Below are 57,671 nucleotides of genomic sequence, written 5' to 3'. Positions count from 1 at the left end.
GAGTCACTTCTTCTAGGGCTAACTTGACATCAACCCCCTGTTCAACCATGCGCTGAACCAAAACATCATCCGGTTGATTGAGTAACTTATTAATTGCGACCCAAGTTTTCCAAGAATCAGAAACTTGAGGTTGAGGTTGAGGCGGTAAATTCAATTGTTGTGCTAACCATTGGAGGCTCACTTGTTGTTCATCTTCCAATGTAATCTGCAAGGGAGGGAGCGTAATTCGCAGGGGTTTAGAATCTGTCATTTTGGCTGAAAAATTATAAGTTTAAAACCGATCAACTTTATTGATTCACTTCCTTTAAAGTACAATAACTTATCATCTCTTTCAGGATTGATCAATTGATTGTAAGTTACTGTAGAGATCAACTCTGTTTAGATTATACTCACCGCTACCTGAGTCCACAAGTCTTCAAAAAAATTAAAACAACGAGTCCAATCATTGCATCCACTGACGAGTTCCAAAAGATTGACAAGAACAAGCGGCAATTTCAGCAGATGCCGTTAACGCATTGACAAAGGAACTTTCTAGGATAAAATGACAAAACGCCCCGTGAAACACATCCCCCGCTCCCAAGGTATCCACAGCGTTAATCGGTGGAATTTCAATTTCTCCTTGACGGTTTGGGGTACAGTATTGAATGGGTTGATCACCCTGAGTCCGGGCAACAAACGGAATATCAATTTCATTAAGATAAGCAAAAACATCAGCAGATTTTTGACAATCAGGAGGATAAAAATTCGCCGAACAAATGGCATAATCGACATAGGGTAAAACCTTTTCAAGTCCCGGTTTCCAACTTCCTCCATCCATTACAACTGTGATTTCCTTTTGTCGGGCGAGTTTAGCAATCTGTTCACTCACCGTCATTTGATGGCCATCAATTAACACAATATCAACCCCATCTAAACAATTTTGGGGTATACTTTCTAGAGTGGCTTGTGACTTCACGGCGTTAATAGAAACGACTGTGCGATCACCTGTTTTCGGAGTGACAAGAATAGAAGAAACCGGGGGCGGTGAGCTGCGAGTTGGGTCTAAATCTGTTAAAATAACATGGTGTTGGCTTAAGTCGGCGCGGATTAGTTCAGTGATGGGATGAGTACCCACAACTCCGAAGAGTTTAGCTTTGTTTTTCAGGTAACTAAACGTAACCGCCCCATTCGTTGCCGGCCCGCCTGCCGCTACGGTATAATCAGAAGCGACAACTTTTTGGTTTTTAGCGGGATATTCACTCACCCCATAGAGGAAGTCTAGCGTTACTAATCCAACAAACAGTCCGTTGTGAGTCATATCAACACCCAAAAATATTTTCCCTATCTCAGTGTTTAGCACTTTTGCAGGAATTTAGCGGTTTATTTGTTACTTATTTTCATTGATTTAAAATAGGGGTTTGTTCTTTGCTAATGGGAAACGAATGGAAGTAAAACCGGGAACGCTTTATGTAGTTGGGACACCGATTGGGAATCTCGGTGATCTGACATTTCGAGCGGTTCAAATCTTACAAACGGTAGATTTAATAGCCGCCGAAGATACCCGACACACAGGTAAACTTTTACAACATTTTCAAATTCAAACACCACAAATTAGCTACTATGAACACAATCAACATCGTCGGATTCCAGAAGTATTAGAAAAGTTGCGTCAGGGAAAAGCGATCGCCATTGTTACGGATGCGGGAATACCGGGGATTTCTGATCCCGGATACGAACTGGTAAAAGCCTGTATAGAAGCAGGAATTGCAGTCATTCCGATTCCGGGGGTGAGTGCTTGTTTAACGGCGTTGAGTGTTTCTGGGTTAGCCACAGATCGGTTTGTATTTGAGGGATTTTTACCGACAAAAACCAAACTTAGACAGCAACGTTTGGAAGAATTGCGATCGCAGTCTCACACGATGATTTTATATGAATCGCCTCATCGGTTGCGGCAAACGTTACAAGATTTAGCAGAAACATTAGGACGCGATCGCGAAATTGTGTTAGGCAGAGAGTTAACCAAACTCCATGAAGAATTTTGGCGAGGAACGGTCGGAGAAGCGGTTGAATATTATGAAAATATTGAACCCAAGGGCGAATTTACCCTCGTTGTGGCAGGTAAAATTGAAAAAACGCCGGAACTGTCAGAAACGGCAATTAAAGCCGAATTAGAGGCATTACTCCGTCAAGGTTTAACGCGATCGCAAGCCAGCCGTCAACTCGCTGAAAACACCTCCCTTCCCCGTCGCCAAATTTATCAACTCGCACTCACGTTAGAAGAACAAGATATAGATTTGTCATAGATACTAATGTTTTGATTAGTGCTTGACTTTTTAAAGCTTCAGTATTTTTGATAGTATTAAGTTTATAAGACAGTACAAACTGCACAATTTCGACCTTGATTTTTAGCTTTATAAAGAGCTTCATCAGCAACTCGAATCAGAGTCACCCTAGAAAGTTCTGGATGAGGAATGGTACTCGAAACCCCTAAACTGACGGTAACAAAAGGTTGTACAATAGACCTTTCGTGAAGGATTTTCAGTTGTTCAACTTCTTGGCGAATTGAGTTAGCAACTTTTAAAGCGCCTGTGAGTGTAGTATTGGGTAAAATAATCACAAATTCTTCGCCCCCATAACGTGCGACTAAATCCGCCGGACGCCTTGCTGATCGAGAAATCGCTTGAGCAATTTCTTTTAAACAGCGATCGCCTGCTGGATGTCCATAGAAATCGTTATAGAGTTTGAAACAATCGACATCACATAAAATTAGAGATAAAGGTTGTGCTTCACGAGCGAGTCGTTTCCATTCTCGTTCTAAATATTCATCAAAATAGCGACGATTAGCAACTTCAGTGAGACTATCAATTTTAGCCAAACGTTCTAATTCAACATAGGCTGATCTTAGTGCTTCTTCTGCTTTTTTATGGGGCATTAAAGCTCCCAGTTGTGTTGCCACTCCACTCACCAATTCGACCAGATGAGCATCGGGTGACATTGCCACTTTTTTAAAGAAAACTAACAGGGCTAAAACGCGATCGCCAAAAATCATCGGCACCGCCAAAGCTGTTTTTAATCCAGCCTGACGAGCCAGTTGAGAACGAACAAAGTTTGGCGGAGATTCTAAGGAAATATCCTCAATCCATTCTAACTTTTGAGATGACCAAACTCGCCCCACTAATCCCTGATTAGGAGCGAACGTTAACTTCACACTAGAATGGTAAAATTGTTGAAGCAAGGGGTCTACACTACACTGAATTTGACTCGCTTTGTGAACCAACACTTGATCATTGGGAATCCAGGCTTCTCCGTAATCCCAATCTATCGCTTGACAAACTTCACACAGCGTCACTTCTAAAGCTGTTTCAAAATCCCAGGCTTCACTGATCGCTTGAGTCATTTTTAATAATAATCGAATTTCTGCTTCGGCTCGTTGACGATCGCGAATCTCTTGTTGAAGCTGTTTATTTTGCTCGAGTAAAAGTTTTTTTTGTCGCTGAATTGTCAGTTGATTTTCCACTCGCACGAGTACCTCATCCATTTCAAAAGGTTTGGTAATATAGTCACATCCTCCCACTTGAAAACCTTTGACTTTATCAAATGTGCTTTCTAGCGCACTGAGGAAAATGACGGGAATTTCTCGGGTTTCTAGGGCGGTTTTTAGGTGCTGACAAACCTCATAACCGCTCATATCGGGCATTTTAATATCGAGAAGAATCAAATCGGGTAAATTGACTTTAACGGTTTCTAATGCCATATACCCGCTACGTGCCTTTCTGACTTGATATCCTCTCTGAGAGAGTAAAGCAGATAGCACTCGCAGGTTATCAAGCTGATCATCAATGAGCAGAATATTTGCTGAAAATTCAGACATATCTTTGTTTGAGTTTAGTGGAATGCCCCTCTGATTGATATTTTCTCAAACAATCTCGTTTTCTTAACAGGGACAAAAACGTGAACGGCTTGATTGCCAGAGGGGATGGATTTTGCTGATTTTGGCGTTGACGGATGATCATTGAGGCCTTTTTCTTTAAAATGTTAAGTAAGGTTAAGATCTCATTCAAACACTGAGTTAAAACTTATGGGACTATTTGGATTCAATAAAAAGGCGGCGATGCCGAAGGCGGAAGATGCTCTACCGGGACGTTCGCAACCGATGCCAGTACCGGAGCATCATTTTGTCAATGGTAACTCCCTCCAGCCTCCCTATCCCGAAAACATGGAAATGGCAATGTTTGGGATGGGCTGCTTCTGGGGCGCTGAACGCAAATTTTGGCAGCAAAACGGCGTTTATATCACGGCGGTTGGTTATGCGGCAGGATATACCCCAAACCCGACTTACCAAGAGGTTTGTACAGGTTTAACAGGTCATAATGAAGTCGTTTTTGTGGTTTATGATCCGAAAGTGATCAGTTATGAACAGTTGCTCAAAGTATTCTGGGAAAGTCATGATCCGACTCAAGGAATGCGTCAAGGTAATGATGCGGGAACTCAGTATCGATCTGGAATTTATCTCTATTCTGACTCACAACGAGACTTAGCTGAAGCCTCACGGGATGCCTATCAGCAGGAGCTTTCTAAGGCGGGATACGGACAAATTACCACTGAGATTATCAATGCGCCTGAGTTTTATTTTGCTGAAAGTTATCATCAGCAATATTTGGCAAAAAATCCCAATGGATATTGTGGTTTAGGCGGAACAAAGGTTCAATTACCGGAATCAACTGCTGCTTGTTAAGTAACTGATTTGTAGGGTGGGTGACAGCAATAAGTTTGTGATTTCAGTTCAGTTATCGGTTGTCACCCATCCGAAAAAAATGTTCAGTTAGCGTCGCAGATAAATCAAGTTATCATTCTTGAAATCATCACCGGAATTGTCATCATCAGGAATATCAACGGCTCGTAAAAATTCTGCACTTTCTTCGGGTAAAGCGGTATTAATATACATTCCACTACCTAATTCAAAACCAGCAGAAAGAGAAATTCGCGGCACCACAGCCATATACCAATGAAAATAGTCAGCATATTTATCAGAAGTGGGAATTGAGCGAATGGTATAGTTATAATCAGGATTTTGTAAGCCATAATAAAGTTTAGCTAAAACAATTTTGAGGGTTTTAGCTAAATCGGTTATTTCTCCATTGGTAATCTCATCAAAAGAGGAAGAATGACGACGCGGAAAAATCCAAATATGAAAGGGAGAAAGAGCGGCGTAGGGAATAAAAGCGACAAAATGTTTACTCTCGAAAATGATGCGTTCTTCGGCGTTCAGTTCCTCTTTTAAGGTATGACAAAAAATACATTCTCCCGTATCATCATAATAGCGAATGGCTTCTTGAGTGCGATCGCGCCATTGATAAGGAACAATGGGTAAAGCGGCAATTTGAGAGTGGGGATGTTCGAGAGATGTACCTGCACCTTTCCCATGATTTTTAAAAATTACAATCGTTTCAATTCGAGTATCTTGACGTAAATCTGAGTATCTTTTGCGGTAAACTCGTAGAATACTGGAAATGTCTTCAATAGTCATTAAAGCGGTGGTTAAATCATGGCGAGAATGTTCAATGACAACTTCGTGAAATCCCACGCCAGATAAAGAGCGAAAAATGCCATCAATATTTCTAATTCGTTCTCCCGTTTGCGATAAAGCGGGATATTTATTCCCCACAACTCGCACTTTCCAATCACTTCCGATTCCTTCACAAAGTCGTAGAGATTCAGGAGTTCCGGTTAGATGTTCGTTACCCAGACAAAAGGGACAATCAGATCGATAGGCGGGAATTTTAACGGTTGAGATGTCATGTTGAGCAAATTCATGGGGACGTTTTGCCCGTTCCGTTGCAATAATGACCCAATCCCTCGTGATCAGATTTTGTCTTAACTCAGTCATAAAATTAAATTCTGAAATAAAAGTTATACAATCAAAATTTTCCGAACAATATTGACTTTTATAATCCTTTTTAAAAATCAAGAATTTTACCGGGTTAATCCTCGTTTTGTCATCAGGTAAACAGCAAAACTTCCCAGCCAATGACTGCCGCTATAGTCAATTGCAGAGACTAAATTTAAACCCGTTTGTTGATGGACTTGGGCGACAGCTTGTAGGGCAGAAATCCGCGAATCATCAGGGGGTAATCCCGAAATGATACCTTCTAACATCCAAGCCCGACTCAAGTTTAAACCATCAAAATGAGACTGAGCATAATCTTCTGGATTTTCTACAGAAACAGGCTGTAACCAATCTATTTGTTTTTCAAGGGGAAGTTTAGGCAAAAACTGACTGAGCCAACTGGCAAAGCTATTAGGAGAAAGAAGGCGTCGCATTAAATCAGCTTCGGCTAATGTGGGTGAAAGAAAATCATAGCCCCAAGGTTCTAAATGCAGGGGATGGTTGCAATCATTGAGATAAAATTGATGGATTTTTTGTTCGATTTCTGGAGTTAAACTGGGATGATGATTCTTTGCCCAATCCCAAATAAAACCGAAAGCAAATGCGGTTTGAGAATGGCTACCTGTGCGGTTAGCATAGGATAAATTTTGCATCCATTTTTGCAGATTTTGGACAGCCATTTCTTCTAAGGGTTGAAGAATTTCGAGCCATTTTTGACCTTGAATATCTTCCCATTCTCTGAGTTCAGCCGTGAGTTGTAATAGCCATGCTAAACCGTAGGGACATTCAAACCGAGGTTGAGATTGCAAATGGGCAACTTCGGCGCTAATATTTTCAAAGGTGATGTTTTGGGCGATCGCTTCTCGGGCGATGTCAGTAAATGGAGCATCTGGAAACCAACGAATTAAACGAACCAGCATCCAGTGATTGTGAACGGCTGAATGCCAATCTAAACAGCCATAAAAAGCAGGCGTTAACTGACGAGGTGGGATGAAATCTTCGTGACTTTCCAGCCAGTATAACTGAACGTGTGGATATTCTCGCAAGACACATCCCAGAGCTAACTGGGCAAATTGACTCGCCATTTTGAGGTCAAGTTGATCGGGTTTCACAGCAGAAAATTTGGTAATTAGAACTGGGAAACAAAAGATGAGAGGAGTTCAGTTTAAATCCTAACCTAAAATTTCAAAATCACAAGCAATTGTCACACTTCTTTTCAAACAAACCTTAATTTAAAGGACTCGTTGCTTTGGCGGCTTTCGCTTGTTCGACGTCAACATAAGCAAGAATGACTAAACCCAGGATAAAGAAAATAATTAAGGAGAGAATAGAAGCTCTAGCTGTTCCGGTGAATTGACGAATTAAAGCAAACGCTAACGGCCCAATAATTGCTGATCCTTTGTTAAAAACTGAGTAAAATCCATAAAATTCAGCCGCAGCATGAACCGGAATAATAGAACCATAAAAAGAACGACTGAGGGATTGAGATCCCCCCTGAACTAATCCCACAATTCCTCCTAAGATAAAGTATTCGGTTGGGGTTTGCATAAAATAGGCATAGATCACGACAAATGCCCAACCCAATAAGCTAACCATTAAGGCATTTTTAGCTGAAATTTTCTCGGCTAATTTACTAAAGGCTAAGGCACCAACAACGCTAACAAACTGAATCACTAGCAATGTAATCATCAAAACATTCGTCGAGAATTTTAATTCTTCAGCCCCATAAATGGTTGCCATTGTGATGACGGTTTGAATGCCGTTGTTGTAAATCATATAGGCAATCAAAAAGTAGAGTAAATGTTTAAAGGCTTGCAATTTTCGCAGGGTGATCACTGTGCGAATAATTCCCACTTTTAAATAAGCAAGTCCGACTGGAAGCTGACGATATTCTACGGGTAATGTCTCAGTAGTTGGGGCTTCTTTCAGGTATAAAAAGGTAATAATCGAAAAGCCTCCCCACCATAAGCCAGCCATTAATATGGCTAATCTTGCTGCAAGTTCGGCGGAAATTCCTAATGCTTGATGCCCAGCTATTAACCCCAGTGAGAGGGCAAATTGTAAGCCGCCCCCAATATAACCATAAGCAAACCCTTTCCCCGAAATCCAGTCAATATTATCTTCAGAAGCAATACTCGGAAGAAAAGCATCATAAAAAATATTAGCGCTGACAAAACCAATTTGAGCAATCAAAAATAAAATAATCGTCTGAACTAAATCACCTGCTTGGCAGAAGAATAATAAACAGGCGGCTAAACTCCCACTCCAGCAAAACGCCATGAGAAATTTCTTTTTAGAAGCAGAGAAGTCTGAAACCGCCCCCATCACCGGAGCAATCAAAAAAACAATAAAAGCTGATAAACTAATGAGAAATCCCCAAATTGCGGTTGCACTGTAGAGGGTTCCGCCAAAGGAAACACCCCCTTGAGGAACGATAACAGAGGCAAAATAGGCGGGTAATACTGCGACAACGACGGTGGTAATATAGGCAGAATTCGCCCAGTCGTACATCAGCCAGCCGAAAATTTGCTTTTGATTGTTAGACATCATTAAATTTGTTATGAATCGCTAAAATAGACGTTTTAGTAGAAGATTTACACCGTTAACCGATAACAACAAGATTTATGTCTCGCACTCCCATTCTATCCTTTGATCGTGGTACTCTGATTTTACATCCTCCCCCAAAAGGTAAGGCTTGGATTGACTTTGCCACTTGGGATGATCGCATCGAAAAGTTTAGAATTCCGGCAATTTATTATCGTTCTTTAATCAAATCATTACAAGCTGAGAATGTCAACTTTATTAATCATGCTGATGAATTTCAATCCCTAGAATTTGTTCCGAGTGTTGAGATGGAACCCTATCCCCATCAACAAGAAGCATTGACAGCATGGCGACAAGCCCAAAGTCAAGGGGTCGTGGTTTTACCGACGGCTTCGGGAAAAACTTATCTCGCACAAATGGCGATGCAAGCGACATCAAACCGAACGTTAATTGTTGTTCCGACATTGGATTTGATGCACCAATGGTATGCTCATTTAAAGGCAGCATTTCCAGATTTAGATGTCGGTTTATTGGGGGGAGGTTCACGGGATAAAACACCGATTTTAGTGGCAACTTATGATAGTGCGACGATTCATGCTGAGACGATAGGGAATAAATATGCCTTGTTAGTTTTTGATGAATGTCATCACTTACCGACGGATTTTTATCGGGTAATTGCTGAATATTCAATCGCACCTTATCGCTTAGGTTTAACAGCAACTCCTGATCGTTCGGATGGTAAACATAGCGATTTACAGGATTTAATAGGGCCGACTGTTTATCACAAAACACCTGAACAACTCGCCGGAATTGCTTTGGCTGAACATAAAAATGTTCAAATATTTGTACGGCTTTCCCAACAAGAACAGAAACGCTATCAGGAAAAAATTAAGACTAGAAATGATTTTCTCAAAGACAATAAAATTAGTTTGTCAAGTTTGGAAGGATGGAAAAACTTTGTGATAGTTAGTTCCCGAACACCTGTGGGAAGACGTGCGATGTTAGCCCATCGCCAAGCGAAAGAAATTGCTCTGTGTACCGATGGCAAACTGCGGGTATTAACCCATTTACTCGCCCAACATGATCAGGAAAAAACTTTGATTTTTACCGGAGATAATGCTACAGTTTATCGCATTTCTCAAGAGTTTTTAATTCCGGCTATTACCCATCAAACGCCTGTTAAAGAACGTCATCAAATTTTATCTAAATTTCGTCAAGGGGAATATAAAACCTTAGTGGCTTCTCATGTATTAAATGAAGGGGTTGATGTTCCTGATGCTCGAATTGCTATTATTTTATCAGGAACCGCTTCCGAACGAGAATATATTCAACGCTTAGGGCGAGTATTAAGAAAAGGCAGTCAGATGAATAAACAAGCGATATTGTATGAAGTTGTGACTGAAAATACAGCCGAAGAACGAACCTCAAAACGGCGAAAAGGAGAAGGTAAATCGTCTTTACCTGAACCGAAACCTCAACAGTTAGAACTGCTGAAATATGGAACGAAATCACAACCGACAAAACGAGCGGCTGAACCTTCTAGGAAGTGGGGAGAAGACTCAGTAAAACCCTCAGCGAATGAAGAAGAATAAATTCTAAATAATGCTTGTGTTTTGTCGATGAATGAGATAATATAAGTTTAGCTTTTAAATCTCAATGAAAAGTCAGAGTGTAACCGCAAACTTAGAGCCTATGTCGATCTCAAAAACAGAAGCAAAACAACAACTTGAACGTTTAATTTTTTATGATGAGTCTTCCTCAGAATGGGTTCAAGATGTTTGGGATATGAGTCCAACATTAGGAGAAAGTGCAGCAAAATTAGTCGAAGCTTTTGATGCCTTAATTGAATATTGTCCTGAAGCTCAACTTGAAAAGATGTTACAAACTTTGTACAAAGACTATTTAGAGTAATTGCCGATTGATGTCATTCGAGAGAGTCGTCACCCCACCGCCAGCGTTTACAGTGTCTAAGTACAATTGTCACCTCTGCTAGACTTTTAGCTGTTCTTGGCGTTGAGGGTAGCTTGGGGGAGCAAAATCCAGTCCATCTCCTCAACCCCCTCAGCAAGCGACAAGAGGGGATGATATTGGACTCATCCAGAGAATTGATGAATGTTTGTGATAAACTCCTTACCTGTACGGAAATAATCAGTCGAACAAATAGGAAGAATGAATTCTGAAGGTTTAGGATTTGAGGTATCAGAGGCGGCAAAAGAGCTACTTTCTCCTGAGAAATTAGAACTACTCAAACAATCCTTTGCTCAAATTGATAGCAATCACGATGGTCAAATTGTGCTAGAGGAATATTTGCAATATCTGCTAGAGCAAGAAAAAGAAAAGTTAACTAAGCAGTTTAAACGTCTTGATGCGAATCAAGATGGCTGTATTGAGTTTGAAGAATTTTTGATGGCGACAGAGCCAGATTATAACATTCTTAAAAAATTTCGAGAATTTGATACAGATGGTAACGGTTTACTTTCATTTCAGGAAGCTTTGAGAATTGTTGAACAGTTATATCTCCCCGTAGATACAGACGAACTCAAAACAATTTTACAGCAAGCTGACAATAATGGTGATCAACAAATCACCTTTTATGAGTTTTTGGGAGCTATTACCCGTTTTGGTTTCCAATAGCCTTGTCTGGGTTCAATAGAGTTTTTTCTGGGAATACAAATCGCCAAATCCCTACAGCCAACTCAATATACTGCTCAAATGTTCACTTGGGTTGGCTGATATAAAATCGAACAAAATTAGCAAAAAACTTCAAAAATTTCGAGAAAGTGAATTAACTTTTTTGTGAAAGCAATTGAGATAATTCAGCGTGCATAAACGCAATATCTGGGTCACGTTGAATGGCTTCAAAATAGCGTTTTTCTCGAACGTTTCCATTTTCAGAAGGGCGAAGTAAAATTTGGGTTTCCTCTAATAAATGGTTAACTTGTTGTAGAGTGACAGGCTCATCTTTCGCCGCCATGACTTCATCAATTTGAGCGATTAACTGAGAAAAGGGACGCAACCAACTAAACATTCCGTCTCCGATAACCAGTTGAAAAAATTCTCCCCGAGAACGAATCGGGCCATTAAATTTTTCGTACTCGACTTTTTCAGACTCTAACAGTGCTTTATGAAGGCGTAGCAGCTTAGTTCGGACATCACGCAAACGCCTAAAGGGAAAATCAAGAGAAGTAGGATTTGAAGACATTGATTGAAATTGCGATCGCGACTTTATCTATTTTCTCACATTGATCTGCACTTTTGAAGACCACCTCGTTACTCATTGAGAACAAGAGACTGAACTAGGCGGAATTCAGGGTTTTTTAAGAAAATAATTTTCTATTCTAACAACCAATCAAACACTTGACCTAACGTCAGTTGCAGTTCACTGGCAAATTCAGGAACCGGAAGCTGTTGAGAGGGTTCATCAAAGACTGCGGGGGCTGCTGTGGGAAGATAAACAAATATTGTCTTTTCTTCAGGGTCAATTAACCATCCCATTTGGGTGTCAAATTTAAAGCAGTTTAAGATTTTTTTCGTCACTTTTGTTTGACTTTGATCGGGTGATAATATTTCAATAATCCAATCTGGAGCCAATAAAAACTTATTCGCAACACCCCCATTCTCTTTGCGTGGGATTCTTTGCCATGTAAATACAGCTACATCGGGAACAATTGATTTTTCGCCAAAAGTACACCGTAATTCTGGAAAAGCTCTTGCTATTTTGGTCGGTTTAACAGCCGCATTAATAGCGATAATCAATTCACCTTGAATTGTACTATGTTCTCCCTGTGGCATTGGTTTTTGAATAATCTCCCCATCAATATACTCGCTGGCTGGTTCAGTTTCTTCTAACTGTAGAAATTCGTCTAACGTTATGGATTTTGTCGGTGCTTGTATCATCGGTTTGATTCTGGAGTAAAAAACATCAACCCGGTTTCTGAGCGTAACTTGAATATTTTAGCCTTGGATTCGCTATGAGAAACCGGGTTTTTTCAGGGGAGCAATACTCACCCTATTTTAACACTAAACTTTGAACTTCTCCGTAATCAGTTTCATGGCTTCGTTAACATTTTCTCGAGTATTAAAAGCAGAAATACGGAAATATCCTTCTCCCGCAGCACCAAACCCAGAACCCGGTGTTCCGACAACATTGCAAGTTTGCAGCAGCTTATCAAAGAAATCCCAACTCGATAAACCATGAGGTGTTTTCACCCAAACGTAGGGCGCATTTACACCGCCATAAACCGATAATCCTGCGGCTTTTAACTGTTCACAAATAATCGTGGCATTTTCCATGTAAAAGTCAATTAAAGCCCGGACTTGTGCTTGTCCTTCTTCGCTATAAACGGCTTCAGCACCCCGTTGAACGATATAAGAAACGCCGTTAAACTTAGTAGACTGACGACGGTTCCATAACTTCCAAAGTTCAACATCCGAACCATCAGATGCTTTCGCTTTTAACGTTTTGGTAACTACTGTTAAGGCACAACGAGTTCCGGTAAATCCTGCATTTTTAGAAAAAGATCGAAACTCAATTGCACAATCTCGCGCCCCTTCTATTTCATAGATAGAATGGGGTAAATTAGAATCAGTGATGAAGGCTTCGTAAGCGGCATCAAACAGAATAATTGCATCATTAGCTTTGGCATAATCAACCCAAGCTTTGAGATGATCTTTAGTGGCCGTTGCACCTGTGGGATTATTGGGAAAACACAAGTAAATTAAATCAACTTTTTGACTGGGAATTTCAGCCGTAAAGTGATTTTCTGCGGTGATCGGCAGATAAACTAAACCATCAAATTCACCTCGATCATTCGCCGAACCTGTGTTACCCGCCATGACATTTGTATCGACATAAACGGGATATACAGGGTCAGTCACCGCAATGGTATTATTATGACCAAAAATCTCTAGAATGTTGCCTGTATCGCATTTTGAACCATCAGAAATGAAGATTTCCGACGCATCAATATCGCATCCTCTGGCTTGAAAATCCTGCTGGGCGATTTTTTCGCGTAACCACCCATAACCCTGTTCTGGGCCATAACCTTTGAAGGTGTTGCGATCGCCCATTTCTTCAACCGCTTTGATCATCGCCGTGCGACAGGCTTCCGGTAGGGGTTCTGTCACGTCGCCAATCCCGAGTTTAATGATTTTGGCGTCAGGATTGGCTTCTGCAAAACTGTTCACCCGTCGGGCGATTTCAGGAAAGAGGTAGCCTGCTTTGAGTTTGAGGTAGTTGTCGTTAATCGATGCCATGTTGAATCCTTAGAAATGCTGTCAAACAGCGTACTGTCAACCTTTCTATTGTGCCATGACCCGCTACCTCTAGATTGAAGCGATCGCCCATTTCTGTTGAAAATGTGTCAAAAAAACAGCGATCGCTTCATCTCAAAAACTCAATAATTTAGGCAAAATCCCGTAACATTTTTTTGATTTCTAAGCCATGCAATTCTTCTTGACCTATCAGAGTTCGAGCATATTCTTCGATATAAATGCTGGCATCTTCTACGACATGAAGTAGGTCTTTGTAAAGTGCGAGCGCTGTTTTTTCATGGTTGAGGCTTTCCTGTAAAATATCTTTGACGGTGTGCTGAAATGTTTCTTCAATGGGAGCAATTTTTTGGCTCGGATGTCCTTCTAAACCTGTAAGAATTTCTCCAGCTTGTTGAGCATGAAGTAGAGATTCTGTAGCTTGCGCTTGGAAAAATTGTACAATGGACAAACGATTTGGCCCTGTTACCATCAACGAATAATGGGTGTAGCGGACAACTCCTGCTAGTTCAAATTCCATGATGGCATTGAGCAGGCTGATTGTTTTTTGGGTGTCAAGTTCTCTCATCAGTCGTGTTTGGTGTTGGTGTACTGCAAAGCATTATTGCAAATCTTTTTCAAGTTTAGGCTGAATTTTCCCTCGCAAGCAGTTATCTATGATACGAGCAGAAAATACTAGCAGTCTAGACTCAACCTGTACAAAAGGTTTATCACACTTTTAGCTAAGTCTCTCAGAATATAATAAAATCTTAAGAGAATACCGAACTTCTTAACTTTTTTCTAACCAATAAGTTGTCATTTCTCCCCGAGCTTTAACTGTAACTTGTCCCCGTTTCTCAAAGGAATATTCAGCTTTATTCAACTTCAACCGTTTGCCGAAATGAAATCAATCACAGTCGGGTTTTGGATTGAGTTAACACAAGAATTTTGTCGAATTGATAGGTTTCCACTAACTTAGTCAATGCTGCAATCTTCGCTGATTGATCAGCAGGAATTTGATCAATGAGTTGCAGACAAAGAACATCACTACCTTGAGCCGCAGCATTGTAAAGTTGAGTGTTCCATTCAAAAGACATCATCGCTAAATCGGTAGCCTCTAACTTGTAATCAGATGGCTCTGGTGTTGAATCTATGATCTCGTTTTCAGTTGGCTGATAACAGTATTCAACCCCTAGATATTGCCTGAAAACTTCTAGAACTTCTTCTTTAATGTATCGTTGATGATTAGAATTCCCAGAAAAATCTCGCTGCATCAGTTGAGTAAAACCCAGAATGGCATTGAGAGGAGTACGAAGTTCATGGCTCATATTCGCTAAAAACTCACTTTGGGCTTTATTAGCAGCATCAGCCGCTTCCTTTGACTGTTGAAGTTCTTCGGCTTGGCGTTTAGTTTGAGCAAACAATGAGGCTTGTTGTACCGCCACGCCGAGCTGATTACTAATTTGCGAAATAATCCTGACTTCTTCTTCTAACCACGCTCGCGGATTACTATTTTGATAAACGCCTAATAATCCCCAGAGTTGATTTCCACAAAAGATCGGTGTAATCGTATAAGATCGGGCTTGTAATCTTTCTAAAAATTCTAGATAACAAGAGTCAAAACCCGCTTGATAAATATCGGGAACCCAACAATACCCATTTTTTAAACGATGAATTCCGCCTTCATTTTCTTGCAGATAGGTATCTTGAATGAGTTTATGATAACTGCTAAATTGAGCCGCAACACAATTTGCTTGATCGACTGTCACTTGAGTCAGTTCGGGGGTATTCGCCAGTTGCGGAAACAGCAGATCCCAACCCGGTGCGACAGATTCCGAAACAATCAGACCACCCCAATCACAATTAAAACGATAAATCAACACGCGATCGCAAGCGATTGCCTCTCGCAATTCCGCCGTAGTTGCATGAAAAATGGTTTCTAAATCTAAAGTTTGACGCATTTTTAAAATAATCCGAGTCGTTGTCTTCTCTCGTTGTACCATTAATCGCATGGTTGCTTCTATAGCAATTCTTTCTTTAATTTCGCTTTGGATCGCCCGATTCGCGGCCACCAGTTCTGCGGTACGTTCTTCTACTCTAAATTATAACTGTTCATAAGCGCGGCGTTTTTCTTCCTCTACCCATTTGCGTTGCAGTTCAGTAGCCGCCCGATCTGCAAAAATTGATACAATTGCTAGGGTTCACTTATCTGTCTGTAGGGGTTTGACATCGACAATCGATAGATTACCAATCACGTTTTGATCAACATCAAATAGAGGCGCACCGATGTAGCTTTCAGCATCCAATTGTTCGAGTAACGGATTATTCGGGAAATATTGTTGCAGATCTTGAGGATAATAACAAAGCTGTTGACTCTCTAGGACAGTATTGTAAGGTGTATTTTCTCAATCGGCTTCAAAATTGTTGACGAAACGATCAGTTGACCAAAACGCCAAGCTACGCAACCGAGGGATCGGATCATTAATTTTTTCCCAAACGAACACATAGGGAACATCCAACGCTTTTGCTAAATTTTTGGCTAATGCTGGAAAAAAATTTTCTCCCGTCGCTGAAGCGGTTCCTGATAATATACTTTGCAAGATTTCTTCAGTTCGTTTCCGTTCGGCAATTTCCTATTCTAACTGTTGATTAATGGCTTCGAGTTGTTCTGGCGATCGCATTGCCAAAAATTTAGGTAAGAGTTCTATTAATTGTAAAATTGATAAAATAAACCTGATATATCCTTAGTTAACGCTGACGTTATCAAATCCTAATTCTTCCTATCAAGTTGGGGGAAGTCTCCCTATTCCCTCTAACCTGCCCCCTAAGATTGCCTCTTGCTATACCTTCGGCAGACTTCGTGAGACAATAGGAACGGAGAAGACTGGGAACTGTTCAAATGTTCAAACGAATTACAGCTATACTGTTTGTGATTGTGAGTCTGACCCTCGGCGGTTGTGTTTCAATCGGTGCGGCGGGGTTGAACTCTTTTGTGGATACGGGGGATGGCTACGAATTTCTTTACCCCAACGGTTGGGTTCAGGTGAATGTCTCTGACGGGCCGGATGTCGTTTTTCACGATATGATCGAGCAAACTGAAAATGTCAGCGTTGTTATTAGTCCGATCCCTGATAACAAAACCCTTGATCAAATAGGCACTCCGACGGATGTGGGATACAAACTCAGCAAAAATGCGATCGCCCCTCCCGGATCAGGACGGGAAGCAGAATTAGTCAATGCAGAATCTCGTCAAAGAGGCGATAAAACTTACTATTTGCTAGAATATGCGGTGACACTTCCCAATCAAAAACGCCATGATTTTGCAAGTGTTACAGTCAGTCGAGGTCAACTGTTTACGTTGAATATTTCAACCCCTGAAAAACGTTGGGAAAAAACCCATGAACAACTTGAACAAGTTGCAAGATCCTTTAATGTCTATTAATGGGGACGTTTTGTGAATCATCAGACGTTCCTTGTGAACGTCTAAACTCTTTATAAAATTTAGAATCAAAAATTTTTCGGCAGATGGCAACTGAACATTCTATCCCCTTTATTTTAGCCTCTGCTTCCCCTGCCCGTCGCCGTTTATTACAAAATCTTGGCATTCCGGCGAGAGTTTGTCCGAGTGGTTTTGATGAATCACAAATTCAGTTCAATGATCCGGCTGAATTAGTCAAAACTCTCGCCCGTTGTAAGGCAGAAGCGGTAGCAAATCTACTGACAACAACCTTATCTGATTCAATCCCAAATTCAAAATCTGCTTTGATTTTAGGCTGTGATTCGGTTTTAGAAGTCGATGGGGAAATCTACGGGAAACCTGAAAATAAAACCGAAGCCATTGAACGTTGGAAAGTCATGCGATCGCACTATGGTAGACTGTTTACAGGTCATGCGTTAATTGATATTGGAAAACAAAAAACCATCGTTTATTCTCAGATGACAACGGTTTATTTCGCCTCAGTTAGTGATGCAGAAATAGAGGCTTACGTCGCGACAGGTGAACCCCTAAATTGTGCCGGATGTTTTGCCATTGAAGGAAAAGGAGGAGTGTTTATAGAGAAAATAGAAGGCTGTCATACCAATGTAATTGGCTTGAGTTTGCCTTTACTGCGAAAAATGTTGCAGGAATTAAACCATGATATTACTGAATTTTGGCAAGCAGAAAACCAAGAGAAATTCTACACTTCTAACGGTGATCCCAAGTTTGATTAATGGGAACAATTACCACAAAGACACAAAGACTCAAAGGTGAAAAATCTTCGTGACTTTGTTTCTTTGTGGTTTTTCTTTTTTCTGAGAAACTATCCCAACAAACAAGCCAGAGGAAACAGCAAATACTCTAAGAAAAACAGCTTCCAAATAAATTGATAAAAATCAGCAATTGATTCTTTTTTCTCTAAGTTAATCTTTGTACTCCGCCACCACAATAAAGCTAAGATAACAACATGGCTACTGACTAAAAAGATCGGGTTTAGCCAAGCTTGTAAAAAGAAGGCAGAGAAGATCATTCCCAGATAACATCCTGTGAGTACCCAACGGGCTAATTTAAAAACTGAAACCGTTCCTAACCGGATGGTAAAGGTGCTAATATTGTATTTGCGATCGCCTTCAAGATCAGGAATGTCTTTGAAAATCGCGATCGCAAAGGTGAAGACTAAAATAAACAGCGTCAGTGCTAAAATAGAAGGGGTTAAACTGGGAATGTATTCCGGGAGTTTTCCTGAGAAAACCCAACTCAGATGTAGATAAATCCCTAAATTGACAATTACACCCCGTACTGTGAAAATACACAAGGCCGCCCAAAAGGGAAACCGTTTGAGGCGAATGGGGGGTAAAGAATAGGCAGTTCCCATTGCCAGACTAATTCCCACCGTTGCTAAGAGAAATTTGCCTTGTAACGTGGCTAAAATAAGGGCAAGTATTCCTGTGGTGATAATGATGGCTTTGGCTTGAGACGGGGAATATTCGCCAGATGCGAGGGGTAAATGAGGCTTATTAATTCGGTCTATTTCTACATCTTCGAGTTGGTTGAGTCCCACAATATAAACATTGCCACACAGACAAGCTAACCAACTGACGAGGATAGCTGTTAGGGCAGTAGCCACAAAATCCCCATCTTGCCATGTGGCATTAATTTTATCACTCCAAGCAACGAAAGTCAATCCCCACACACTAAAAGTTGTTCCAAAAATCGTATGAGGGCGGGAAAATTTCCAGAAGGAATAAAGCCAAGGGGTGTATTTTTGGACGAGATTAACGTTAGAAATTGTTAAAGTTTGCTTAGAACTCTCCGCCATGATTGAGGTATGATTTTAAGAACTGAACTTAGATACTATACCTCATGTTCTACTGGGTGTATAGTCAAGGTTAGACGAATTATCAAGAATAAAAAACACCAAGACACAGAAACACAAAGAGATTAAAGATTATACTGTTTTTCCTGAATTTTGCAACCAAGTTCCCCTCTTTTTTAGGTGGGCTAGGGGGGATTAAGTGGTGAATCTCCTCATTTATAAAATATTCTAATACACTTTTATTCCGCCATCGCCCCTAAAAACATTTCAATCACTTGATTATTTTTAAACTCAAAAATCAATCCCCCATAAACGGAACCTGCGACGAAATAATCAGAAGAAATGGGGGCGGCTTCATCTTCTTCTTGGGCGTAGGCTTGTTTGACTTTCGCTGAAGAATCACCAATGCCAATTCCTCGCTTTGTTTTCAGTTGAGAAGGGGCTTGAACTCGAATAGAACTAATCATAGTAGAACCTTGTTCGGTTTCACCTGCCATATCTAAAATAATTCCTTGTTGGGGATAGTTCCATTTTTGATGATACAAACCATCCGCCCCCCAAAATTGTTGTTCTTCTTTGCTTTGGGGTTCTCCTAATATTCGCACAACTTCGGCTGCGGTTAAACTGATTTTTAACTCTCCAAACCCGTCTGAGGTGAGTAAATCAAAATTATGAGCAATTTGACTATTGAAGTTAACGGCTTCGGAGGCAGCTGTATAAATTCCCCCAGAAAAACTCAAAGGAGTTAATAAAATTATAGCCAAGAACGTTAGAACTTTTTTCATACTATTTTCGTTCAAATAAAACACGATAAACCGGTTCGCCGCGAGATAAGGTTGAACGTTCTCGTTCAGAAGGCAGGGGAAGGGGATTTTCCGCTAGCCAATCTTTTCCTAAACGTTGAAAGCCGGGATGAGATGAAAATAGATCACACATTTGTTCGACGACTTCTTTCACATCTGACTGAATAAATACTTCGCCGCCAATAGTCAGATAATCGGCTATTTCTGTCACTAACTCTGGTTGAACAATGCGGCGGCGTTGATGGCGTCGTTTGAACCAAGGATCAGGGAATTGAATGCTAACTCGTTTTAAAGTTCCCGTTGGTAAGGTTTCTAGGATGGGTTTTAAGGAGTTATTGGCATTACAAAATAAATACTGTAAATTCGTTAATCCTTGTTCATCCCGCCATTGATTAGCTTCCTCAACTAACGGTTCTCGTATTTCTAAACCGAGATAATTCCAACTGGGTTCAACTTGAGCTAAATTCCAAAGTAACCGCCCCCGACCACAACCGAGATCCAGATGCAAAGGTTGATGAAGATTCGCATAAATTTTCGTCCAGTCGGGAGGATGAATAGGAACTTGATATTTTTGCGCTAAGGGGTTAACGTGTTCACGAACTCTCACTCTTGCCAAGGGTTACACCTCCAAAATTATCCTAAATTAAGCTACAGAAAAACCGAATGCAATACCTCTTGATGAATTTGCGATCGCTCCACTAGAAATTCTATTTTAGCAGTTGAGAGCGCGTCACCGTTTGCATAACATTCTAGCCAGCTTTTACTGATTACATTCGCATCAGTTGGCAGTTGGGAGAGTTCCCATCCGGGAAAGTCTAATTCTGTCATTAACTGCGTGACTTTCGGATCATAACTGAGGGCGAAACATCGACATTCTTCTGTTGCTGCCATAATTAAACTATGAAAGCGCATTCCAATCACCATTTCTACCCCTCGAAAAACCCCTTTGAGTTGACGAGGATCTTCAAGGGTGAGAATTTGACTTTGATCAGGAATCGCCCGATGAAGTAATTGAGCGATCGCTAAATCTTGACTCAGTTGAAAGGGAAGGAGTAAAATAAACGCTTGAGTGGCTTTTTGGAAAGAGACTAAAGCTTGCGTTAAAACACTTAAACGTTCAGGGGTTAATTGTGGATGAGGACGCAAGGTTAAAGCCACACGCGGGGCAGGTAAATCCCACAAACCGGGAACAGGTTTAGAGTCGAGCGCCCAAACAGGATCAGGCGCCAAAATAAACGGAATTTGCCAGTCCGATAATAACTGCGCCGAAGCGCGATCGCGAACACTAATCGTGGTACAATTAGAAAAAGAACGTTGTGCTAATCGGCGAGTCATCCCCCGATTTAAAGGGCCTATTCCTTGCGCCCAAGCTATCGTTTTCAAACCGATTTGTTGCGCTAAACCCATTAATCCGGCATAATAAAAAGGACTGATTGCACTGCTAACATCTTGAATTAAACTGCCACCGCCCCAGATGAACGCATCCGCCCGTCGCAAAACGTTGAACACTTCCAAAGCATTCATCCGATCATAGCTAGCCACTTGATAACGGTCTTGAGTTTGGGTAGGGTTTCCCGAAAGCACAATCGGTTCGACGGATGGAGGTAACATCTGTAACAACGAGGCGAGAAGGGCTTCATCTCCACCGTTTCCTTTACCATAATATCCACTACAAACGACCCTTTCCATATTTGAATTGATGACGTAAGATTTTCAACTCGAAATAATTCTCAACGCCAAACCCGTTAACGTATCGGGGTGAAACCCAAAAACCAGTCGTTGAGATTTAGATGTTAGACTACCATAAATGTTTCATTTATAGTGCCGTAAATCTGCTGGAAACTCAGTTAAAATTCTATTATGCACGCACTCTCAATTCCCACTTGGATCATTCATGTTTCGAGCGTTATCGAGTGGATCGCAGCAATTTGGTTTATCTGGAGGTATGGTGAAGTGACTCGTAATCAAGCTTGGTGGGGACTTTCGCTGGCGATGTTACCCGCCCTCGTGAGTGCAATGTGTGCTTGTACCTGGCACTATTTTGATAATCCTCCCTCCTTTGAGTGGATGGTAACGCTTCAGGCGGCGATGACGGTACTCGGAAATGTTACCCTCTGTATTGCGGCTTGGTACATCTGGCGAACCACCCGCTCCGTTAAAGAGTAACACAAGGGAGAATAATGCTATCAAAAGATACCCTGTTTGCTGTTTCATTGTTCCCTTATTTGGGTTTTCTGTGGTTTCTGACCCGTTCAGGGCAGACACCCCGCTTGGCATTAATCGGATTTTATGGCACGTTAGTATTTGTTGGAGTCACAATCCCAGCAGGTATCTATGCTAAAGTTGTGTATCATGAATCTTTAGCAAATATTGATTGGTTACATGGGGGTGCAGAGGTTTTCCTGACGCTATCAAATATTTTGATTGTGTTAGGCTTCAGACAAGCAGTTATCAGCAAACAATCCCCTCGATAATGGACAATCTTACCTTAAGTGGTCACGCCGACGGTGTAAAATCAGTCGCCATTAGTCCGGATGGAAAAATCTTGATTAGTGCCTCTGAAGACGGTAAGATCAAAATTTGGAATTTAAAAACAGGAGAGTGTTTACTCACCTTGGGGGGTCATCCGTTTGGGGTGAAAAATGTCGCGGTTAGTCCCGATGGTGAATTTTTTGCCACTGGCGGCGGAGATGGAACAATTAAAATTTGGAGTCTGAAAAATGGTCAACTGTTGCGAACCTTAGTAACAGGTTATTCTCGCCTCGACTCCGGGTTTATGCCCGTTGCGATTGTCCCCAATGGTAAAACCATTATTAGCCACAGCAGCAGCTACAGTCAAACCGTGCGGTTGTGGGATGTGCAAACCGGACAACTCAAAGGGACGCTAACAGGTCATGCAGGTTCAGTGAAAACGTTTTGCATCTCTCCCAAGGGTGATATTCTCGCGAGTGATGGTGCAGATAATAGCATTCGGTTGTGGAAGTTGCAAAATGAGGAATTAATTGGCATTTTAGAAGGTCACACAGGGGGAGTTTTGACGTTAGCCATGAGTCCAGATGGCGAAACTCTCATTAGTGGCGGAAAAGACGAAACCATTAGAATTTGGCAACTTCCCACCCAGAAGTTATTACGGACCCTCTCTGGTCATTCCTACGCAGTCAATTCCCTGAAAATTAGTCCGAATGGTCATATTCTTGCCAGTGGCGGTTACGACAGTTTGATTAAATTACGCGACTTATACACCGGAGATTTACTGAATTTGCTTTCTGGACATTCTGGCGCCGTGAATACCGTTACGTTTAGTCCAGATACCAAAATATTAGTCAGTGGGAGTGAGGATAAAACCATTAAAGTGTGGCATTTGGATAATCTACTCTGGTTTCATTAAGCCATCCCGAAAACTTGCAAAAAACGCTAAATAATCCTTAAGATTTTGATCAGTTTCATCTAGAAGCCGTCATACTAGAAAACACAAATTGAGTGTGAGACTGCTCATGCTGCGCTTATGAGCTACTGCTTAAACCCCAATTGTAACACCCCTCAAAATCACCCAGAAACCCAGGTTTGTCAAGGCTGTGGTTCAAATTTACTGCTGCAAGGACGTTATCGGGCGCTGCAAGAAATCGGTACGGGCGGAATGAGTCGTACCTTCTTCGGAGTAGATGAGATGAGTCAAAATACTCCCTGCATTATCAAGCAATTTGCATCTCACGGACACAAAAGCGTTAAGCTACAAAAAGCAATAGAATTATTTCATCAAGAGGCAATGCGGCTACAAGAATTGGGAGAACATGATCGCATTCCGTCTCTATTTTCTTCCTTTGAACAGGATAGCTGTCTTTATTTAGTCGAAGAATTTATCCCCGGACAAAATTTAAGCCAAGAATTAGCCGAACAAGGGGCTTTTAATGAAGAAAAAATTCAAGAACTCTTAATTGATATTCTACCCATTTTAGGCTTTCTTCACAAGCATCAAATTATTCATCGGGATATCAAACCTGAAAATATTATTCGCCGAAAAAGTGACCAAAAAATTGTTTTAGTTGATTTTGGCATTGCCAAACAAAGTCAAAATATTTTTCAACTGCAAACAGGCACAATGACGGGAACCGTTGGTTATGCACCTCTCGAACAAATTCGCGGCGGAAAAGCCTATCCCGCCAGTGATCTGTATAGTTTGGGAATGACTTGTATTCACCTCTTAACTCAAGTTCCCCCAAACCAACTTTTTGACTCTTTTACCGGGGAATTAATTTGGCGATCGCATTTGCAGCAAAAGGGAAAAACGATCAGTTCAAAATTAGATAGAATTTTTGATAAACTCCTCCAAGATTTAGTCAAAAATCGCTATTTATCCGCTCAAGAAGTCTTAAAAGATTTAACAGAAAAAACCTCTAATTTATCAACCTCAGAAAAACAGGAAACGCCGCAGAAAATTGTAAACCTGGAAATTGAAGCCACAAAAACGCTGTTAAAGGAGAGGAATAATTGGATTGAGTTGGCTTTGACTTCAACTTCAGAAACATCTCCGAATTTCCCCATTTTTATCGCCAATCAATCTATTCAGCTTATTCCTAAATATCCCGCAAAACTTTATTCTATTTCCCCCTTAAAATACAGAGAAAACACAAAACCCGATAAAAATATACTGAACCTGAGTCAAAGTCCTCAGCATTTACAAGGTCATTCCGCATCGGTTCAAGCTATCGCCATCGGTCCCAAAGGTTATATTTTAGCCAGTGGAAGTGTAGATCACAGCATCCGAGTTTGGAACCTGAAAACCGGACAACTTTTGCATCGATTTTTAGCCCATTGTGATACTGTTAATACGATTGCCATAAGTCCCAATGGTCGAAAATTAGTCAGTGGAAGTCAGGATAGAACCATCTTAGCTTGGAACCTGAAAACTCACACAATGGCGGATAGATTTTTCAGTCATTCCGGTTCACCCTATAGTCATCGTTGTGGTGGCGTTTATTCTGTTGCTTATAGTCCTGATGGTTGTATTATTGCCAGTGGAAGTGAAGATAAAACCTTGAAATTGTGGAATCAAAGAAATGGTGAATTACTCTATCGACTTTCCGAACATTTAGATCAAGTTTTGTGCGTGACTTTTACTAAATTTGAGTCTAGTTTAGTCCCTTTAAATAGTCATTCTGAATTTCATCCTCAAAGTAGTTTATTTGCAAGTGGGGGTGCAGATGGCTTGATTAAAATTTGGCAGTTTGGTCAGTTGAAAAGTCTTCAAACTTTAGACGGACATTCAGCCGCAGTTTATACTTTAGCCTTTAGTCCAGATCGACAATTTCTCGTCAGTGGAAGTGGCGATCGCACCATTAAATTATGGAACTTTCACACCGGAGAAACCCTCAACACCCTCAAGGGACATGATGATCAAGTTGTCTCAATTGCGGTTAGTCCCGATGGTCAATTATTAGCCAGTGCGAGTCGAGAGGGTATCGTTAAACTGTGGGATATTAGCGATCGCCATCCGTTAGGACGGTTGTTAAAAACCCTAGCCGCTTATCCTCCCGTTGCGTTTACACCAGATAGTCAAACCTTAGTTACAGGCGGTGAAAATGGTGATATATTAGTGCAGAAATTGAGATAAAAAATGATGAAACTACAAACCCATCGTCTGATTCTCAGAGAATATCAACCGGATGATACAGACAAACTTTTCAGTCTTTTATCTGACCCCATGACCATGAGTTATTGGCCGCAACCGTTCACTCAATCTAAAGTCGAAGCCTGGATTAATATTACCTTAGAAAGCTACAAAATGCAAGGGTTTGGTCGTTATTTAATACAATTAAAAGAAACAGCAGAAATCATCGGAGATGCGGGAATTTTAAAGAAAAAAATTGCCGAGGAATGGGTTAACGACTTGGGTTATATTATCCACTATCTCTACTGGGGAAAAGGATATGCCAGCGAAGTCGCAACGGCACTCAAAGATTATGCGTTTAGCGTGTTAAAATTAGAGAGTCTACACGCTAATATGCCCGAAAATCATCCCGGTTCTCGCCGTGTTGCTGAGAAAATCGGGATGAAGTTTGTGAGAGAATTCAACAATGAAAATAATCGTAATATTAAAACATTGCTGTATGCTATCTATCGATGGTAAACTCGAAGAAAGATCTTGAATAATTCGGAGTCGTCATGGTCAAAAAAATTGTCATCGTGGGAGCGGGGCCAAGTAGTTTATTATTAGCTCATTATTTACTGCGACGCCCCGAACAATACCAGATAGAAATCTATGAATATCGCAGTGATCCTCGCCAGAGTGAACTTTCCAAACGGAGAACTTTTCCTCTGTCTCTAGGTGAAAGGGGAATGAGTTCTCTGCGTCAAATTGCGGGTTTAGAAGAAGCAATTCAGGCGATCAGTGTAGAGATGACTGGATCAATGTTTCATGCTAAAAATGGCAAATCTCGGACTCGACAGCGAAAAAAACCTTTAATCACTCTTGACCGGAATGAACTGGTAATTGTGTTGTTAGAAAAATTAGTTGAATTTTCAGAAAATCACCGCCTAAAAGTTTACTTTAATCATCGCTGTACAAGGGTTAACTTAGAAGAAAAAACAGTAATATTTGCATTGGAATCTAAAGATAATCAAGAAGTGACCGTCAACTACGATGTATTAGTGGGTGCAGATGGAGCGCGATCAATGGTGAGAACAAGCCTTCTAAATACACCAATGTTTGAATATCAGCAGAAATATGTAGCGAATGACTATAAATCAATTTTTATTTCTACCGCTCATTCAGACGAAGCCCTAGACCCACAGAAAATTCATGTTTGGCAACTCCAAGATGGCACAACATTATTACTCTTGCATCAAAAAGATGGCTCACTTAATGGAGTGGTTCATTTTCCCCGTCATAACAATCAAATTATTGGTCTTTCTAGCCCTGAACAGGTTCTAAATTTCTTTGCAGAAAATTTTCCTAAAGTCGGTCAATTAATCTCAAAAGAAGAAGCCGCAGAATTTCTAAATCGACCGCCATCCAGTGTATTAACCGTTCGATGTAATCGATATTATGATCGTGATAGTATTCTATTAATTGGAGATGCAGCTCATGCCGTTTCTCCTTCCATTGGTCAGGGATGCAATGCCGCTTTAGAAGATGTGGCGATTTTGAATCATTTACTCGATGAATATGATGAAAATTGGGCAAAAGTTTTAGAAGAATTTACCCACCGTCGAATTGCTGATGGTCATGCTTTAGTGGAGTTGGGAGATTATACTTTGCCATTTTCTATTCGTTTGTATGTAGAATTTATCCTCAGAAACATATTCCATAAAACCCTCCATCGTTATTTTCCGAAGTATGTTCCGGCTTCAATCTTCGAGCAAATATCAGAAACGACAATTCCTTTTTCTCAGATTTTAGCCAGCCATCGCAACTGGATTGAAAAAGTTAAGCGTTCAGTAGCTGCTTCCCATTAAACGGACACAGCTTATTTCTGAGTGTTTGAAGTCAATTCAATGATCACATCATATCTAAAATCATTCGTCAATTGGGTTAACATTTCAGCCAGAGAACCATGAGTTTCGGGAATTTGACTAATGACTTCAGCAACTAACTTTTGATTGAGTTTCGTGGCGGCTTGATGTAAGTCTTGTCTCCAGGTTGGCGGCATGACTGCTAATCCTTCGGGAGTCAATTGAGAGGGGTGAGTGAGGAGAATTTGTTGAGGAAGGGGGAGATTTTCACAGCCATTAATAGTGGTATTTTCCTCATATAAAAACTTGACCCCTAAATGTTTAGCTATCTTATCAAACAACACTTCAACTCGGAAAGGTTTACGAACAAAATCATCACAACCTGCGGATAAAATAACCGTTCGATCTTCTTGAAAAACACTAGCCGTCAAAGCAATAATAACCGTGGCTTGACCTTGCAAATGTTGTTTAATATATTGAGTCGCTTCATAGCCATCCATCACAGGCATTCGCATATCCATAAAAATCAAATGCGGTTGCCATTTCTCCCACATGATAATCGCCTCTTGACCATTTTCAGCTTCTTCAAGTTCAAAGCCTAGCGGTTTCAATAATTTGATCACCAGTTGGCGATTTGTCCAGTTATCATCAACTACTAAAATCCGATAAGTTTGTTGATTTGCAGCCAGTCCAATCGCTTGTCTACTAACCGTTTTCGAGGGAATTTGAGAAGCATTAGCGGCTTTAAATTTTATATTAAATTGAAAGCAAGTTCCTTGATATAATTGACTGCTAACCGTAATTTCTCCGCCCATCAGCTTAATAAATTGTCGGCTAATTGATAAACCTAAACCCGTACCCTGTTGAGAGTTGCGACCCGTTTCTGTTTGTAAAAACGGTTCAAAAACATTATTAAGTTCTTCTGGAGAAATACCGAATCCCGTATCTTCTACCTCAAAAATCAGGGTGTTGGGTTGTTTGAACTCCTGAGTTTTAACTCTAAGTCTCACAGTCCCTTTTTCGGTAAATTTAATCGCATTTCCCAACAAATTGATTAACACTTGACGGAGTTTACTTTCATCCGTTTGGATATATTGCGGCACATCTGAATCAATTTCAAACTCTAACTCTAATCCTTTTGATTTTGCCTTCAATTCCAACATATCTTTGAGACAATGTAGCAGTTTCAGTAAATCAAAGCTGGTAGAATTGAGCGAAATTCGACCCGACTCAATTTTCGACATTTCCAACACATCATTAATCAGATTTAGCAAATGTTCGCCACTGCGACTAATGATTTCTAGATGTTCTTGATGATCTTGGAGTAAAACGGATTGTTTGCGTTTGAGATCACGATTCATTAGTTGAGTAAAACCCAAAATCGCATTTAACGGTGTGCGGAGTTCGTGACTCATTCGGGCTAAAAATTCACTTTTTGAATGATTGGCGGCTTCTGCGGCTTCTTTGGCTTGTTGTAGGGCGATTTCAGCCTGTTTGCGTTCGCTAATATCTCGCACCACAGCACAACCATACTCTTTATGATTATATTCTAAATAACTTAAGGTAATTTCAACACTAATCTGTTCACCTGTCTTTGTTTGATGAATGGACTCAAAGGTAATTGAACCCTGTTGTTTTAAATTCTCCCAACTAATAGACCATTGATTTTCAGACGCATTTGGATCAATATCCTTTACTTGCATTTGCAGGAGTTCATCCCGAGAATATCCCAGGGTTTTTGTCGCCGCTTCATTCGTATAAAAAAATCGAGCATTGATATCAGTAAATAGCACATAATCTATCGATTTATCAATCGAGAATTGAGTCAATCGAAGCTTTTCATCAATCTCTTTTTGTTCAGTAATATCTTCTAAAACCCCAATAATCCCAATCACATATCCGTCCGCATCTAACATCGGAACTCGACTCACATCGAGCCAAATTTGTCTCCCATCTGCGGAGGGTTTTTGTTTACGGGCGATCACATTGAGTTCTGGTTTTTTTGAAGCCATCACTCGCCGATCTTGGCTGCGATAAAATTCAGCAATTTGTGAATCTTTAAAGAGATCATAATCCGTTTTACCAATCACAAACTCTGGACTTTCTAACTGAGCGTATTCAGCCCATTTTTTGTTACAGCCTTTAAACACTAAATTGGTATCTTTCCAAAACACTTGTTGGGGAATATTATCTAAAACCAAACGCAAATATTCTTTCTGTTGTTTGAGATCTTCTTCGATTTTTTTATATTCAGTAATATCCTGAACTTGTGTAATCACCGAAAGCGGATTTCCGGCTGCATCTAGTCGGAGATAACAGTGAAGAATCCCATAAATCCAATGTCCTTCTTTGTGACGATAGCGTTTTTCCAGGTTATATTGCTTAAATTCTCCGCGAATCAATCGAGCAAAATAATCCATACTCACATCTCGATCATGGGGATGAGTAATCTGATTAAATCCCCTCCGCATGAGTTCTTTTCGACTGTACCCAACAAACTGACAAAAAGATGAATTCACCTCTAAAAACTGCCCCTCGAGTGAGACTTCAGCCATTCCAATTGGGGCTAAATGAAACAAATCTCGAAACCGATTTTCACTTTCTAAAAGAGCGGCTTCGGCTTGTTTTAGCGTTTCTGTTAGGGTTTGAATCGTTATATTTTCGGAGTTCATCATCATTTTATTTGGCTTAAACAGGAATAGTAAAGTAAAAAGTTGTCCCCATCCCGAACTCAGATTCAACCCAAATTCGTCCCCCATGACGTTCAACAATTTTCTTACAAATGGCTAAACCAATTCCAGTACCGGGATAGTCTTGAACCGTATGTAAACGTTGAAAGATTTGAAAAATTCGTTCAAAGTAATCGGGTTTTATGCCAATTCCATTATCTTGAATGGTAAACAGCCATTCTTGTTGTTTTTGTTCAGCCGAAATCGTCACTTGAGGGAGAACACCGGGACGACGATATTTTATCCCATTACCAATCAAGTTTTGAAACAATTGTCCGAGTTGAATTTTATCAGCTTTAACTGTAGGTAAAGTTTGATGCGTAATAATCGCTTGACTTTGTTCTATAGAATTATGAAGATTTTTCAGCGTTTCTACTAAAATTAGATGACAATCAATCGGTTGCAGTTTTCGGCGTTTTGTTCCAACTCTACTATATTCTAATAAGTTTTTAATCAACTCCTGCATCCGAATTCCTTCTTCTAAAATCGGAACCACATATTCGTCTACTTCTTCCTCTAGATTAATTTCTGACTTTAAAGACAGCATCAATTCAGCAAAACCTGTAATCGTTTGTAGCGGCTGTTGTAAATCGTGAGAAACAATATAAGCAAATTGTTCAAGTTCTTGGTTAGAATGGGCTAAATCTTCGTTTAACTGATGTAACTTTTGATTTTGACGTTGGAGTTGTTTTTGGAGGCGACAAATCGTGAGTTGATTTTCCACACGGGCTAACACTTCCTCAACTTGAAACGGTTTACTCACATAGTCTACCCCTCCCACACTAAAAGCTTTCACCTTATCAAAAACATCATCTAAAGCACTTAAAAAGATTACCGGAATAGATGAGGTACTGGCTTGAGATTTGAGTTCGCTGCAAACTTCATAGCCATCTAGTCCGGGCATTTTAATATCCAGTAAAATCAAATCTGGGGGAGCATTTTCAACAGCCATTAATGCCAGTTTACCATTAATTGCACACTGAACTTCATAGCCCCGTTCACTTAACGTCTCAGACAACAAACGCAAGTTATCCGGTAGATCGTCAACAATTAAAATATTTCCCTTCTGTTCGCTGTCAAAATAGCTGTTCATAGGATCATCTGATATTCAGGTTAGACTCAAAACACCTCTATTTTTTTGCCAAGAGTTGTTGATGAATCTAACCTATTGTAACGGACAGAATACCACTTTTGATCATTTTTCTATGTTAAGAAGTTTTTCAGATGATCTTTACTATTTTAGGGATTACATCAGACGTCGGACAACCTCCTGATAAGCACTACTATTCATCCCAACTCCCCTTTCAGCTAGACTCGGATCGATATATTGTTGTAGCGTCTTAATTCGATCTGAAGTCGCCGGATGAGTGCTTAAAATCGTTGGGGGAGAACCACTTCCGAGCAATTTTTCCATAAAATCTACAGCAGCTTGTTGAACATATCCAGCCCGCCCTAAAGCGATAATTCCTAAGCGATCTGCTTCATACTCAGCCTCTCGACTATTCGGGCGTCTTAATGCCAATTCTACCCCAATTTGCACCGCTAAATTATTATCTAATCCTGCCGCAGAAGCTAATCCTTGAGCAATGGCAATTTGACGCATTTGTTTAAGAGAATGCTGCCCAACAATATGAGAAATTTCGTGAGAAATCACACTAGCTAATTCCGCTTCATTGTCTGCGGCTAAAATCAACCCTTTATGAACATAAACAAAACCGCCCATCGTTGCAAAAGCATTAACGCCATCATTATCAACGACTTGAAAAGTATAAGGAATATCAGGACGTTCACTCACTTTTACTAACCGTTGACCAATCAAATCTACATATTGCGTTAAAGCCGGACTACGATAGAGTTTAAATTCTCGCCCCACCATGCTATCATTAATCTGTTTTCCGAGGGCAATTTCTTGACGCTCAGAAATCGTGGAAAGCTGAAGAATTCTCACGCCATGAAAAATCAATTTTTCAATCGGAATTGCTTGTACAGCCGGAAGTGAACTGAGCCAAAATGTTAATGCTGTGCAAATAGAGAGCAGAGGATAAAACCAACGGTGATGAAACAATCTAGGCTTGACTAAAAATAGTTTAGACATGATGAAACCTGTGATAAGATTAAGCTTTAATAAGAGTAAAATAAAAGCAGAAAAATTTTCTTTTACGAGAGTTGAACGAGACGGACAAAGGTCACGACTCGCTCAGGTTTTGAGTAGAATTTGAGGATCATCTAGAGTTAGCATTTAAGTTTTCAAGCTGCTAAGATCTAGACTAAACGATTGAGGTTCATCGGCTGAGGTTGAGAAAGATAGTAACCTTGGGCATAGTCCAAGTCTAATGCTTTCACCTCATTAAAGATTTCCTGATTTTCTACCCCTTTAGCAATCACTTGTAAACCCATGCTTTGACCGATATAATTAATCAATTCAACAATGGCTTTATCTGTGATATCTTGATTCATATTTTTGACAAATCTTTCAGAAATCTTTAAGTAATCTACGGGCAGATACTGGAGATAGGTGAAAGAGGACATATTGCTGCCACAATTATCCAAAGCACAACAATAACCCTGAGTTTGCAAATCAGTAATTAAATCAGAAGCAAGTCTTAAATTCGCCAAAGCAACACGCTCAGAAATTTCAAAGCAGATCATGTCCGGTGACAGTTCAAATTCGCTTACTTGAGCGTAAATAGATTCAAAAAAGCGATAATCTTTTAAGTTAGCAGCAGATACATTCAGAGCAAAGCGATAGTTTTCTCTAATTTTATCAGGAGCTTGTACCAACTGTTCAAATAGGTTTTTAATAACCCACTGATCAATTTTATGGCTCAAGTTATAACGTTCTGCTAGGGGAAGAAAAAGAGCGGGATAAATCAATTGATTTTTTTCAGTTTTTAAACGAAGTGAAACTTCACAATATCGGCGATAATCTAATGTAGTTAGAGGCGTCAGTTCTTGTAGGTACAAGCAGAAGCGATCTTCGACTAAGCCAAGCTTTAGTTGTTTAACCCACTGCCAATCACTTAAAAAATGAACAACATTCTGATCCTTTTGAGTTTTAGCCGGAGTCCGAGTTATTTTCCGAGTCATAGAAACCATTATTTTTGCAACTCCTGTGAATTGGAATAATTTTTGATTTAATCTACTTCCCAGACTAACTAAAGACCCTAAGTTACCAATGAAGCTTAGATGAGACTTTTCTTAAGAAGGCAGAGCCAGGGGAGGATGGCTCTATACAAATACTAGAAAATCATGCAGATGTAAGCCGATCTGCATTTGATCACCTATCTAAATCGTTTCCCTAGTAAAAACACGCAAGTCACAACCGCTTACTGAACATTGAAATTTTGAAACATCAGTATTTTCAACAGTTGAGCTTGAGGGGCTTGTACTTGCAATTGTAAAGGATTCATCGGACGCGACCACTCAATCTTAGAATTAAAGTAAAGACTGAAAGTGATGATTGCCGCTAGCAATAGTTTCTCAAACATAATCAACTCCTCCCCAAACACTTTTCTACGGCACTTAACTTAGATGTACCCTTAAATCATAGAAAATTACTTCAAAATTTTAAATGACTTAATTAACGCCTCACTTGTGATATAAGTCACCGCCCCGATTTTCAGCAGATTTCTCAAAGGGCCAAAAATAGCCATCAAAAATAAGTTGGGATTTTTCGGGAAAGGAATTGTAACCGTAACTACCAAACTCTAAGCGAATTTGTCTAATTATTGGCGATCAGCAATTAATTCTTAAGTAATCCTTAAAATTTTTGCTCCAAACGAGAAAAAATCAGATCAACCTACCCGTTTCCGCTAATTCCCTCACCCAAAAGCTGACGCGAACGACCACAGCCCTGTAAAATGATTCAGTAGAGATTTGTCGATAGGCTGGAGGGTTCAATGCTGGCAGATATCCTGGCGATCGCTGTAGGTTTGGGGAGCTTCGCCGTTTACATGGCCGCCTTCTTTTTTCCAGAAGTTCATCGCAAAAACGACTTCTTCTGGAGTGGCGTTGGTTTCTTTTACGCCCTGATTTTGTGGCTCTGTGCTGGACGCATCACAGGAGCGGTTCTGCTGGGCCAAATTGCCAGTGTCGCCTTACTAATTTGGTTTGGTGGGCAAACCCTGTATTTGCGTCGCGCCGTTACTCCCGCATCCCAACAAACCCCTGTTCCCCCAAAACTGCAAGAAAAAGTCAGCAGTTTATTTGTAGTTGCCAACGATCAACCCGTGACATCAGCCCCCATGATGCCAACATTAGATCAGTCTCCTGTTGCGCTTCAAACCCCGCCTGAACCCGTTGAGACTGAACCCGAAAAAGCCCCTGTTCCCCCAGAACCCCCGGTAGTTTTAGAAGAAGTTCTGCCTTCAGTCTCACCCGAGAAAATAGAAGTAGAAACTACACCGATCTCGGAAACGAAAATTGAAGAAGAAAAACCCGCAACAGAAGAACCAGAACCCGCACCCCTTTCTGTTTCAGAAATCGAATTTGAAGACGAAATCATAGAGGAGAAAATAGAAACAACTCCTCAACCTCAAACCCCCTCTCAAACTCCTCCTAAACCCCAACGGTTATCCCGAGTTTTTCGCGCTATTACAGGCTTATTTAATCGCAGTAAAAACCCACCTTCTCCAGCCGTTTCTCCGGTCAAAACCTCAGAAGAAAATAAACCCCAACCGCTCTCGGAAACTCAAACCGAAGAACCCACAGTTGAACCAGAAATCAGAGAAACCGTTTTCGTTCAAGAAAATGTAACTTCAGAACCCAAAGAAACCCCAGCAGCAGAAACCGAAGTCTTTGAAGTAACAGAAACCGACATCGATCCTGACTCAGTAATAGAAACAGCATTCGCAGTCGAAGTGCAGGAAATTACGATTACCGTTGAACCCGAAACCTCCCAAACCAGTCCCTTTGAGACGATGAAATCGGCTTCTGAAACCCCATCAATTTATGATGAACCGCAAACCCTTCAACCGGATGATTCTTCAGAAGAAATCCTTTCAGAACCCTCTTTAGTAGTTGATGAAAATCCCACGCTGAAACGTCCAAATCCTCCAGATCCCGAGTTAAAAGAAGCGGCTCAAAAACCCGATCAAAAAACAGATTCCGACAATTAAACCTGAAAAATATCCTGAATTGTTTTCAATCCTTATGGCAACTTGGCAATGTGTTAAAAACTGTGGGGCTTGCTGCTATCTTGAACCCTCAGAACGTCCAGAATTAGATGAATATCTTGATCCCCAACAGATAGAACTTTATCTGAGTTTAGTCGGCGAAGATGGATGGTGTATTCACTACAACCAGGAAACCCGAGAATGTAGAATCTACCCCAACCGCCCTCGTTTTTGTCGGGTTCAATCGGATATATTTGAGGAGATGTTCGGCATAGAACCCGAGGAGTTGAACGATTTTGCGATTGATTGTTGTCAGCAGCAAATCGAAGGCGTTTATGGGGCTGACTCCCCCGAAATGACGCAGTTTAATCACGAAGTTGACTTTTGTGAGGAACCGGAGGATGTCAACCCTTGAACCCATAAACTTGCAGATCTTCGGTAAATATGAAAAGATTATGATTAAATGAGTCAGACTCACTATTTTTTTGATAAATTCACTGTGACACCATCTTCTGAGTTACTCCAATCCTCTAACCAACCCTCAGACTTTCCCAACGAGAGTTCTAGCGAACGTTCAGCCAACGAAACAACAGAAGCGACACCGCCAACCCTCAAGTCTCAGGGTTCAAAACCGATGCAACCCCGCCAACCTAAAAATGCTTGGGCGATTTTTGCGTCTACCTTTGTGACAATTTTTTTAGCAGAAATTGGCGACAAAACCCAATTGACAACCCTATTAATGACAGCAGAATCTCATAAACCTTGGGTTGTGTTTGCAGGTGCAGGAAGCGCCCTGGTTCTCACCAGTTTACTCGGGGTTTTAGTCGGGCGATGGTTAGCCAGTCGTATTCAACCCAAAACCCTCGAACGTGCCGCCGGAATTAGTTTGTTAGTGATTTCAGGTTTACTTTTTTGGGAAGTTTTCAGTCATTAATAGTGAGAAAATATTCAAGATGGATTTACAACTGTTGGGATTGAGTTTTATCGCGGTCTTTCTCTCCGAGTTAGGAGATAAAAGTCAAGTCGCCGCCATTGCTTTGAGTGGTACCAGTAAGTCACCTCGGGCTATTTTTTTTGGGACCGCGTTAGCTTTGGTATTAGCGAGTTTAATTGGAGTCTTAATCGGACAAGGTGTAGCAGAAGTATTACCGACTCGCTGGATTAAAATTTCTGCGGCTTTAGGATTTGCTATTATGGGTGTGCGGTTATTATGGCCGAATTCTGAAGAAAATGAAGAATGAGAAAAACCACGCGAGACACACAAGACACAAAGATAGCATCTTCGTGACTTTGTATCTTGGTGGTGAATTGACTCTTAATCATCCGTAAAAAAAGGGGAAGACTTTTTCATCTTTCCCCCTCTTTTATAGAAAATATTTGAAATGAGTTAACATGATTATTGGTAAAAACCGAAAACTCAATTAAGAATTTACAGCTTCGCTACGAGTTGCACGAATACACCAGCCTAAAACTAGACCAACAACCGTTAGTTTAATGAGTTCTAAACCAAAATAACTGAAGTGAAGTTGATTCATTCCGGTGGGAACTTCGACAATCGGATTAAACAGATTTAGATTCAGTCCTAACGCAGTCATTTGAGGCGTTAAACCGTAGGTATAAGTTAGAGCGATCGCCAATAAAGCAACAGTTAAAAGACTCAGCGTGCGAATACGATTACTAAAACCTTCCGGTAACGTAATTCCCAACGCCATCAAGCCCGTTAATCCCACTGCGGCACAAACGACTTCCACTCGATTAAAAGTAGAAAAAATCATTGAACCCGCAGATACAAACTCAGATTGATTCATCATACCCGTCATATACATACTGGGCATAATGACAAAATCCAAAACCAAGCTACCGCCCAGCCACAGAGCCAGTGTCACCAAAATAACCGTTAACCAACGAGAAGGATTGTAATCGACTTTAGAAAATGTTGTCATGAGATAATACCTCAACACTGCTTTTGTGTCTTACTTAGTATTTTAACGAACATTTCCACCAAAAAACATGAAGTAATCTTTCGATTTGTACCGCAACCTGTAAAGAAGATTCGTTAAAATTTAATAGCCTCATTTTCCGTCAATTAGATTAATTTTTGTTAAAATCACGGGCAGAAAAGTGACAATAGCAGTAAAAACCCAAAACCGTGAAAGCCGTTATATTACTATCGGGTGGATTAGATTCCTCAACCGTTCTCTATCAAGCCAAAGCCGATGGCTATGAATGTTACGCCATTTCCTTCGATTATCAACAACGCCATCAACGCGAACTCACCTCCGCTCAACAAATCGCAGAAAGTGCAGGCATCGTCGAACATCAAGTTGTAAAATTTGACTTGACTTTATGGGGCGGATCAGCATTAACCGATCGCAAAATCGATTTACCTCGCGATCGCTCCCTCGATCAAATGAGTGAAACCATCCCCATCACCTACGTTCCCGCCCGAAATACCATCTTTTTAAGCTTTGCATTAGGTTACGCCGAAACCGTTAACGCCAGTCGGGTATATATCGGCGTGAATGCCTTAGATTATTCCGGTTATCCAGATTGTCGTCCCGACTACATCGACGCCATGCAAGATGTGTTTCGCCTGGGAACTAAACAAGGCAGAGAAGGAAACCCGATTCTGATATATTCTCCTCTCATTCACCTCAAAAAAACAGAAATTATTCAACTGGGAAATCAATTAGGAGTTCCTTGGGAAAAAACATGGTCATGCTACGCCGGAGAAGAAAAAGCCTGTGGTGTTTGTGACTCCTGTAAACTGCGATTAGCTGCGTTTCAAGAACTGGGATTAACTGATCCGATTCCCTATGTAGAAGGCATTGTAAATTAAACACAATTTCAACCCTTTACTGTTGTGCTAGCGACTGACATTAAGTTAGTTTTTAGCACAATTTTTTGGTTATTATTCAACTTTATCTCCATCTTAAATCATCCTGGAAATACCCTCTTTCACAGCATGATAAAATCAAAATACAGACAAAACTCAAACCCCCAGATCGTTATCAAACCCTTGATATATCAGGGGTATATGCTGCTATTCAGCAGATGAAGTTCATTCAAAGAGGAGTTGATAACATCTGTAAATAAGATTAAGAAAAATTCAAGAAAAATTGTTTTATTCAAGCCATTTTATAGAGTAAAATTTTGTGAACTAAGCTCGTTAAAATCAGCTTGTCTGCAATAAGATTACTAGAGTTAGGCTTTTAATAAGTTCAGACTGTAGGGAAAAACCTTGGATTTGAGCCAGTCTGAATTGTATTAACCTGTTAACCAAAAATTTGGAGTCATCTATGACCAGTGACAATTCTAAGAAATGGGAAGATTATCAAGTTGATCACCTGTTTTTGTTGATTGGTGAAAATCCATTGCCGAATTATGTAGCAGCAAAACTGATGTTGAAACAGGGAGGTACTCCTTACCTAGTGCATACCACTGATACAGAGAAGGAAGCCAAGCGCTTAGAAACAATATTGAGTGATGAAGGAATAAAAACAACTCAACTTGTGTCACTGAATGATTATGAATCTGATGCTTACCACATTAGAGAAAGAATTCGCCCCAAATTAGAAGCTATCAAGGATGGAAAAATTGGGTTAAATTATACGGGTGGTACAAAGGCGATGGCTGTACACGCTTACAGAACAGTTTTTAGTAAACAGCATCCCGAAACTGTTTTTAGCTATCTCGATCCCCGCAAGTTAGAAATTTGTATAGACAGGGAAGATGGCGCTCGCATCCGGCTCAAAGTTAAACCAGAGTTACTGGAAGTAAAACTGGAAACGCTTTTTCAAATTCACGGCTTAGAGTTGAAAGGAAATCCGACACAAGAAGCGCAACTACCCGAATTGGCAGCAGCACTCGCTGAAGTATTTAAAGATAAAAATAAAGCCAAACAGTGGTTGGATTGGTACAGTATTGTCCGTGAAGAGACTCGTAAAAAGAAACAAAATGGGGATTGGGGTGATTGGAAAAGTCAAACATTTTTGATAGATGTATCAATATCTCTGGAAAACTTACCCAAAGAAATCTTGACGGTATTGGTTCAAGAAAATTTTGTTATATCTGATAATAAGCTTTCGTTGAAACAAGTACAAAACAAAAACATTTTCACCAAATTAGAACATTTTTGTAAATACCTTGACGGCTTGTGGTTAGAGCATCATGTTTTGCAACAAGTCAAAAATATTGCCGATCAAAACTCTATCAAGGACTATAGACTTAATTTTGAAGTGCCTCTCCCAAGAACTAAGGAATTTCAATTTGATGTGGCATTTACACGAGGCTATCAACTTTTTGCCATTTCCTGTACAACAGACTCGACTAAAGACCTGTGTAAATTGAAACTCTTTGAAGCTTATATACGAGCGCGGCAAATGGGGGGCGATGAAGCGAGAGTGGCTTTAATTTGTTGTACTAACGAACCAGATACACTCAAAGCTGAGATGGCATTAATAGGCGACAAAAAAATTGCTGTTTTTGGACGGGATGACTTAATGGATTTACCAAAAAAGATTGCAGAATGGATTAAACAAGCTGATAAGGATGCAAGATGAAAAATTTTACTGTAACGGTATTGGATACAACAGGAATTCAGTCCTACATTTTTGGCAGTAACCGCCTGCGCGAAAATATTGGGGCATCTTATCTAGTATCTCAAGCAACGGATAACTGGGCAAGAGATGCTTTAAATAAGCTGAAAACAGATATTCAGCAGGAAGTTTATGCTTTTGATCCTGACCAACATCAACCTGAAGCAAAACCACACATTAAAGATGGTGGATTAGCGGCTGAATTAATTTATGCAGGAGGAGGTAATACAGTCTTGCTGTTTTCAGATCAGAAATATGCTGTGAAATTTACTCAAATTTTGAGTAAGCGAATCTTAGAAGAAGCACCTGGCATCAATCTTGTAGCAGTTCATAGAGAGTTTGATTGGGATAGTCAATCTCTGTATGAGGAGATTCAGGATGTAATGAAAAATGACTTAGATATTAAAAAGCGAAGCAGGATACCTTCTGCACCATTATTGGGTTTGGGAGTGACAGCAACTTGTCGTTCAACTCAGTTAGTGGCTGTAGGAATGAGCGAGAAATTTGAGGATGACGAACCCTATCTTATTTCGAGAGAAATTAAAGCAAAACTCAAAGTTGTTCCTAAAGCTAACGATAAGCTACAAGAAATGTTTACCACTTCTTTAGGTTCTTATGAATTTCCCTTAAGAACAGACAAAATGGGTCGTTCAGAAGGAGATTCTAGCTATGTTGCTGTAGTTCATGCTGATGGTAATGGCATGGGTAAACGATTTCAAGAGTTTGGCAAGGATAAATCCAATCCAGACTACATTATTGCTATGCGTGAACTGTCCCATAGCGTTAATCAGGCTGGTATTAATGCGCTAAAAACGGTAATAGAGATACTGGTTCAATCGATTCAAACAGATGAAAACGGAAAGAAAAAAGTCAAGGGTTATTTTGAGATAAAAGATAATTATTTACCCTTTCGTCCTTTAGTTTATGGCGGTGATGATGTCGCATTTGTTTGTGATGGAAGATTGGGATTAGAGCTTGCGGCTATTTTCTTGCAAGAATTTGAAAAACAGCCAGTTGTAGGGAATGAAGATGGTAAAAATCCTCTCACAGCCTGTGCAGGAATTTGTGTAGTCAAGACTCACTATCCCTTTGCAAGGGCTTATCAAATGAGCGAAGATTTGTGTCGAAAATCTAAAAAGTTTGTTAAAGATAAAGAAGGAGATTTCTCCGCTTTAGATTGGCATTTAGCAGCTAGTGGCTTAAGTGGTTCAATTTCAGAAATTCGTGATCGTGAGTATCGCTTAAAAATTCCTGATTTCAAGGAAGTTGCTTCATTAGAAATGCGACCTGTTAGTTTGAGAAAACAACAAAATAGTGACTGGCGTACTTGGGAAGGTTTTACAAAAGTAGTTAAGCACTTTAATGAAGATGAGGACTGGAAAGGTCGCAGAAATAAAGTCATTGCGTTACGGGAGGTGCTGCGTGAAGGAATGGATGCAACTGAGAAGTTTATCAAAAACTACCGAATCAAAGATGAACAGCTACCACTTTTCCCAGAATTTAGCGATCAAAGTTTAGCTAAAAAAGGATGGCTAAATGGAATTTGTGGTTACTTTGATGCTATTGAAGCAATGGAATTTTATATCTCTTTAAAGGAAGAATCAGATGCTAATTTACCAAGTGAAAATAAAACTGCTCAGTGATACCACCTTTGGACGTGGGGATGGTGTAGCAGGTCTAGTTGACCAAGAAGTAGAGCATGACCCTTATGGTTTTCCCTACTTGCGGGGACGCACTTTGAAGGGATTGCTGAGTGAAGAATGCGATAATTTAATTGCAATTTTGACTAATTATCGTTCATCTTGGCAAACAGTTGCTTGTGATTTATTCGGTACGTTGGGGAGTACCATTGGCACAATTGCGAGTGTTCATGTCGGTGATGCTTGTTTGCCAGAAGATTTACGTCAAGCTGTTGCTTTCCAGATTGAGGATGACATTTTAACAAAAACTGAGGTGCTGGATTCCCTGACAACGATTCGTCGTCAGACTGCAATAGATACACAATCTGGTACATCTGATCAAGGTAGTTTGCGCTCATTTCGTGTTGTTTTACGCGATCTTTGTTTCACGGCCGACTTAATTTTTGAAACCACGCCAAGTGATGAAATGCTGTCACTTTTAGCCGTTGGTGCTATGGCACTTCGGCGCTTAGGGAGTGGGAGAAATCGCGGTCGCGGTCACGTTCAATGTACGCTACACGATTCTGAAGGAAATGACATTACCCATGAATATGCGAAACTTTTTGGAACTGAAATTAAGGAGAAAGCTGCGTGAAAGCAATTACTTTAACATTAAAAACTGAGCAACCCATTCTTGCTACCTCATTTCAAGGCGATCCTAATAGTGATGTCTCCTACTCTTACATTCCTGGGAGCATGATTCGCGGTGCAATTATTGGGTGCTATATGAGGCAGCATCGATTATCAGAACTTGACTTAACTAATAATGAAGTGAAGCGATTATTCTTCAATGCAAACAGTACGCGGTACTTAAATGCTTATCTTTTGAGTCAGGAAAAAAAACGCACTCTGCCTGTACCTTTATCTTGGTTCAAGGATAAGGATGCAGAATTTACTCATAACTCACCCAAAACAGTCTATGATTTTAGTATTAAGAAAGGAGACGATCCAGAAAATCCGAAGTCTTTTTGTGAATACTTCTGGACAGAAAAAGGAGGAATGATCTATTTATATAAAGAAAAGCGACGAATTAATATTCATAATTTTCGCGATCGCAAAAAAGGACGTTCTACAGATAACCAAGGTGAAATATTCCGTTACGATGCTTTAGATGCAGGGCAAATTTTTCAATCAATTATCCTTTGTGAAGATAAAGATGATGTAGAAACTATTCAGAACTTATTAGAGGAAACGAACCTCTGGTTAGGAGGTTCTCAAAGTGCTGGATACGGACAAACAAAGATTGTTGATAGAAAACCACCTATCGACAACTGGAATGAAATAGGAGTTGCAGCAGAAGATAGAGAAAATGATGAGATTTTAAGCATTACTCTCCTCAGCGACACGCTTTTAAGGAACGAACATGGGCAACCTGTAGCCGATCCTAATTTAATTAAACAAGCAGTTGAGGAAGTATTAAATATAACGTTACAGCCGAAAACAGGAGGTATTTTTGCTAGTAGTACCTTGATTGGTGGTTTTAACCGTAAATGGGGATTGCCTTTACCACAAGTACCAGGATTAACCGCAGGCAGTGTTGTTATCTTTGAAGATGTTGAGGTTACTTCAGAACAAATTAATCTACTTGAATCTCAAGGAATTGGAGACAGAAGAGAAGATGGTTTTGGACGGGTAGCAGTAAATTCGTTGAGAGAGGATAGTTTTAGTGTCAAATTGCCTAAACCCCAAAGCCAATCAAGCCAATCTTCATTAACAGATCGAGCCTCAAATCTGTTAGCTGAACAGATGGCACAAAGGTTATTAGATCAAAAATTTGAACAGGAGCTTCAGAAAAAAGTAGCATATTTAAGTTTGCAAGAAGGTATTAGTAACAGTCAACTGTCACGATTACAATCTGTGGCGCGACAAGCACTTATAAATGGAGATTGTAATTTAGTTCTATCACTACTAAATGATTTACCATCAAATGCTAGAAATCAGTTTGAACGTACAAAGATTGGCAATAAATCTTTCAAAGATCAGCTTGAGGAGTGGTTGCGTAACCCGACGGCTTGGATTAGAGGAATAGAAGTTAAGATTGCTGATGTAGAGCGTAAGTTTGATGATACTCGCGCTAAAGAAGATAAGCTGGCTGAAAAGTACACGCTACGGCTAATTATGGCGGTGGCTAAGAAAGCAACTAAGGAGAAAAAATAATGACTCAAGAACGCCTAAATCGCCATCAGCGTCCTATTGTTAAACGTATTATTGTACGAGGTACTTTAATATTAGATACACCTACTTGTTTGGGAAGTGGTGATACAGATAGTCCTACTGATTTACCATTACTCAGGGATAGTATTAGCGATCGCGCTTTATTAACAGGTTCTTCTATTGCAGGATCTTTGCGGAACTATTTACATGAATACGAACAAGGTTATGGGAAAAGTGAAATTCGCCAAGGTTTAGCGACTAAACTTTTTGGTCATCTGTTTCGTTACGAAGGTGACGATCCAAAGGAAGAAGAAAATCAAAGTCCTCTAATTATTGATGATGCAATTAGTAGTACCATTCCATCAATTGAATTGCGGGATGGAGTCAAGATCGACGGTGCAACAGGTACAGCAGAAGATGGTGCTAAGTATGATTTAGAATTGCTGGAAGCCGGAACAGAATTTTTCCTCAATTTTGAGTTACTCATTGAAAAAGATGAAGCTGACTTAAAAAAAGCACTCGCTCTTGCTTTAAAGGGATTAGAGAAAGGTGAAATTTGCCTGGGCTTGAAAAAACGTCGAGGTTTTGGTCGTTGTCATGTAGAAAAGTGGCAAGTTTGGGAATTTGATTTACAAAAGCATAAAGACCGAATCGAGTGGTTAAAGTTTGACCACTGGACTAGGGAATTATCCAATAAAAGGAAGTCATTTGAATCAATTGTAGTCGCACTTGGAGGAGTATCACTGAAACAACAGATTGATCAGCGCGATCGCTTCACCATCCATGCTACCTTCAAACTGGTTGGTTCTCTGCTCATCCGTTCCGGTCAAGCTGCAACCGGACGCGCTCCAGATGTGGTGCATCTTAAATCTCATCGACCGCAACATAGTAATCAAGAAATTGAAGATTCATCCGAGAAAAATAAGCACAAATTAGTTCATGTTTTATCCGGTACGAGTTTAGCAGGAGTATTACGACATCGCGCTGAAAGAATTGTTAAAACATTGGGTAGTTGTTCGCCTATAGTCGAGCATTTATTTGGTTTTGTTAACGGTAAGCAATCCCAAGCGAGCCGTTTAGTTGTTCACGAGAAAGTTATTAAAAACACTGCCGAATTAGTACAAACTCGGATTGCGATTGATCGCTTTACAGGGGGTGCTTATCACGGAGCATTATTTGATGAACAACCTATTTTTGGAAGTAATGAAACAATAGTCACGATTGAACTTGAATTACGAAACCCTGAACAACAGGAAATAGGCTTACTGTTACTACTACTTAAAGATCTCTGGACAGAAGATTTACCTGTAGGCGGTGGGAGTAGTGTTGGGAGAGGAAGGTTACAAGGAATTAAAGCAGACTTAATTTGGACAAAAGAGCAAAAGTCATGGAAAATTGCTCAACCTGACTTAAGTAAAAACTCTTTAGAAATTACAGGTAGCGATCGCCAAGACTTAGAAAATTATGTTAACCGATTAGTCGAATATGCTCAACAGGAGACTACCAAAAATGATCAAGCCTGATTGCCAATTGCTTAAAGATACTGAAATAATTGTAGATACTCAAACTTTATACTCTTGGCTGCAAGATAAAGCCAAAGAGCAAGAGTTGAAATATTTATTAGCTCATGCCGATGATGGTGTAATTTGGGGCAAGTTTGACCAAGATGGGAATTTAATCACAGCGAATCCGTCTAAAGAGTTATTTCCTAATTCAGAAGAGTTGTTTCCTAAACATAACTTGCCTGTTTTGCGATCGCAAACTCTCCAACAATGTCGCGCCTTTGGTGAAAATGCTGAAGTGATGCTTTGGAAAGTCGGTGATCACTTCAAAGCACGACTAATAAAAGATGATAATAACCCCGAACATCTTCCTGATGAAAATCAAATTCTCTGGGGAACTCAACCAGAAGGAGAAAAAAATGGTTTTACTTTAGTTTCAGATGGTTCTCAAGGACTAAAACACGCTGTTCCTTTAACGGATATTACTTTTCAAGGTAAAGATTATCGTCCTTTACGATTAAAAGTTCGTCATTATATTGATGATGATCAGAGTGGTGTGGCTATAATTTATTTAAGTCGGTTGGTACATTTAGAATCTGTTAAAATAGAAAGTAACAAAATTGAGGAAAAGTTATGATTGCTGAACCCCAATATCCTCAAAAAATGACCCCTGAAGAATACCTAGAATGGGAAGCCAAGCAGGAACTTCGCCATGAATACATTGACGGCGAAATTTTGGCGATGACAGGGGGGAGTATTCCTCATAACGATATTGCCCTTAATTTCTATACAGCGCTAAGACCTCATTTGCGTCAGAGGGGTTGTCGAGTCAATGTGTCGGATGTGAAAGTTCAGGCTAGTGAAAAAAGTCGTTATTTTTATCCTGATTTAGTGGTTACTTGTCATCCTGATGATTTAAAATCTCGTAATTTTATTCAACATCCTAAAGTGATTATTGAAGTGCTTTCTCCAAGTACAGCTAATTATGATCGGACGAAAAAACTAAAATATTATCGTCAGATTCCCAGTGTGCAAGAATATGTATTAGTTGACTCAGAAGAAATCTCCGTTGAGGTCTATCATCGAGGAGATGGGAAAATGTGGCTTTATTATGCTTATACGAATGGAGAGGCGATCGCGTTAGAAAGCATTGAGTTTGAGTGTGCGCTCGAACTTTTATATGAAGGGGTTAGTTTTGAGAAAGAGTGAGAGGGAAAATAAGTATTAAGTAAATTTATTTAAGGAAAAGGAGATTAAACCATGAATCGTAGACATATTGAAAATATTACCGATCCAAAACGTAGAGCGATCGCACCTTACAATTTTGTCGAACTTCCCGAACAAGTTGTTACAGTCGATCCTGATTCTTTACCAAGTGGCGATCGCTATCATCTAAATCGACATACCGGAAGAATTGAATGTATTTTAACCACAGAATCTCCTCTGTATACTCGTTGTGGTTGGAGTCCAGAAGATTTTGCCGAATACGGAGAAACTCCATTTAAAGATTTGTCTGATGAGATTCAAAAACTGAGAGCAAATTTTTTTATTAATCCTGCAACTAATCAACCAGTCATTCCTGGTAGTAGTATCAGAGGTATGTTGAGAACTTTAGTTGAAATTGTTAGTTTTAGTAAGATTGATAGAGTTTCTGGACATCAACGGTTATTTTTTCGGGCGGTGGGTTCAAATTCTAACAAGGAATCTTGGGGTCAAAAGTATAAACAATATGTTAAACCTGAAATTGTTAAAGCTGGTTATCTAATAAAAAATGGTGAAACATGGCTAATTCAACCTGCTGTTGAAGATAAGGGTGTAACTTTTGCTTGGGTTGAAGAAAGTGATATTACTAATTTCCCCGATTTTAAATACTTAAATGATCGTGACTATAAACCTCAGTATTTTAATGCTAATTATGATTCCCAGTTTTTGGCTCAAAGGCAAATTAAAAGAAAGGGTAAAATTGTTGCTGAACCTTGGTTTGCATCAAATATCGAGTTCACAGATAGTGATTCAAGTAGTAAACTTGTTACCAGTGGAAATATGAAACAGACAGATGATGGCAATTCACCTCGCTGTAATCACTGCATAGTTTTTCCTCAAGATCACAAAGCCACTCCATTACCCATAGATGATACAGCGATTGAACATTACCGTAATGCTTTGACTGAGTTTCAGAAAGCATTACCGTTTGATAAAGACTGGGGAGTATTAAAAGAAGGTCATCCAGTGTTTTACTATCACGATGGTCATAGCAAAACAGTTGGGTTTTTTGGTCAAAGTCCTAATTTTCGTATACCGTATTCTCCAGAAGGTAATGGTCACGCCACAACTGTATTAGATTTTATTCCTGAAAATTTGAGAAAGCTGGCATCAATTGATTTAGCTGATGCAATTTTCGGTTGGGTTAAGCAAGAATCTGAATCGGAAAAACTACCTCAAGATTTTATTAAACAAAGAGCAGGTAGGGTTTGTGTTACAGATGGTTTATATGAAAGTAATCAAAATGGTATATGGTATAGTGAAACTCCTGTAACTCCTCAGATATTATCTGAACCAAAACCAAGCTACTTTCCACACTATCTAGTTCAACCAAAAGCAGATAAATCAGAGCTTAAACACTATGCTAGTAAACCTCTTGAAGAAACTGTAATTCGCGGTCATAAGCTGTATTGGCATAAGGGAAGCAATCCCAGTTTTAAACATCCTACTCCTGATGATCCAAAAATACAATCTCAAATCACGAAAATAACACCAATTAATAAAGGAGTGACTTTCAAATTTGAAATTAATTTTGAAAATTTGAGTGATGTTGAACTGGGTGCATTGTTGTGGATATTAAGTCTCAGCAGCAATAAGTCAGAACCAGTCGAAACTGGTAAAGCAGGCAAAAAATACTGCTTTTCCCTTGGAATGGGTAAACCATTGGGAATGGGTGCAGTGAAGATTGATTATGAATTGCATCTGAGCGATCGCAGCTCTCGTTATAGCAATCTATTCGATGGCAATCAATGGAAAACTGGAGAAGAAAACCAAGCGGAGACTGCTAAACACGAGAAAGAGTGTGTAAAAGCGTTTGAAGTTTTTATGTTCGATCCAGAAAAGGGAATTACTAACAAAGATCGGGAACGTCCAGATAAAACGAAAGCAACCAGCCTCAAGGAAACACGACGAATTGAAATGTTATTAGCAATGTTGCGGTGTGATAAAACTCCAAGTGTAGATCAAACACGGTACATGGAGATTGAATGCAATCCAAGTCATAAAAAATGTATAAGTAAACCCAAAAAAGATGGGAAAGTAAATGAGTATGCAGACCGTCCAGTTCTCCCCAATCCATTATATATAATAGGTTTACCTGATAATCGTAGGCTTAATAACTCTCCTTCATCGCCGTCAAAATCAGCCGGGTCTGGAGGTGCTTCTGGTAGTTCGGGTAGCACTTCTAAACCTATACTTAAAGGTCAAAATAAAGGTAAGCCAATCAAGAAAAGTCAGCAACCTCAAAAACAGACAAAACCAAAGGATAACTCTGGAGGTAGTAATTCTGATGTTTTAGCTAGACCACCAAAACCAAAATCTTGAAACGCGATCGCACTTAAACCTATTCCCCTATTTTAACCATGATCACAACACCTAGTACCTCTCAACTCACATTCGAGAAATTTCTCAGCCAACTTCCAGATGAAGAAGGATACTACGAACTTGTTAACGGTGAAATAATGAGGAAACTTCCTACTCGACGCCATGAAACCATTGCTGAGTATATTACAGATCTACTGAAAGATGAAGTAAAACGGCTGAAACTAAACTATCGAGTTTCGGGTAGAATTGTGATTAAAACTCAAACCGCACAAGGACAAGAACAAGGACGCCATCCTGATATTACTGTTGTTGATAAAACCCTTTGGGAAGCTCAACCAACAGCCTATTCGGCACTCCTTGAACCCCCACAATTAGTTGTAGAAATTGTCTCAACAAATTGGGAAGATGACTATGTAGATAAACTGGAAGAGTATCAACGTTTGGGTATACCTGAATATTGGATAGTCGATTATTTAGCCGTTGCCAGTCGCAGTTATTTAGGAAACCCGAAACTCCCCACAGTTTTTGTCTGTGTACTCGATGAGAATAAAACCTATCAAATGAATCGCTATCAAGGAAGCGAACGCATTATTTCGCCAACGTTTCCAGAATTTTCTCTCACTGTTGAAGAACTGCTCACCCATTAGATTTTAGAACGCGATTTTCCCTCAAACTTTATAACCAATTTCATCCAACATTTCCCAGTGTTTTTGAACCGACGTCAACGTATTTGCCGCAATCATCCCACTGGCCGCCACCGCAGGTAAACCAATCCCTGGAAACGTTGAATCTCCGCAGCATAACAGCCCCGCTAAGGGCGTTTGAGAGCCGGGAAACGTCCCCTGTCCTGCTGGAATTGCAGGGCCGTAGGAGCCTCTGTAACGGCGTAAAAAGCGTTCATGGGTAAGCGGTGTCCCCACCAACGTTACCTCACAGCGCGATCGCACATCAGGAATAACCCGTTCTAAGGCTTGCCACATCGGTTCCGCCCGTTCAGCTTTCAGTTGGGCATATTCCCGACTACGACGATCTAAACCCTCCCACAGATCATAAGGTTCATTCCCCGGCGTGTAAACATGAATAACGTGTTTTCCGGGCGGTGCGAGAGACGGATCTAAAACCGTTGGAATAGACATGACAATCAAATTCAGAGGCGAAGTAATGCCTTTTTCCCAGTCATTGACTGTAATATAATGACAAGCGAGATCTTCCGGTAAACCCGTTGCGTCAATACCGAGATGCAGGTGCATAAAACTCTCACAGTCAGGAGTTTGCGATCGCGCTTTCACAAACTCTTGCGGTAACGCCCCCAAGGGAATTAACTTCAGCGTATCCCAAACCGAAGCCGCAGAAACCACCGCTTTAGAAGCCCGAATTTCTTCACCGCCCCGCAAACGCACGCCCACCGCTCGATTATTTTCGACTAAAACCTGTTCCACATGAGCGCCCAGTTTGAGATCACCCCCATACTTTTTCAGTCCGCGTACCATCGCCTCAACCAATGCCGCACTGCCACCTACGGGATAATCTAACACCACTTCGGGTCTGTACCACTCCGCAAACATAAACGCCACTTCCGCCGCACTGGTGCCACTCGCAGGCAGTCCAGATAACAGAAAACACAACATATCCAACCAATTGCGGATAAAGGGATCTTTAATTACCTCATCCATAATAGGGCCGAATGCTCCCGTTAGTTTAGAAGCGTAGGGAAGACTTTGTAACAGAGGAAGGGCGAAGCGACCTAACGTCAACACTGCACCCAAATCATAGCGCATCGCCGCCATCGGTAAAGCGATCGCCGCATCTTTAAGCGGAGCCATCACCCGTTGAAGTTCACGCCATTCTCTGACTGCTTCTGGCCCTCGTAACCGCATCAACACGTCACAAAATTGATCCGCCCCCACAGAGGTATCAAAATCACCTTCCGGTAAACGACAGCCCCAGACATCATAGGTTTTCCAAGAAATATCCTCGCCTATCGCATCGAGAACTTGTTTTAACGGGTTCGTAGAGGGACTGGAGGACATCCCCGAATACAGCGATGGCCCAGAGTCGAAGATGTAGCCATTGCGTTCAAAGCCATGCGCCGCCCCACCGGGAATAGTATGACTTTCACAAACCGTCACCGCGAAGCCATAGCGGGCAAGTATTGCTGCACAACTTAAACCGCCTATACCACTGCCGATAACGACGACTTCTGTTGCTTGAGTTGTAGGAGATGTTTGATCCGTCACGTTTCAAAAACAATTTTATATCAATTATTGATCATAAACATACATTGTGGAAGAACCCCCCCTACACAATTAACGTTCCATCGGCGTCCAATCTCCAATGGGAACAAACGCCGCCCAAAAATAGGGGTGCTGATACTGTTGAGAATTTAACATTTCCAACTGGGTTTGACGCCACGCATCCGAACGCCCTTGATTTTGCAACAACCGTTGATAATATTTAATCATTAATTCCTTCGTTCCTTCATCATTTACTTTCCATAAACTCATTAATTGACTTTCCGAACCCGCCAACGTAAACGCCCGACGTAAACCATAAACCCCTTCACCATTTTCAATCTCTCCTAACCCCGTTTCACAAGCCGATAACACCACCAATTTAGTCCCTCTTAGCTTTAAATTTGCCACTTCCAACGCAGTTAACACCCCATCATCCGAACCGCTTTCACGGGGATTAAAACCCGCCAACGCCAAGCCGGAACGAATTAACGGATTTTCTTGAATAGGGGTATTTTGTTGAGTGTTTTCTGAGATAAACCCCAAAGTATTATCCGGTTCAACTCTAGGAAGATTGGGGAGAAAAAAACCATGAGTTGCAATATGTATAATTTTCGGTGCGTCTAACTGTTTAACTGCATTTTCAGTTGCTTGAGATTGAGTCAATAATAAAACATCAGACAATAAAGGTGCAATCACTTTTGCTTCTTCCGCCGTTCCCGGTAACGCCCCAAAACTCATCTCAACTCCTCTCGAAAGTTGATTCATTCCGCGAGTTTGGGATAGCCCCCCTCTATCCCCCCAAGTTTGGGGGGAAATTTCCAAGTCCCCAGAATTATTCCCATCTTTCAAAGCCCCCAATGTTGGCAGGGCTGTTTCAAAGTCGATAAACATTTGCTTAGAACCTCTCCCCCAACCCCTCTCCTACGAGGAGAGGGGAGTATTTTTTTTTATTATTAAATGTCTAAAACTATTAATTACTCCTCCTTCCCTTGCAGGGAAGGGGGTTGGGGGGTTAGGTCATCAAATTTCTGGTTGAGAATGAAACGGCCCTGCCCAATGTTGGGGGTTTGGGGGCAGGGGAGCTTTCCGAGTTTTTGGAAACTGCAACCGTTATCGGTTCACCCGGTTTATCATAGTCCGGGTTAGCAACAATAACAGGCGCTTGTTTGTGAGAATATTCAAGTTGCAAACGAATTAAATCTCGTCCAGTTGTTAGATAAGTGATTTTATAAGTTTCTATCAAATAGCGATTATTTTCATCAACCAACGCCGCAAACGGAATCAAGTTTAACTGGGCATCCGGTGATACAATAATATGATTAACATTCCCCAACTTTTCCCGAATTGATTGCATTAACCGTTCATCAAGTTTGCGTCCGCTTTGTTTAACCTTATCCGAATTTCCAGTATCTTTTGAATCTTTCAGGTCTAAATTGAAGCGAAAGAAAGCCGCTCTGTGAATGGGTTCAGCTTCTCCCAAATCTACCCATTGCGGTTCACCGGAAGATTTGAGAATATAAGCCGCATAATGAGGTTTTCCATATTTTTTTCCAAAAGTCGCTTTAGCATCATAAGGTTGATATAATACAAATTCAACTAACGCCGCATCTTCGGGAATCAACTGTTGTACTGCTTCAATGGTAACGGGTTCTGAAATGGTTCTAAATTCTGCACTGCGACTAGAAAGTTCGGCTTCGAGTTGTTCTGATTTTTCTCTTAAATTTGCAACCTGTTGACGGTATTGTTCATCGGGGATATTTTCGGGCTTATTATAAATAAAAGTCGCGAGTTGAGTTCTAACTGCGGCTAATTCATCGAGAAATTGTTGATTTTCCGGGGTAATATTTTCTCGCAACAGTTGTAAGTTATCGGTCATCACATCCAAAATCCGACCTTTGCGACGGAGAAGGGTTGTTAACGCTAAACGCGCGGCATCTGAGTTCTTCGGTGCATCTTTGATATGCAGAGAAACAGTAGCATAAGTCGTCCCTAAAACTGTTTTCATTGAGTCTTGTTTCTGACGTTCCGAACCCGTTGCGAGGAGAACATTCAGGTTTTGTTCTTGCACTTCTAGTCCTCGACTCAGAAAGTTAATGGCTTGGGTTGTATCGCCTTGAGACTGGTAGAGTCCTGCCAAGTTGTTGAGGCTGGTGGCGACATGGGGATGGTTTTCTCCCAAGGCTTTCTCCCAGATAGCTAGGGAACGTTGGTAGAGGGGTTCGGCTTCATCGTAGCGTCCTTGGGAGTCATAGAGTAATGCCAAGTTGTTGAGGCTTTGTGCGACATCGGGATGGTTTTCTCCCAAGGCTTTCTCACGAATCGCTAAGGAACGTTGATAGAGGGGTTCGGCTTCATCAAAGCGTCCTTGGTCAAGGTAGAGTCCTGCCAAGTTGTTGAGGCTGAGTGCAACATCGGGATGATTTTCCCCCAAAGTTTTCTCACGAATGTCTAAGGAACGTTTGTAGAGGGGTTCGGCTTCATCAAAGCGTCCTTGGTGACGGTAGAGTCCTGCCAAGTTGTTGAGGCTTGGTGCGACATCGGGATGGTTTTCTCCCAAGGCTTTCTCATAGATAGCTAAGGAACGTTGATAAAGAGGTTCGGCTTCATCGTAGCGTCCTTGGTCACGGTAGAGTCCTGCCAAGTTGTTGAGGCTGAGTGCAACATCGGGATGATTTTCCCCCAAAGTTTTCTCACGAATGTCTAAGGAACGTTGGTAGAGGGGTTCGGCTTCATCGTAGCGTCCTTGGGAGTTGTAGAGTCCTGCCAAGTTGTTGAGGCTGCCTGCAACATGGGGATGGTTTTTTCCCAAGGCTTTCTCAAGAATAGCTAAGGAACGTTGCAAGAGGGGTTCAGCTTCGTTGTAGCGTCCTTGAGACTCGTAGAGGTGTGCCAAGTTATTGAGGCTGGTAGCAACATCGGGATGTTCTGTTCCCAAGGCTTTCTCACGGATAGCTAAAGAACGTTGCAAGAGGGGTTCAGCTTCATTGTAGCGTCCTTGAGACTCGTAGAGGTGTGCCAAGTTATTGAGGCTGGTAGCAACATCGGGATGTTCTGTTCCCAAGGCTTTCTCACGGATAGCTAAAGAACGTTGGAAAAGGGGTTCGGCCTGATTGTAGCGTCCTTGTAAGCGGTAGAGTGATGCCAAACCGTTGAGGCTGGTAGCAACATCGGGATGTTCAGTTCCCAAGACTTTCTCACGGATAGCTAAGGAACGTTGATGGAGGGGTTCAGCATCAGTGTAGCGTCCTTGAGACTCGTAGAGTGATGCCAAGTTGTTGAGGCTGGTAGCGACATGGGGATGTTCTGTTCCCAAGACTTTCTCAAGTATAGCTAAGGAACGTTTGTAAAGAGGTTCGGCTTCAGGATAGCGTCCTTGGGAACGGTAGAGTCCTGCCAAGTTGTTGAGGCTGGTAGCGACATGGGGATGTTCTGTCGATAGCGCTTTCTCCCAGATAGCTAAAGAACGTTGCAAAAGGGGTTCTGCTTGGTTGTAGCGTCCTTGTTTCCAGTAGAGTGATGCCAAACCGTTGAGGCTGGTAGCAACATCGGGATGTTCAGTTCCCAAGACTTTCTCACGGATAGCTAAAGAACGTTGGTAGAGGGGTTCCGCTTGGTTGTAGCGTCCTTGAGACTCGTAGAGTGATGCCAAGTTGTTGAGGCTGGTGGCAACATTGGGATGTTCAGTTCCCAAGGCTTTCTCACGGATAGCTAAGGAACGTTGGTAGAGGGGTTCGGCTATCTGGTAGCGTCCTTGGGAATGGTAGAGTAATGCCAAATTGTTGAGGCTGGTGGCGACATCGGGGTTATTTTCTCCTAAAATTCTCTCTTGTATTTCTAGAACCCTTTCTGCTATGGGTATTGCTTCGTTATATTTGCCTTGTTGATAGAGTTGAATAACCTGTTGTTCGAGTCGTTTTGCTTCTTCGAGTTCATCAGACTGTTGAACCAATAATACAGCAGAATTTGTCTGTCCGATAACAGGTTGAGGCGTTCCCGTTAACAGTCCAGAACATCCAATAACAACAGTTAGCCAAAGAAAGGGGTTGAGGGTAGTTCGCTTCATCGGGTAGATAGTCACGCCAAGTTCATTATCACCTATGTCTGAGGGGTGTTGAGTTATGCAGTTTTGGGTTTGACCTCTCCCCCTAACCCCCTCTCCTAGAAGGCGAGGGGGAATAATTATTCAGGGAAAAACTCACCTCAAAAACACTAAAATTACCTCTTGGTGTCTTTGTGTCTTTGTGGTTTTTATGACTTCAACTCACCTGAAAAAACACTAAAATGACCTCTTTGTGTCTTTGTGCCTTTGTGGTTTTTATGACTTCAACTCACCTCAAAAACACTAAAATGACCTCTTTGTGTCTTTGTGCCTTTGTGGTTTTTATTACTTCAACTCACCTAAAAAAACACTAAAATTACCTCTTTGTGTCTTGGTGTCGAGCGTGGTTTTTATTAAGGTTTTGAACCTCCTACCCTTTCTAAAAAGTCATTTAAACCTGCAAAAGTTGAGGCATAAGTAATCGTGGGAGTATCATAACCCTTGAGATGAACACTATGCTGTTCAAACGTATTCTCTGAATGTAACTGAGACAGATATTTATAAGTAGTTTCGCCCAACGCAATATCCATCCCCAGTTGTTTAGTCGAAGATTCCAGTCGAAACGCCGCGTTAACGGTATCTCCCAACGCAGTATAATCTGAATTACCGCTACCCCCTGTATTTCCCACCATTGCATAGCCCGTATTTAGCCCTGCACCCACTCGCAAGGGGAAGGGGAGGGGATAGGCGTTGCTGATGGCTTCTGTCGTCTCGTGTAACGTTCTCAAGGCATCACAAATCTGTAACATTTCTTGGGAACTAACGCCCTGCGCCCCATGAAACCAAACCACCATAATCGCATCGCCAATATACTTATCAACCCAGGTACCATGTTCGCGGACAATTTCTCCGGCTTCACGGAACCACCGTCCCATGACTTCAGAGAGTAAGCGTTCATCGAGCTGTCGCGTTAACACGGTGAAGTCTCGAATATCAATCACCATAACCGTAATCAAACGGCGCACCGTGAGCGTAGCGGTAAAATCTTCTGACTCCGGTTCAGTGTCATCTGCTTGGGGTCTGATCGATGGACAGTGAAACTCCATCTCCGTTTGGCCAAATATAATCTGATCGCCATCCTCCAACGTGATTGGAATTGTAGCTCGGCGACCATTTACAAAGGAACCATTGCGACTTCCGAGATCAATCAGATAAAAATCTCCGCTTTCCATACGTTGCAAGATCGCATGATTACGGGAAATCCATCGATCGCGGATCACAAAGTTGTTGTCGTCGCTGCGGCCCAATGTCCAATAGTTTTTACCAACAAGTGGCAAATATTTTTTGCCACCGTCACTGAGAATTAATAGGTGAGGGGTGTGTTGCAATTTCACAACAGATTGAGATAGGACACTGGGTTTTTGGAGATTGGGAGCTAGATATTTATCTCGCCCAACAAAAGTTTATAACACCCAACCTGAACTTGGGAGATTATTCAGCGTCGCCCTGATCGATTCTATTTTAGTCTTTAATCTAGAAAGATCTATCTTTTTCTTTCCCTTTTCAGGTTGAAACGGCACTAAGGCTGTTAGTAAAGCCGTTCTCGTGTTAGATGCACCCCAACCTCCACCCATGTCCGTTCTTAGGCGGCACAGGCTGCTATCAAGAACAAGCTATCTACTAAGATTGTACTCAAAACCGCTCCACTAAACACCCATTTATGTAATTGCTTCGATTGTAACGGCAATAAACCTACACCTAACAGCAGCATCACTAAAACAACCGCCCAACTGATCCCCCAAGGGGTAGTAACCCGTTCTAAGGCGTCTTGCAAGATGGAAACGGCGAACGTAGGGTCTACGGTCATCAGTTGTCGCCAGTTGGGAATTAAACCCGTGATGTAAAAATATCCATCTGTAACAGCCGTTCCAAATAATGAACCCAAATAAAACCAATTTCCGACTTTTCCCCATCCCCGATGTAGACACCAGCAAGCAAAAGGAACGCCTAACGCTTCAATGGGAAGATGAAGAAGCGGTTCTCCCCGCAGCCAACCCCAATAGATCGATCCCGTTAACCAACTTAAGGTAAACCCCAGCAATAAGTCTCCCCACACCCAGGTTGAACGCGATCGCATTAACAGTAGACTCGTTGCTAGCCATCCGATAGTCATTAACAGAGTGAACACGGGCCAGCTTCGCACCAGGGGCGCTTGAAAAAACACCGGAACGCACACCAGAAAAATCGCCGCTCCGAACAGCATCCATTTCTGAGAAAGTTGAACTTTTCTTAAGAAAATCTGAAATTTAGCAGGGGGTTGAGCAGGCTGAGTAGTAGTCAAGGTTCGCTCCTATACGACAATCTAACTTTTAAACCGTTTTCTTAAAAATTCGTTACTTAAGTTTATCTTATTTAAGATATGAAGTTAGAGATTCCACAAATATCCCCCTGGGGGGCATTTATATGATAGCACAAAATTCCTATCCCCCTCCAGGGGATAATTCAGGTACAGCTAAAAACCCGGTTTTTTAAGGTTGATCGCAATGCCTCTAATTGTAAATTGACTGGACAATGCTGGACAATGCCATACTCTGCGATAATTAGGTATGGCTAAATTTGTTAAACCCAATGAAGCAGCTAACACTCTGGGAGTTGGCCTCCGAACACTCAGACGATGGGAAGCAGACGGTAAAATCAACAGGATCAAAACGCCGTCAGGACAAAGGCGATACGACATCGAAAAGTTCATCAAAGAGGAATCAGAAAACGGAGGAAGACGCGCCACTGTTATCTATGCTCGCGTCTCTACCCGACCTCAAAAATCCGAC

At 40.9% G+C, this 57,671-nt stretch carries 56 protein-coding genes and 1 pseudogene (1 of these 57 running past the window's edge); 28 read left to right on the top strand and 29 right to left on the bottom strand.

The window, feature by feature from the left end:
* Nucleotides 1-250: the 5' portion of a cupin-like domain-containing protein gene (locus tag VB836_RS17435; RefSeq protein ID WP_323221058.1), read on the bottom strand. 875 nt of this gene lie to the left of the window's left edge; 250 of the gene's 1,125 nt are visible here — the first part of the coding sequence; the start codon lies at nucleotides 248-250; the stop codon falls past the left edge of the window.
* 192 nt (nucleotides 251-442) lie between these two features.
* On the bottom strand, nucleotides 443-1,297 hold the full coding sequence (locus VB836_RS17430) for a sugar kinase (protein ID WP_323221056.1): 855 nt from the start codon (nucleotides 1,295-1,297) through the stop codon (nucleotides 443-445).
* A gap of 124 nt (nucleotides 1,298-1,421) precedes the next feature.
* Between VB836_RS17430 and rsmI the strand changes: the two genes are divergently transcribed.
* Entirely contained in the window at nucleotides 1,422-2,282 is an 861-nt protein-coding gene (gene rsmI / locus VB836_RS17425; RefSeq protein WP_323221055.1) for a 16S rRNA (cytidine(1402)-2'-O)-methyltransferase, read from the top strand.
* A gap of 62 nt (nucleotides 2,283-2,344) precedes the next feature.
* Here the strand turns inward: rsmI and VB836_RS17420 are convergent, their stop codons facing one another.
* Nucleotides 2,345-3,850 carry a diguanylate cyclase domain-containing protein gene (locus VB836_RS17420; RefSeq protein ID WP_323221053.1) on the bottom strand — a complete coding sequence of 502 codons (1,506 nt, stop codon included), beginning with the start codon at nucleotides 3,848-3,850 and terminating at the stop codon, nucleotides 2,345-2,347.
* Nucleotides 3,851-4,057: 207 nt separating this feature from the next.
* Between VB836_RS17420 and msrA the strand changes: the two genes are divergently transcribed.
* Nucleotides 4,058-4,714 carry a peptide-methionine (S)-S-oxide reductase MsrA gene (msrA, locus tag VB836_RS17415; protein WP_323221051.1) on the top strand — a complete coding sequence of 219 codons (657 nt, stop codon included), beginning with the start codon at nucleotides 4,058-4,060 and terminating at the stop codon, nucleotides 4,712-4,714.
* An 87-nt stretch (nucleotides 4,715-4,801) separates the two neighbouring features.
* Here msrA and galT read toward each other — a convergent pair whose 3' ends face one another.
* The 3 genes from galT to VB836_RS17400 all read right to left on the bottom strand — a co-directional run bounded on the left by galT (nucleotide 4,802) and on the right by VB836_RS17400 (nucleotide 8,416).
* Nucleotides 4,802-5,866, bottom strand: coding sequence for a galactose-1-phosphate uridylyltransferase (galT, locus tag VB836_RS17410; RefSeq protein WP_046281977.1), 1,065 nt, complete (start codon nucleotides 5,864-5,866; stop codon nucleotides 4,802-4,804).
* An 86-nt stretch (nucleotides 5,867-5,952) separates the two neighbouring features.
* On the bottom strand, nucleotides 5,953-6,978 hold the full coding sequence (locus VB836_RS17405) for a DUF2891 domain-containing protein (protein ID WP_323221049.1): 1,026 nt from the start codon (nucleotides 6,976-6,978) through the stop codon (nucleotides 5,953-5,955).
* A gap of 115 nt (nucleotides 6,979-7,093) precedes the next feature.
* On the bottom strand, nucleotides 7,094-8,416 hold the full coding sequence (locus VB836_RS17400; protein ID WP_323221047.1) for an MFS transporter: 1,323 nt from the start codon (nucleotides 8,414-8,416) through the stop codon (nucleotides 7,094-7,096).
* 74 nt (nucleotides 8,417-8,490) lie between these two features.
* Here VB836_RS17400 and VB836_RS17395 point away from each other — a divergent pair, with 74 nt between their 5' ends.
* The 3 genes from VB836_RS17395 (at nucleotide 8,491) to VB836_RS17385 (ending at nucleotide 11,044) form a co-directional block, all read left to right on the top strand.
* Entirely contained in the window at nucleotides 8,491-10,002 is a 1,512-nt protein-coding gene (locus tag VB836_RS17395; protein WP_323221045.1) for a DEAD/DEAH box helicase, read from the top strand.
* Nucleotides 10,003-10,102: 100 nt separating this feature from the next.
* On the top strand, nucleotides 10,103-10,321 hold the full coding sequence (locus VB836_RS17390) for a hypothetical protein (protein WP_323221043.1): 219 nt from the start codon (nucleotides 10,103-10,105) through the stop codon (nucleotides 10,319-10,321).
* Between the two features lie 258 nt (nucleotides 10,322-10,579).
* Nucleotides 10,580-11,044, top strand: a complete 465-nt coding sequence (locus tag VB836_RS17385; protein ID WP_046281972.1) for an EF-hand domain-containing protein — start codon at nucleotides 10,580-10,582, stop codon at nucleotides 11,042-11,044.
* A gap of 151 nt (nucleotides 11,045-11,195) precedes the next feature.
* Here the strand turns inward: VB836_RS17385 and VB836_RS17380 are convergent, their stop codons facing one another.
* The 7 genes from VB836_RS17380 to VB836_RS17355 all read right to left on the bottom strand — a co-directional run bounded on the left by VB836_RS17380 (nucleotide 11,196) and on the right by VB836_RS17355 (nucleotide 16,260).
* Nucleotides 11,196-11,612 (bottom strand): hypothetical protein, encoded by a 417-nt coding sequence (locus VB836_RS17380; protein ID WP_046281971.1) that lies wholly within the window; start codon nucleotides 11,610-11,612, stop codon nucleotides 11,196-11,198.
* Nucleotides 11,613-11,743: 131 nt separating this feature from the next.
* Nucleotides 11,744-12,307: a Uma2 family endonuclease gene (locus tag VB836_RS17375; protein ID WP_323221040.1), complete on the bottom strand. Its 564-nt coding sequence runs from the start codon at nucleotides 12,305-12,307 to the stop codon at nucleotides 11,744-11,746.
* 123 nt (nucleotides 12,308-12,430) lie between these two features.
* Nucleotides 12,431-13,666, bottom strand: a complete 1,236-nt coding sequence (locus VB836_RS17370; RefSeq protein WP_323221038.1) for an LL-diaminopimelate aminotransferase — start codon at nucleotides 13,664-13,666, stop codon at nucleotides 12,431-12,433.
* A gap of 148 nt (nucleotides 13,667-13,814) precedes the next feature.
* On the bottom strand, nucleotides 13,815-14,249 hold the full coding sequence (locus tag VB836_RS17365; protein ID WP_046281968.1) for a ferritin-like domain-containing protein: 435 nt from the start codon (nucleotides 14,247-14,249) through the stop codon (nucleotides 13,815-13,817).
* Nucleotides 14,250-14,450: 201 nt separating this feature from the next.
* On the bottom strand, nucleotides 14,451-14,543 hold the full coding sequence (locus VB836_RS30380) for a hypothetical protein (protein ID WP_407659691.1): 93 nt from the start codon (nucleotides 14,541-14,543) through the stop codon (nucleotides 14,451-14,453).
* Nucleotides 14,544-14,571: 28 nt separating this feature from the next.
* Entirely contained in the window at nucleotides 14,572-15,732 is a 1,161-nt protein-coding gene (locus VB836_RS17360) for a sensor histidine kinase (protein WP_323221036.1), read from the bottom strand.
* Between the two features lie 333 nt (nucleotides 15,733-16,065).
* Nucleotides 16,066-16,260, bottom strand: coding sequence for a hypothetical protein (locus VB836_RS17355; RefSeq protein WP_323221034.1), 195 nt, complete (start codon nucleotides 16,258-16,260; stop codon nucleotides 16,066-16,068).
* Nucleotides 16,261-16,559: 299 nt separating this feature from the next.
* On the opposite strand from VB836_RS17355, the gene psbP reads away from it, so the two are divergent.
* Both psbP and VB836_RS17345 read left to right on the top strand, forming a co-directional pair.
* Nucleotides 16,560-17,102, top strand: coding sequence for a photosystem II reaction center PsbP (gene psbP / locus VB836_RS17350; protein ID WP_046281967.1), 543 nt, complete (start codon nucleotides 16,560-16,562; stop codon nucleotides 17,100-17,102).
* 83 nt (nucleotides 17,103-17,185) lie between these two features.
* Complete coding sequence (locus VB836_RS17345) at nucleotides 17,186-17,872, top strand: nucleoside triphosphate pyrophosphatase (protein WP_046281966.1); 687 nt, start codon at nucleotides 17,186-17,188, stop codon at nucleotides 17,870-17,872.
* Between the two features lie 89 nt (nucleotides 17,873-17,961).
* On the opposite strand, the gene VB836_RS17340 is transcribed toward VB836_RS17345, so the two are convergent.
* From VB836_RS17340 to csaB, 4 genes are all read right to left on the bottom strand, one after another.
* A complete protein-coding gene (locus VB836_RS17340; protein ID WP_323221031.1) occupies nucleotides 17,962-18,957 on the bottom strand; it encodes a homogentisate phytyltransferase in 996 nt (331 codons plus the stop codon).
* 236 nt (nucleotides 18,958-19,193) lie between these two features.
* Nucleotides 19,194-19,739: a hypothetical protein gene (locus tag VB836_RS17335; RefSeq protein ID WP_323221029.1), complete on the bottom strand. Its 546-nt coding sequence runs from the start codon at nucleotides 19,737-19,739 to the stop codon at nucleotides 19,194-19,196.
* A gap of 1 nt (nucleotide 19,740) precedes the next feature.
* Nucleotides 19,741-20,373, bottom strand: a complete 633-nt coding sequence (gene trmB, locus VB836_RS17330; protein WP_323221027.1) for a tRNA (guanosine(46)-N7)-methyltransferase TrmB — start codon at nucleotides 20,371-20,373, stop codon at nucleotides 19,741-19,743.
* A gap of 32 nt (nucleotides 20,374-20,405) precedes the next feature.
* Nucleotides 20,406-21,446 carry a polysaccharide pyruvyl transferase CsaB gene (csaB, locus tag VB836_RS17325; protein WP_323221025.1) on the bottom strand — a complete coding sequence of 347 codons (1,041 nt, stop codon included), beginning with the start codon at nucleotides 21,444-21,446 and terminating at the stop codon, nucleotides 20,406-20,408.
* 171 nt (nucleotides 21,447-21,617) lie between these two features.
* On the opposite strand from csaB, the gene VB836_RS17320 reads away from it, so the two are divergent.
* The 6 genes from VB836_RS17320 to VB836_RS17295 all read left to right on the top strand — a co-directional run bounded on the left by VB836_RS17320 (nucleotide 21,618) and on the right by VB836_RS17295 (nucleotide 27,212).
* On the top strand, nucleotides 21,618-21,923 hold the full coding sequence (locus VB836_RS17320) for a DUF2499 domain-containing protein (protein WP_046282105.1): 306 nt from the start codon (nucleotides 21,618-21,620) through the stop codon (nucleotides 21,921-21,923).
* Between the two features lie 14 nt (nucleotides 21,924-21,937).
* On the top strand, nucleotides 21,938-22,231 hold the full coding sequence (locus tag VB836_RS17315; protein ID WP_046282104.1) for a DUF3593 domain-containing protein: 294 nt from the start codon (nucleotides 21,938-21,940) through the stop codon (nucleotides 22,229-22,231).
* Nucleotides 22,231-23,145 (top strand): WD40 repeat domain-containing protein, encoded by a 915-nt coding sequence (locus VB836_RS17310; protein WP_046282103.1) that lies wholly within the window; start codon nucleotides 22,231-22,233, stop codon nucleotides 23,143-23,145. The genes VB836_RS17315 and VB836_RS17310 overlap by 1 nt, the downstream gene beginning before the upstream one ends.
* Before the next feature lie 117 nt (nucleotides 23,146-23,262).
* Nucleotides 23,263-25,368: a serine/threonine-protein kinase gene (locus VB836_RS17305; RefSeq protein ID WP_323221023.1), complete on the top strand. Its 2,106-nt coding sequence runs from the start codon at nucleotides 23,263-23,265 to the stop codon at nucleotides 25,366-25,368.
* 3 nt (nucleotides 25,369-25,371) lie between these two features.
* On the top strand, nucleotides 25,372-25,884 hold the full coding sequence (locus VB836_RS17300; protein ID WP_323221021.1) for a GNAT family N-acetyltransferase: 513 nt from the start codon (nucleotides 25,372-25,374) through the stop codon (nucleotides 25,882-25,884).
* Nucleotides 25,885-25,919: 35 nt separating this feature from the next.
* Entirely contained in the window at nucleotides 25,920-27,212 is a 1,293-nt protein-coding gene (locus VB836_RS17295) for an FAD-dependent oxidoreductase (RefSeq protein ID WP_323221019.1), read from the top strand.
* Between the two features lie 11 nt (nucleotides 27,213-27,223).
* Here VB836_RS17295 and VB836_RS17290 read toward each other — a convergent pair whose 3' ends face one another.
* The 5 genes from VB836_RS17290 to VB836_RS17270 form a co-directional block, all read right to left on the bottom strand.
* Nucleotides 27,224-29,887, bottom strand: coding sequence for a PAS domain S-box protein (locus VB836_RS17290; protein ID WP_323221017.1), 2,664 nt, complete (start codon nucleotides 29,885-29,887; stop codon nucleotides 27,224-27,226).
* A 10-nt stretch (nucleotides 29,888-29,897) separates the two neighbouring features.
* A complete protein-coding gene (locus VB836_RS17285; RefSeq protein ID WP_323221015.1) occupies nucleotides 29,898-31,031 on the bottom strand; it encodes an ATP-binding protein in 1,134 nt (377 codons plus the stop codon).
* Between the two features lie 153 nt (nucleotides 31,032-31,184).
* Nucleotides 31,185-32,033: a M48 family metallopeptidase gene (locus tag VB836_RS17280; protein ID WP_323221013.1), complete on the bottom strand. Its 849-nt coding sequence runs from the start codon at nucleotides 32,031-32,033 to the stop codon at nucleotides 31,185-31,187.
* A gap of 167 nt (nucleotides 32,034-32,200) precedes the next feature.
* A complete protein-coding gene (locus tag VB836_RS17275) occupies nucleotides 32,201-33,034 on the bottom strand; it encodes an EAL domain-containing protein (protein WP_323221012.1) in 834 nt (277 codons plus the stop codon).
* Nucleotides 33,035-33,264: 230 nt separating this feature from the next.
* Nucleotides 33,265-33,426, bottom strand: a complete 162-nt coding sequence (locus tag VB836_RS17270; protein ID WP_323221010.1) for a hypothetical protein — start codon at nucleotides 33,424-33,426, stop codon at nucleotides 33,265-33,267.
* A gap of 411 nt (nucleotides 33,427-33,837) precedes the next feature.
* On the opposite strand from VB836_RS17270, the gene VB836_RS17265 reads away from it, so the two are divergent.
* From VB836_RS17265 to VB836_RS17250, 4 genes are all read left to right on the top strand, one after another.
* Nucleotides 33,838-35,055 (top strand): Ycf66 family protein, encoded by a 1,218-nt coding sequence (locus VB836_RS17265; RefSeq protein ID WP_323221008.1) that lies wholly within the window; start codon nucleotides 33,838-33,840, stop codon nucleotides 35,053-35,055.
* 34 nt (nucleotides 35,056-35,089) lie between these two features.
* The gene (locus VB836_RS17260) at nucleotides 35,090-35,467 is read left to right on the top strand and encodes a YkgJ family cysteine cluster protein (protein WP_323221006.1); all 378 of its coding nucleotides are present in this window, start codon (nucleotides 35,090-35,092) and stop codon (nucleotides 35,465-35,467) included.
* Between the two features lie 84 nt (nucleotides 35,468-35,551).
* Nucleotides 35,552-35,986: a TMEM165/GDT1 family protein gene (locus VB836_RS17255; RefSeq protein ID WP_323221004.1), complete on the top strand. Its 435-nt coding sequence runs from the start codon at nucleotides 35,552-35,554 to the stop codon at nucleotides 35,984-35,986.
* Nucleotides 35,987-36,005: 19 nt separating this feature from the next.
* Nucleotides 36,006-36,293, top strand: a complete 288-nt coding sequence (locus tag VB836_RS17250; RefSeq protein ID WP_323221002.1) for a TMEM165/GDT1 family protein — start codon at nucleotides 36,006-36,008, stop codon at nucleotides 36,291-36,293.
* Nucleotides 36,294-36,473: 180 nt separating this feature from the next.
* Here VB836_RS17250 and VB836_RS17245 read toward each other — a convergent pair whose 3' ends face one another.
* Nucleotides 36,474-36,995 (bottom strand): DUF4149 domain-containing protein, encoded by a 522-nt coding sequence (locus VB836_RS17245; protein WP_323221000.1) that lies wholly within the window; start codon nucleotides 36,993-36,995, stop codon nucleotides 36,474-36,476.
* A 206-nt stretch (nucleotides 36,996-37,201) separates the two neighbouring features.
* Between VB836_RS17245 and queC the strand changes: the two genes are divergently transcribed.
* The 10 genes from queC (at nucleotide 37,202) to VB836_RS17195 (ending at nucleotide 49,217) form a co-directional block, all read left to right on the top strand.
* Nucleotides 37,202-37,891: a 7-cyano-7-deazaguanine synthase QueC gene (gene queC, locus VB836_RS17240; RefSeq protein ID WP_323220999.1), complete on the top strand. Its 690-nt coding sequence runs from the start codon at nucleotides 37,202-37,204 to the stop codon at nucleotides 37,889-37,891.
* Nucleotides 37,892-38,351: 460 nt separating this feature from the next.
* On the top strand, nucleotides 38,352-39,614 hold the full coding sequence (locus tag VB836_RS17235) for a Card1-like endonuclease domain-containing protein (RefSeq protein WP_323220997.1): 1,263 nt from the start codon (nucleotides 38,352-38,354) through the stop codon (nucleotides 39,612-39,614).
* Nucleotides 39,611-41,293 (top strand): Cas10/Cmr2 second palm domain-containing protein, encoded by a 1,683-nt coding sequence (locus VB836_RS17230; protein ID WP_323220995.1) that lies wholly within the window; start codon nucleotides 39,611-39,613, stop codon nucleotides 41,291-41,293. Before VB836_RS17235 ends, VB836_RS17230 begins: the two co-directional genes overlap by 4 nt.
* Nucleotides 41,256-41,924, top strand: a complete 669-nt coding sequence (locus VB836_RS17225) for an RAMP superfamily CRISPR-associated protein (protein ID WP_323220993.1) — start codon at nucleotides 41,256-41,258, stop codon at nucleotides 41,922-41,924. The genes VB836_RS17230 and VB836_RS17225 overlap by 38 nt, the downstream gene beginning before the upstream one ends.
* Complete coding sequence (locus VB836_RS17220) at nucleotides 41,921-43,486, top strand: RAMP superfamily CRISPR-associated protein (RefSeq protein WP_323220991.1); 1,566 nt, start codon at nucleotides 41,921-41,923, stop codon at nucleotides 43,484-43,486. Before VB836_RS17225 ends, VB836_RS17220 begins: the two co-directional genes overlap by 4 nt.
* Nucleotides 43,486-45,006, top strand: coding sequence for an RAMP superfamily CRISPR-associated protein (locus VB836_RS17215; RefSeq protein ID WP_323220989.1), 1,521 nt, complete (start codon nucleotides 43,486-43,488; stop codon nucleotides 45,004-45,006). Before VB836_RS17220 ends, VB836_RS17215 begins: the two co-directional genes overlap by 1 nt.
* Nucleotides 44,993-45,622 carry a type III-D CRISPR-associated protein Csx19 gene (gene csx19, locus VB836_RS17210; protein ID WP_323220988.1) on the top strand — a complete coding sequence of 210 codons (630 nt, stop codon included), beginning with the start codon at nucleotides 44,993-44,995 and terminating at the stop codon, nucleotides 45,620-45,622. The genes VB836_RS17215 and csx19 overlap by 14 nt, the downstream gene beginning before the upstream one ends.
* Nucleotides 45,619-46,194: a Uma2 family endonuclease gene (locus VB836_RS17205; protein WP_323220986.1), complete on the top strand. Its 576-nt coding sequence runs from the start codon at nucleotides 45,619-45,621 to the stop codon at nucleotides 46,192-46,194. The genes csx19 and VB836_RS17205 overlap by 4 nt, the downstream gene beginning before the upstream one ends.
* Before the next feature lie 51 nt (nucleotides 46,195-46,245).
* Nucleotides 46,246-48,570 carry a TIGR03986 family type III CRISPR-associated RAMP protein gene (locus VB836_RS17200; protein ID WP_323220984.1) on the top strand — a complete coding sequence of 775 codons (2,325 nt, stop codon included), beginning with the start codon at nucleotides 46,246-46,248 and terminating at the stop codon, nucleotides 48,568-48,570.
* Between the two features lie 38 nt (nucleotides 48,571-48,608).
* Nucleotides 48,609-49,217, top strand: coding sequence for a Uma2 family endonuclease (locus VB836_RS17195; protein WP_323220982.1), 609 nt, complete (start codon nucleotides 48,609-48,611; stop codon nucleotides 49,215-49,217).
* 21 nt (nucleotides 49,218-49,238) lie between these two features.
* On the opposite strand, the gene VB836_RS17190 is transcribed toward VB836_RS17195, so the two are convergent.
* From VB836_RS17190 to VB836_RS17165, 6 genes and pseudogenes are all read right to left on the bottom strand, one after another.
* A complete protein-coding gene (locus VB836_RS17190) occupies nucleotides 49,239-50,807 on the bottom strand; it encodes a phytoene desaturase family protein (protein WP_323220980.1) in 1,569 nt (522 codons plus the stop codon).
* A gap of 69 nt (nucleotides 50,808-50,876) precedes the next feature.
* Nucleotides 50,877-51,623: pseudogene (locus VB836_RS17185) on the bottom strand (CHAT domain-containing protein); the annotation flags it as partial.
* 193 nt (nucleotides 51,624-51,816) lie between these two features.
* Nucleotides 51,817-54,867: a tetratricopeptide repeat protein gene (locus VB836_RS17180; RefSeq protein ID WP_323220976.1), complete on the bottom strand. Its 3,051-nt coding sequence runs from the start codon at nucleotides 54,865-54,867 to the stop codon at nucleotides 51,817-51,819.
* Nucleotides 54,868-55,256: 389 nt separating this feature from the next.
* The gene (locus VB836_RS17175) at nucleotides 55,257-56,237 is read right to left on the bottom strand and encodes an adenylate/guanylate cyclase domain-containing protein (protein ID WP_323220974.1); all 981 of its coding nucleotides are present in this window, start codon (nucleotides 56,235-56,237) and stop codon (nucleotides 55,257-55,259) included.
* A 69-nt stretch (nucleotides 56,238-56,306) separates the two neighbouring features.
* A complete protein-coding gene (locus tag VB836_RS17170) occupies nucleotides 56,307-56,477 on the bottom strand; it encodes a hypothetical protein (protein ID WP_323220972.1) in 171 nt (56 codons plus the stop codon).
* Between the two features lie 8 nt (nucleotides 56,478-56,485).
* Entirely contained in the window at nucleotides 56,486-57,184 is a 699-nt protein-coding gene (locus VB836_RS17165; RefSeq protein WP_323220970.1) for a DUF3120 domain-containing protein, read from the bottom strand.
* 265 nt (nucleotides 57,185-57,449) lie between these two features.
* Here VB836_RS17165 and VB836_RS17160 point away from each other — a divergent pair.
* Nucleotides 57,450-57,671: MerR family DNA-binding transcriptional regulator (locus VB836_RS17160; RefSeq protein ID WP_323220968.1), on the top strand; the 222-nt coding region annotated here is incomplete at its 3' end.

The organism is Limnoraphis robusta BA-68 BA1 (genome assembly GCF_034932365.1).
Classification (GTDB): domain Bacteria; phylum Cyanobacteriota; class Cyanobacteriia; order Cyanobacteriales; family Microcoleaceae; genus Capilliphycus; species Capilliphycus robustus.
Note: the sequence above shows the minus strand (reverse complement) of the source record. Positions and strands in the feature narration are given on the sequence as shown.

What these genes read in the sequence shown, in the direction of transcription:
- VB836_RS17430 (WP_323221056.1), bottom strand. Translation starts at nt 1,297, where the DNA reads ATGACTCACAACGGACTGTTTGTTGGATTAGTAACGCTAGACTTCCTC.
- rsmI (WP_323221055.1), top strand. Translation starts at nt 1,422, where the DNA reads ATGGAAGTAAAACCGGGAACGCTTTATGTAGTTGGGACACCGATTGGG.
- VB836_RS17420 (WP_323221053.1), bottom strand. Translation starts at nt 3,850, where the DNA reads ATGTCTGAATTTTCAGCAAATATTCTGCTCATTGATGATCAGCTTGAT.
- msrA (WP_323221051.1), top strand. Translation starts at nt 4,058, where the DNA reads ATGGGACTATTTGGATTCAATAAAAAGGCGGCGATGCCGAAGGCGGAA.
- galT (WP_046281977.1), bottom strand. Translation starts at nt 5,866, where the DNA reads ATGACTGAGTTAAGACAAAATCTGATCACGAGGGATTGGGTCATTATT.
- VB836_RS17400 (WP_323221047.1), bottom strand. Translation starts at nt 8,416, where the DNA reads ATGATGTCTAACAATCAAAAGCAAATTTTCGGCTGGCTGATGTACGAC.
- VB836_RS17395 (WP_323221045.1), top strand. Translation starts at nt 8,491, where the DNA reads ATGTCTCGCACTCCCATTCTATCCTTTGATCGTGGTACTCTGATTTTA.
- VB836_RS17390 (WP_323221043.1), top strand. Translation starts at nt 10,103, where the DNA reads ATGTCGATCTCAAAAACAGAAGCAAAACAACAACTTGAACGTTTAATT.
- VB836_RS17385 (WP_046281972.1), top strand. Translation starts at nt 10,580, where the DNA reads ATGAATTCTGAAGGTTTAGGATTTGAGGTATCAGAGGCGGCAAAAGAG.
- VB836_RS17380 (WP_046281971.1), bottom strand. Translation starts at nt 11,612, where the DNA reads ATGTCTTCAAATCCTACTTCTCTTGATTTTCCCTTTAGGCGTTTGCGT.
- VB836_RS17375 (WP_323221040.1), bottom strand. Translation starts at nt 12,307, where the DNA reads ATGATACAAGCACCGACAAAATCCATAACGTTAGACGAATTTCTACAG.
- VB836_RS17370 (WP_323221038.1), bottom strand. Translation starts at nt 13,666, where the DNA reads ATGGCATCGATTAACGACAACTACCTCAAACTCAAAGCAGGCTACCTC.
- VB836_RS17365 (WP_046281968.1), bottom strand. Translation starts at nt 14,249, where the DNA reads ATGAGAGAACTTGACACCCAAAAAACAATCAGCCTGCTCAATGCCATC.
- psbP (WP_046281967.1), top strand. Translation starts at nt 16,560, where the DNA reads ATGTTCAAACGAATTACAGCTATACTGTTTGTGATTGTGAGTCTGACC.
- VB836_RS17345 (WP_046281966.1), top strand. Translation starts at nt 17,186, where the DNA reads ATGGCAACTGAACATTCTATCCCCTTTATTTTAGCCTCTGCTTCCCCT.
- VB836_RS17340 (WP_323221031.1), bottom strand. Translation starts at nt 18,957, where the DNA reads ATGGCGGAGAGTTCTAAGCAAACTTTAACAATTTCTAACGTTAATCTC.
- VB836_RS17335 (WP_323221029.1), bottom strand. Translation starts at nt 19,739, where the DNA reads ATGAAAAAAGTTCTAACGTTCTTGGCTATAATTTTATTAACTCCTTTG.
- csaB (WP_323221025.1), bottom strand. Translation starts at nt 21,446, where the DNA reads ATGGAAAGGGTCGTTTGTAGTGGATATTATGGTAAAGGAAACGGTGGA.
- VB836_RS17320 (WP_046282105.1), top strand. Translation starts at nt 21,618, where the DNA reads ATGCACGCACTCTCAATTCCCACTTGGATCATTCATGTTTCGAGCGTT.
- VB836_RS17315 (WP_046282104.1), top strand. Translation starts at nt 21,938, where the DNA reads ATGCTATCAAAAGATACCCTGTTTGCTGTTTCATTGTTCCCTTATTTG.
- VB836_RS17310 (WP_046282103.1), top strand. Translation starts at nt 22,231, where the DNA reads ATGGACAATCTTACCTTAAGTGGTCACGCCGACGGTGTAAAATCAGTC.
- VB836_RS17305 (WP_323221023.1), top strand. Translation starts at nt 23,263, where the DNA reads ATGAGCTACTGCTTAAACCCCAATTGTAACACCCCTCAAAATCACCCA.
- VB836_RS17300 (WP_323221021.1), top strand. Translation starts at nt 25,372, where the DNA reads ATGATGAAACTACAAACCCATCGTCTGATTCTCAGAGAATATCAACCG.
- VB836_RS17295 (WP_323221019.1), top strand. Translation starts at nt 25,920, where the DNA reads ATGGTCAAAAAAATTGTCATCGTGGGAGCGGGGCCAAGTAGTTTATTA.
- VB836_RS17290 (WP_323221017.1), bottom strand. Translation starts at nt 29,887, where the DNA reads ATGATGATGAACTCCGAAAATATAACGATTCAAACCCTAACAGAAACG.
- VB836_RS17285 (WP_323221015.1), bottom strand. Translation starts at nt 31,031, where the DNA reads ATGAACAGCTATTTTGACAGCGAACAGAAGGGAAATATTTTAATTGTT.
- VB836_RS17280 (WP_323221013.1), bottom strand. Translation starts at nt 32,033, where the DNA reads ATGTCTAAACTATTTTTAGTCAAGCCTAGATTGTTTCATCACCGTTGG.
- VB836_RS17275 (WP_323221012.1), bottom strand. Translation starts at nt 33,034, where the DNA reads ATGGTTTCTATGACTCGGAAAATAACTCGGACTCCGGCTAAAACTCAA.
- VB836_RS17270 (WP_323221010.1), bottom strand. Translation starts at nt 33,426, where the DNA reads ATGTTTGAGAAACTATTGCTAGCGGCAATCATCACTTTCAGTCTTTAC.
- VB836_RS17265 (WP_323221008.1), top strand. Translation starts at nt 33,838, where the DNA reads ATGCTGGCAGATATCCTGGCGATCGCTGTAGGTTTGGGGAGCTTCGCC.
- VB836_RS17260 (WP_323221006.1), top strand. Translation starts at nt 35,090, where the DNA reads ATGGCAACTTGGCAATGTGTTAAAAACTGTGGGGCTTGCTGCTATCTT.
- VB836_RS17250 (WP_323221002.1), top strand. Translation starts at nt 36,006, where the DNA reads ATGGATTTACAACTGTTGGGATTGAGTTTTATCGCGGTCTTTCTCTCC.
- VB836_RS17245 (WP_323221000.1), bottom strand. Translation starts at nt 36,995, where the DNA reads ATGACAACATTTTCTAAAGTCGATTACAATCCTTCTCGTTGGTTAACG.
- VB836_RS17235 (WP_323220997.1), top strand. Translation starts at nt 38,352, where the DNA reads ATGACCAGTGACAATTCTAAGAAATGGGAAGATTATCAAGTTGATCAC.
- VB836_RS17230 (WP_323220995.1), top strand. Translation starts at nt 39,611, where the DNA reads ATGAAAAATTTTACTGTAACGGTATTGGATACAACAGGAATTCAGTCC.
- VB836_RS17225 (WP_323220993.1), top strand. Translation starts at nt 41,256, where the DNA reads ATGCTAATTTACCAAGTGAAAATAAAACTGCTCAGTGATACCACCTTT.
- VB836_RS17215 (WP_323220989.1), top strand. Translation starts at nt 43,486, where the DNA reads ATGACTCAAGAACGCCTAAATCGCCATCAGCGTCCTATTGTTAAACGT.
- csx19 (WP_323220988.1), top strand. Translation starts at nt 44,993, where the DNA reads ATGATCAAGCCTGATTGCCAATTGCTTAAAGATACTGAAATAATTGTA.
- VB836_RS17205 (WP_323220986.1), top strand. Translation starts at nt 45,619, where the DNA reads ATGATTGCTGAACCCCAATATCCTCAAAAAATGACCCCTGAAGAATAC.
- VB836_RS17200 (WP_323220984.1), top strand. Translation starts at nt 46,246, where the DNA reads ATGAATCGTAGACATATTGAAAATATTACCGATCCAAAACGTAGAGCG.
- VB836_RS17195 (WP_323220982.1), top strand. Translation starts at nt 48,609, where the DNA reads ATGATCACAACACCTAGTACCTCTCAACTCACATTCGAGAAATTTCTC.
- VB836_RS17180 (WP_323220976.1), bottom strand. Translation starts at nt 54,867, where the DNA reads ATGAAGCGAACTACCCTCAACCCCTTTCTTTGGCTAACTGTTGTTATT.
- VB836_RS17170 (WP_323220972.1), bottom strand. Translation starts at nt 56,477, where the DNA reads ATGGGTGGAGGTTGGGGTGCATCTAACACGAGAACGGCTTTACTAACA.